At 62.6% G+C, this 56,374-nt stretch carries 55 protein-coding genes (2 of these 55 running past the window's edge); 31 read left to right on the forward strand and 24 right to left on the reverse strand.

Annotation, left to right across the window (positions count from 1 at the left end):
* Both X735_RS146060 and X735_RS146055 read right to left on the reverse strand, forming a co-directional pair.
* On the reverse strand, positions 1–1,178 hold the 5' portion of the coding sequence (locus tag X735_RS146060; RefSeq protein WP_023812295.1) for a VWA domain-containing protein. The gene continues 937 nt to the left of window position 1, outside the view; only the first 1,178 of its 2,115 coding nucleotides appear in the window; it begins with the start codon at positions 1,176–1,178; the stop codon falls past the left edge of the window.
* Positions 1,179–1,180: 2 nt separating this feature from the next.
* Positions 1,181–1,741, reverse strand: a complete 561-nt coding sequence (locus tag X735_RS146055; RefSeq protein ID WP_023812296.1) for an RNA polymerase sigma factor — start codon at positions 1,739–1,741, stop codon at positions 1,181–1,183.
* A gap of 155 nt (positions 1,742–1,896) precedes the next feature.
* Here X735_RS146055 and X735_RS146050 point away from each other — a divergent pair, with 155 nt between their 5' ends.
* Genes X735_RS146050 through X735_RS146025 form a run of 6 tightly spaced genes read left to right on the forward strand, consistent with a single transcriptional unit; the run spans position 1,897 to position 4,229 of the window.
* A complete protein-coding gene (locus X735_RS146050) occupies positions 1,897–2,220 on the forward strand; it encodes a metalloregulator ArsR/SmtB family transcription factor (protein ID WP_023812297.1) in 324 nt (107 codons plus the stop codon).
* The gene (locus X735_RS146045) at positions 2,217–2,642 is read left to right on the forward strand and encodes an SRPBCC domain-containing protein (protein ID WP_023812298.1); all 426 of its coding nucleotides are present in this window, start codon (positions 2,217–2,219) and stop codon (positions 2,640–2,642) included. The genes X735_RS146050 and X735_RS146045 overlap by 4 nt, the downstream gene beginning before the upstream one ends.
* A 54-nt stretch (positions 2,643–2,696) precedes the next feature.
* Positions 2,697–2,918: a hypothetical protein gene (locus tag X735_RS146040; RefSeq protein ID WP_023812299.1), complete on the forward strand. Its 222-nt coding sequence runs from the start codon at positions 2,697–2,699 to the stop codon at positions 2,916–2,918.
* 11 nt (positions 2,919–2,929) lie between these two features.
* On the forward strand, positions 2,930–3,364 hold the full coding sequence (locus X735_RS146035; RefSeq protein WP_023812300.1) for a DUF1801 domain-containing protein: 435 nt from the start codon (positions 2,930–2,932) through the stop codon (positions 3,362–3,364).
* 29 nt (positions 3,365–3,393) lie between these two features.
* Complete coding sequence (locus X735_RS146030) at positions 3,394–3,786, forward strand: VOC family protein (RefSeq protein WP_023812301.1); 393 nt, start codon at positions 3,394–3,396, stop codon at positions 3,784–3,786.
* 41 nt (positions 3,787–3,827) lie between these two features.
* The gene (locus X735_RS146025) at positions 3,828–4,229 is read left to right on the forward strand and encodes a DUF1801 domain-containing protein (RefSeq protein ID WP_023812302.1); all 402 of its coding nucleotides are present in this window, start codon (positions 3,828–3,830) and stop codon (positions 4,227–4,229) included.
* Positions 4,230–4,231: 2 nt separating this feature from the next.
* Here the strand turns inward: X735_RS146025 and X735_RS146020 are convergent, their stop codons facing one another.
* Positions 4,232–5,410, reverse strand: a complete 1,179-nt coding sequence (locus tag X735_RS146020) for an NAD(P)/FAD-dependent oxidoreductase (RefSeq protein WP_023812303.1) — start codon at positions 5,408–5,410, stop codon at positions 4,232–4,234.
* A gap of 82 nt (positions 5,411–5,492) precedes the next feature.
* The gene (locus X735_RS146015; protein WP_023812304.1) at positions 5,493–6,080 is read right to left on the reverse strand and encodes a TetR/AcrR family transcriptional regulator; all 588 of its coding nucleotides are present in this window, start codon (positions 6,078–6,080) and stop codon (positions 5,493–5,495) included.
* A gap of 139 nt (positions 6,081–6,219) precedes the next feature.
* Between X735_RS146015 and X735_RS146010 the strand changes: the two genes are divergently transcribed.
* Positions 6,220–6,777: a DUF308 domain-containing protein gene (locus tag X735_RS146010; protein WP_023812305.1), complete on the forward strand. Its 558-nt coding sequence runs from the start codon at positions 6,220–6,222 to the stop codon at positions 6,775–6,777.
* 141 nt (positions 6,778–6,918) lie between these two features.
* On the opposite strand, the gene X735_RS146005 is transcribed toward X735_RS146010, so the two are convergent.
* The 5 genes from X735_RS146005 to X735_RS145985 form a co-directional block, all read right to left on the reverse strand.
* Complete coding sequence (locus X735_RS146005) at positions 6,919–7,656, reverse strand: dienelactone hydrolase family protein (RefSeq protein ID WP_023812306.1); 738 nt, start codon at positions 7,654–7,656, stop codon at positions 6,919–6,921.
* Positions 7,657–7,760: 104 nt separating this feature from the next.
* Positions 7,761–9,056, reverse strand: coding sequence for an MFS transporter (locus tag X735_RS146000; protein WP_023812307.1), 1,296 nt, complete (start codon positions 9,054–9,056; stop codon positions 7,761–7,763).
* Positions 9,031–9,729 (reverse strand): FadR/GntR family transcriptional regulator, encoded by a 699-nt coding sequence (locus X735_RS145995; protein WP_023812308.1) that lies wholly within the window; start codon positions 9,727–9,729, stop codon positions 9,031–9,033. Before X735_RS145995 ends, X735_RS146000 begins: the two co-directional genes overlap by 26 nt.
* A gap of 100 nt (positions 9,730–9,829) precedes the next feature.
* Positions 9,830–10,525: a 4Fe-4S dicluster domain-containing protein gene (locus X735_RS145990; RefSeq protein WP_023812309.1), complete on the reverse strand. Its 696-nt coding sequence runs from the start codon at positions 10,523–10,525 to the stop codon at positions 9,830–9,832.
* Between the two features lie 89 nt (positions 10,526–10,614).
* A complete protein-coding gene (locus X735_RS145985; protein ID WP_023812310.1) occupies positions 10,615–12,189 on the reverse strand; it encodes a trimethylamine methyltransferase family protein in 1,575 nt (524 codons plus the stop codon).
* A gap of 276 nt (positions 12,190–12,465) precedes the next feature.
* Here X735_RS145985 and X735_RS145980 point away from each other — a divergent pair, with 276 nt between their 5' ends.
* Positions 12,466–13,164 carry a B12-binding domain-containing protein gene (locus X735_RS145980; protein WP_023812311.1) on the forward strand — a complete coding sequence of 233 codons (699 nt, stop codon included), beginning with the start codon at positions 12,466–12,468 and terminating at the stop codon, positions 13,162–13,164.
* 84 nt (positions 13,165–13,248) lie between these two features.
* On the opposite strand, the gene X735_RS10295 is transcribed toward X735_RS145980, so the two are convergent.
* Positions 13,249–13,389 (reverse strand): entericidin A/B family lipoprotein, encoded by a 141-nt coding sequence (locus tag X735_RS10295; RefSeq protein ID WP_023812312.1) that lies wholly within the window; start codon positions 13,387–13,389, stop codon positions 13,249–13,251.
* 64 nt (positions 13,390–13,453) lie between these two features.
* Here X735_RS10295 and X735_RS145975 point away from each other — a divergent pair, with 64 nt between their 5' ends.
* From X735_RS145975 to X735_RS145930, 10 genes are all read left to right on the forward strand, one after another.
* Positions 13,454–14,083, forward strand: coding sequence for a DUF1638 domain-containing protein (locus tag X735_RS145975; RefSeq protein WP_023812313.1), 630 nt, complete (start codon positions 13,454–13,456; stop codon positions 14,081–14,083).
* 112 nt (positions 14,084–14,195) lie between these two features.
* Positions 14,196–14,771, forward strand: coding sequence for a DUF4893 domain-containing protein (locus X735_RS145970; protein WP_023812314.1), 576 nt, complete (start codon positions 14,196–14,198; stop codon positions 14,769–14,771).
* 93 nt (positions 14,772–14,864) lie between these two features.
* On the forward strand, positions 14,865–15,647 hold the full coding sequence (locus X735_RS145965) for a formyl transferase (RefSeq protein WP_023812315.1): 783 nt from the start codon (positions 14,865–14,867) through the stop codon (positions 15,645–15,647).
* Between the two features lie 203 nt (positions 15,648–15,850).
* Positions 15,851–16,153 carry a virulence factor gene (locus X735_RS145960; protein WP_023812316.1) on the forward strand — a complete coding sequence of 101 codons (303 nt, stop codon included), beginning with the start codon at positions 15,851–15,853 and terminating at the stop codon, positions 16,151–16,153.
* Entirely contained in the window at positions 16,146–16,784 is a 639-nt protein-coding gene (locus tag X735_RS145955; protein ID WP_023812317.1) for a methylenetetrahydrofolate reductase C-terminal domain-containing protein, read from the forward strand. The genes X735_RS145960 and X735_RS145955 overlap by 8 nt, the downstream gene beginning before the upstream one ends.
* Positions 16,781–17,872, forward strand: a complete 1,092-nt coding sequence (locus X735_RS145950; protein WP_023812318.1) for a methylenetetrahydrofolate reductase — start codon at positions 16,781–16,783, stop codon at positions 17,870–17,872. Before X735_RS145955 ends, X735_RS145950 begins: the two co-directional genes overlap by 4 nt.
* Before the next feature lie 81 nt (positions 17,873–17,953).
* Positions 17,954–18,928, forward strand: coding sequence for a methyltetrahydrofolate cobalamin methyltransferase (locus tag X735_RS145945; RefSeq protein ID WP_023812319.1), 975 nt, complete (start codon positions 17,954–17,956; stop codon positions 18,926–18,928).
* Positions 18,879–21,029 carry an ASKHA domain-containing protein gene (locus tag X735_RS145940; RefSeq protein ID WP_032909375.1) on the forward strand — a complete coding sequence of 717 codons (2,151 nt, stop codon included), beginning with the start codon at positions 18,879–18,881 and terminating at the stop codon, positions 21,027–21,029. Before X735_RS145945 ends, X735_RS145940 begins: the two co-directional genes overlap by 50 nt.
* Before the next feature lie 188 nt (positions 21,030–21,217).
* Entirely contained in the window at positions 21,218–21,397 is a 180-nt protein-coding gene (locus X735_RS145935; protein WP_348625596.1) for a hypothetical protein, read from the forward strand.
* Between the two features lie 233 nt (positions 21,398–21,630).
* The gene (locus X735_RS145930; RefSeq protein WP_023812323.1) at positions 21,631–22,578 is read left to right on the forward strand and encodes an alpha/beta hydrolase; all 948 of its coding nucleotides are present in this window, start codon (positions 21,631–21,633) and stop codon (positions 22,576–22,578) included.
* 26 nt (positions 22,579–22,604) lie between these two features.
* On the opposite strand, the gene X735_RS145925 is transcribed toward X735_RS145930, so the two are convergent.
* Positions 22,605–23,504 carry a LysR substrate-binding domain-containing protein gene (locus X735_RS145925; protein WP_013531163.1) on the reverse strand — a complete coding sequence of 300 codons (900 nt, stop codon included), beginning with the start codon at positions 23,502–23,504 and terminating at the stop codon, positions 22,605–22,607.
* A gap of 218 nt (positions 23,505–23,722) precedes the next feature.
* Here X735_RS145925 and X735_RS145920 point away from each other — a divergent pair, with 218 nt between their 5' ends.
* The 3 genes from X735_RS145920 to X735_RS145915 all read left to right on the forward strand — a co-directional run bounded on the left by X735_RS145920 (position 23,723) and on the right by X735_RS145915 (position 25,665).
* Positions 23,723–23,908 (forward strand): hypothetical protein, encoded by a 186-nt coding sequence (locus X735_RS145920; RefSeq protein WP_013531162.1) that lies wholly within the window; start codon positions 23,723–23,725, stop codon positions 23,906–23,908.
* A gap of 338 nt (positions 23,909–24,246) precedes the next feature.
* Positions 24,247–24,381, forward strand: coding sequence for a hypothetical protein (locus tag X735_RS1000000170280; protein WP_023812324.1), 135 nt, complete (start codon positions 24,247–24,249; stop codon positions 24,379–24,381).
* 345 nt (positions 24,382–24,726) lie between these two features.
* Positions 24,727–25,665, forward strand: a complete 939-nt coding sequence (locus X735_RS145915; RefSeq protein ID WP_348625597.1) for a GlxA family transcriptional regulator — start codon at positions 24,727–24,729, stop codon at positions 25,663–25,665.
* Positions 25,666–25,741: 76 nt separating this feature from the next.
* Here X735_RS145915 and X735_RS145910 read toward each other — a convergent pair whose 3' ends face one another.
* The 12 genes from X735_RS145910 to X735_RS145855 form a co-directional block, all read right to left on the reverse strand.
* Positions 25,742–26,083: a peptidase inhibitor family I36 protein gene (locus X735_RS145910; protein WP_023812325.1), complete on the reverse strand. Its 342-nt coding sequence runs from the start codon at positions 26,081–26,083 to the stop codon at positions 25,742–25,744.
* A 166-nt stretch (positions 26,084–26,249) separates the two neighbouring features.
* Complete coding sequence (locus tag X735_RS145905) at positions 26,250–27,098, reverse strand: DUF1194 domain-containing protein (RefSeq protein WP_023812326.1); 849 nt, start codon at positions 27,096–27,098, stop codon at positions 26,250–26,252.
* A gap of 84 nt (positions 27,099–27,182) precedes the next feature.
* Complete coding sequence (locus tag X735_RS145900) at positions 27,183–29,744, reverse strand: FAD-dependent oxidoreductase (RefSeq protein ID WP_023812327.1); 2,562 nt, start codon at positions 29,742–29,744, stop codon at positions 27,183–27,185.
* A 154-nt stretch (positions 29,745–29,898) separates the two neighbouring features.
* Positions 29,899–30,657 carry an FkbM family methyltransferase gene (locus X735_RS145895; protein ID WP_023812328.1) on the reverse strand — a complete coding sequence of 253 codons (759 nt, stop codon included), beginning with the start codon at positions 30,655–30,657 and terminating at the stop codon, positions 29,899–29,901.
* Positions 30,654–31,886, reverse strand: a complete 1,233-nt coding sequence (locus X735_RS145890; RefSeq protein WP_023812329.1) for a glycosyltransferase 87 family protein — start codon at positions 31,884–31,886, stop codon at positions 30,654–30,656. The genes X735_RS145895 and X735_RS145890 overlap by 4 nt, the downstream gene beginning before the upstream one ends.
* Before the next feature lie 21 nt (positions 31,887–31,907).
* The gene (locus X735_RS145885) at positions 31,908–33,338 is read right to left on the reverse strand and encodes an aspartate aminotransferase family protein (protein ID WP_245273256.1); all 1,431 of its coding nucleotides are present in this window, start codon (positions 33,336–33,338) and stop codon (positions 31,908–31,910) included.
* A gap of 104 nt (positions 33,339–33,442) precedes the next feature.
* Positions 33,443–34,450, reverse strand: coding sequence for an NAD(P)-dependent oxidoreductase (locus X735_RS145880; protein ID WP_023812331.1), 1,008 nt, complete (start codon positions 34,448–34,450; stop codon positions 33,443–33,445).
* Positions 34,447–34,896: an EamA family transporter gene (locus X735_RS145875; protein ID WP_023812332.1), complete on the reverse strand. Its 450-nt coding sequence runs from the start codon at positions 34,894–34,896 to the stop codon at positions 34,447–34,449. Before X735_RS145875 ends, X735_RS145880 begins: the two co-directional genes overlap by 4 nt.
* 123 nt (positions 34,897–35,019) lie before the next feature.
* Positions 35,020–36,372 (reverse strand): FAD-binding oxidoreductase, encoded by a 1,353-nt coding sequence (locus X735_RS145870; RefSeq protein WP_023812333.1) that lies wholly within the window; start codon positions 36,370–36,372, stop codon positions 35,020–35,022.
* A 2-nt stretch (positions 36,373–36,374) separates the two neighbouring features.
* Entirely contained in the window at positions 36,375–37,808 is a 1,434-nt protein-coding gene (locus X735_RS145865) for a UbiA family prenyltransferase (protein WP_023812334.1), read from the reverse strand.
* A gap of 202 nt (positions 37,809–38,010) precedes the next feature.
* On the reverse strand, positions 38,011–38,274 hold the full coding sequence (locus tag X735_RS145860; RefSeq protein ID WP_023812335.1) for a hypothetical protein: 264 nt from the start codon (positions 38,272–38,274) through the stop codon (positions 38,011–38,013).
* Positions 38,275–38,428: 154 nt separating this feature from the next.
* Complete coding sequence (locus X735_RS145855; RefSeq protein WP_023812336.1) at positions 38,429–40,915, reverse strand: mechanosensitive ion channel family protein; 2,487 nt, start codon at positions 40,913–40,915, stop codon at positions 38,429–38,431.
* A 256-nt stretch (positions 40,916–41,171) separates the two neighbouring features.
* Between X735_RS145855 and X735_RS145850 the strand changes: the two genes are divergently transcribed.
* From X735_RS145850 to X735_RS145830, 5 genes are all read left to right on the forward strand, one after another.
* Entirely contained in the window at positions 41,172–42,431 is a 1,260-nt protein-coding gene (locus tag X735_RS145850; RefSeq protein WP_023812337.1) for a sarcosine oxidase subunit beta, read from the forward strand.
* Positions 42,432–42,448: 17 nt separating this feature from the next.
* On the forward strand, positions 42,449–42,763 hold the full coding sequence (locus X735_RS145845) for a sarcosine oxidase subunit delta (RefSeq protein WP_023812338.1): 315 nt from the start codon (positions 42,449–42,451) through the stop codon (positions 42,761–42,763).
* The gene (locus tag X735_RS145840; RefSeq protein ID WP_023812339.1) at positions 42,760–45,768 is read left to right on the forward strand and encodes a sarcosine oxidase subunit alpha; all 3,009 of its coding nucleotides are present in this window, start codon (positions 42,760–42,762) and stop codon (positions 45,766–45,768) included. Before X735_RS145845 ends, X735_RS145840 begins: the two co-directional genes overlap by 4 nt.
* Positions 45,761–46,363 (forward strand): sarcosine oxidase subunit gamma, encoded by a 603-nt coding sequence (locus tag X735_RS145835; RefSeq protein ID WP_023812340.1) that lies wholly within the window; start codon positions 45,761–45,763, stop codon positions 46,361–46,363. Before X735_RS145840 ends, X735_RS145835 begins: the two co-directional genes overlap by 8 nt.
* 168 nt (positions 46,364–46,531) lie before the next feature.
* Positions 46,532–47,974: an MFS transporter gene (locus X735_RS145830; RefSeq protein ID WP_023812342.1), complete on the forward strand. Its 1,443-nt coding sequence runs from the start codon at positions 46,532–46,534 to the stop codon at positions 47,972–47,974.
* A gap of 11 nt (positions 47,975–47,985) precedes the next feature.
* Here X735_RS145830 and X735_RS145825 read toward each other — a convergent pair whose 3' ends face one another.
* Positions 47,986–48,690 carry a nitroreductase gene (locus tag X735_RS145825; RefSeq protein ID WP_023812343.1) on the reverse strand — a complete coding sequence of 235 codons (705 nt, stop codon included), beginning with the start codon at positions 48,688–48,690 and terminating at the stop codon, positions 47,986–47,988.
* 225 nt (positions 48,691–48,915) lie between these two features.
* Between X735_RS145825 and X735_RS145820 the strand changes: the two genes are divergently transcribed.
* The 5 genes in view from X735_RS145820 to X735_RS145800 are tightly spaced (at most 20 nt apart) and all read left to right on the forward strand, a layout consistent with a single transcriptional unit that may run on beyond the window.
* A complete protein-coding gene (locus tag X735_RS145820) occupies positions 48,916–49,458 on the forward strand; it encodes an XRE family transcriptional regulator (RefSeq protein ID WP_023812344.1) in 543 nt (180 codons plus the stop codon).
* A gap of 20 nt (positions 49,459–49,478) precedes the next feature.
* Complete coding sequence (locus X735_RS145815) at positions 49,479–51,932, forward strand: FAD-dependent oxidoreductase (protein ID WP_023812345.1); 2,454 nt, start codon at positions 49,479–49,481, stop codon at positions 51,930–51,932.
* Positions 51,929–52,834: a homocysteine S-methyltransferase family protein gene (locus X735_RS145810; protein ID WP_023812346.1), complete on the forward strand. Its 906-nt coding sequence runs from the start codon at positions 51,929–51,931 to the stop codon at positions 52,832–52,834. The genes X735_RS145815 and X735_RS145810 overlap by 4 nt, the downstream gene beginning before the upstream one ends.
* Entirely contained in the window at positions 52,827–54,008 is a 1,182-nt protein-coding gene (locus X735_RS145805) for a pyridoxal phosphate-dependent aminotransferase (RefSeq protein WP_023812347.1), read from the forward strand. The genes X735_RS145810 and X735_RS145805 overlap by 8 nt, the downstream gene beginning before the upstream one ends.
* Positions 54,005–56,374, forward strand: the 5' portion of a protein-coding gene (locus tag X735_RS145800; RefSeq protein ID WP_023812348.1) for an FAD-dependent oxidoreductase. 81 nt of this gene lie beyond the right edge of the window; the window shows 2,370 of its 2,451 coding nt (coding positions 1–2,370); the start codon lies at positions 54,005–54,007; the stop codon falls past the right edge of the window. Before X735_RS145805 ends, X735_RS145800 begins: the two co-directional genes overlap by 4 nt.

Consider the following 56,374-nt stretch of genomic DNA (forward strand, 5'->3'; position numbering starts at 1 on the left):
TTGGTCGGCTCCAGGACTGTGCCGGCGTCACCGGCATAGGTGACGATCGAAATGGTGTCGTCGGCCTTCAGCTTGCTGACCAGCAGCCGGAAGGCCGATTTGAGCAGCGGCAGCTTGTCCGGCTCGTCCATCGAGCCCGAGACATCGATCAGGAACACCAGATTGGCCTTCGGCTGCTCGGTCGGCTTGACGTCAAAACCCTTGATGGCGACATGCATCAGCCTGGTCTGCGTGTTCCACGGCGTCGGCATGACGCTGACGGTCGAGTTGAACGGCGTCGCGGCGGAGTCCGGCCCCTTCCAGTCATAGGGGAAGTAATTGATCATCTCCTCGACGCGAACAGTATCGGCTTGCGGCAGAGTGCCTTGCTTCAGCGAACTGCGCACGAAGGAATAGGACGCCGTGTCGACGTCGATCGAGAAGGTCGAGACCGGGTCCTCGAGTGCCGCATGCACCGGATTGGTCTTGAAATCCTCGATACGGTCGCGATTTTCCTCCTGCGGCAGCATCTGGTCGGCCGGCGCCATAGCCGGCTGCTGCGGCGCCATCAGCTTCGACTCCGCCGCCATGCGGGCTCGCGAGGTGCTGGGTACACTTGCAGCGCCATCCAGTGCGAATTCACCTGTCGGTGCCGGTGGCGCAGGCTCGGCCAGCACACCGCGCTCCAGCGCATTTTGTTGTGCAGCGCCCCCAGCAACGGTCGATTCGGATTTCTGCGGCGAGGCCGGCGCCACAAGCGCATCGGTGGCGTCGCGGCTTTCCACATCGGCGTCCGCCTTCTTGTCCTTCTCCAACTCGCCGCGAGCCGGCTTCGGCTCGGCGGTCGTCGGCTTCACCGTCGTCGGCTTGTCGGCCAGCGTCTCGCTGATCTTCTCGTCGCCGCCGAATTTGGGCGGCTGTTCCCTCAGCAAATGGAAGGTGGCGTATCCGGCGATCGGCAGGGCGACGAGCCCGGCAAGGGCCGGCGTGGCAATAAGTTTCTTTTGCATGATCTCGCTCCAGAGCTTTTGTGCTCGCTCTGTGAGACGAAGCCCGCCAACCGATCCTTGGGAGACAGCAGAAATATTTTCCTGATCATAGGCGCGCAGGGCGGCCTCGAAGGCACGTGCCTTGGCATCCTTGGCGGGCGCCGGTGCTGCGATATCGCGCAGTCTGTTGAGTTCATTGTCGTCGACCATGGTCACACTTCCCCGGCCGCGCGCATCAGCGTCTTCAGCCGTTTCTTCGCTTCATGGATGTGCCAGGAAACCGTCGTCTCCGAGATCGCCATCGCCTCGGCGGCGGCCGCGTGGCTCAATCCTTCGCCATAGACCAAAAGCACGGCGTCGCGCTGCTTGTCCGGCAATTGCCGCACCGCGGCCCATAGCGCTTCGGCGGGGTCTTCCGGTTCGATCGACGCCTCGCCCGAGATCAGTGCATGGACGCAATAGGCCTCTGTCTTGACTGTCTCGCGGGCGGATTTGCGCATCATGTCGCGCGCGGCGTTCAGGGTCACGGAATAGAGCCATGTGGTGAAGGCGCCGCCGCCGCGATAGTCGCGGATCGCCTTGCCCAGCCTGACGCAGACTTCCTGGGCTATGTCTTCGGCATCGGCCTTCCTGCCGCACCAGCGATAGGCAGCGCGATAGACGAAGTCATAGTGCCTTTCCAGCAATGTGCTGAAGGCCCCCCTGTCTCCGCCCTTCGCCCGCCCGATCAGTTCGGCGTCGGAGGCTTCGCTCTCATCCAGCATCATCGCCATCATTTGCCTGTTGGACGAAGGCTAATGGCTAATCCTTGGGGCAATGGAAAGATTTTTTTGGAAACCGCCGGATCGTGACCGCCGGCACCCCGCTTGACACATCCATATCTCGGCGGTTATACGTCAATCAATAGCCACCGGGTTATCGATCCAAAATGAACAACGCTCACGACGTCCTCTTCAGAACGCTCTCCGATCCGACGCGTCGTGCGATCTTCGAGCGCCTGTGCCGGCAAGGCGAGCAGACGGTCGGTGCCCTGACGGCTCAGTCGGGGGTCTCGCAGCCGGCGGTGTCGAAGCATCTCGGCGTGCTCAGGCAGGCCGGGCTCGTGCGTGACCGCCATCAAGGACGGCAGACCCATTATAGCGCCCAGCTCGCAGCACTTTCCCCGCTGACCGACTGGACGAACCAGATGAATGCGTTCTGGCAGAGCCGGTTCGATGATCTCGAAAATTTGCTCAAAAGAATGGACCAATGACCAACATCGCGACCGAAACGCGCTCCGTCATCGTCGAACGTGAGATCCCCTATCCGCCGGAAAAAATCTGGCGCGCGCTGACCCAGCCGCATCTCATCGAGGAATGGTTGATGAAGAACGACTTCCAGCCAGTCGTGGACCACCGTTTCAAGCTGCGAAAGGAACCGCAACTTGACGTGAGCATCGTTGTCGACTGTCAGGTAACAGCCGTCGAGCTGAACAAGACACTGTCCTACACGTGGCAGGCCTATGGCCTTGAGAGTGTCGTCACCTGGACTCTCCTGCCGACCAGCACGGGCACCCGGTTGCGCATGGAACAGTCCGGCTTCCGGCCGGATCAGGAGCAGGCGTACCGGGGCGCGACGAGCGGGTGGCGGCAGTACCTTGCAAATCTGAGTCAAGTCCTGGCGCGGATAGATTGAAACCCGCCGGTGCGGATCGGTGGTCCGCGTCGGCTGTTTTGACAGGAGGAACTATTGGACTGGAACATGTGGGTTCGGCAAATTCATCGCTGGCTGTCGATCATCTTTACGCTGACCGTCATCGCCAACTTCGCCACCATGGCATTCGGGCAGCCTCCCGCCTGGGTGGTCTACTCGCCGCTCCTGCCGCTCTTCCTGCTGCTGTTCAGCGGCCTGTACATGTTCGTGCTGCCCTATGCCGCCAAGGGACGCGGCGCGCAGCGTGCGCGCGGATAGGAGTGGGTAGAATGGTCAAGACACAGGGTCAATTGACCAAGGCTGCGCCAGTGCTGCTCTCGGGCGGCAACCCGCAAATCGCCAAGGGCGATGGTGACGCCCCGGGGCAGGCCTATATCGCTGCGATGCCGGGTTGGAAGCGCGGCCTGGGCGAACGCCTCGACGCGCTCATCGAGCGCAACGTGCCGGACGTCCGCAAAGCCGTGCGATGGAACTCGCCCTTCTACGGCATCGAAGGCCAGGGCTGGTTCGTGTCGTTTCATGTCTTCACCCACTATTTGAAGGTGACCTTTTTCAGTGGCATCTCATTGCAGCCGATCCCACCAGGCGGCACGGCAAAGAGCAAGGATGTGCGCTGGATCGACATCCGCGAAGACCAGTTCGACGAGGCGCGGATGGCGGACTGGGTCAAGCAGGCGGCCGCGCAGCCCGGCTGGATCCCGTAACGGCCGAATAACACACAGGAGAAAGAGCGATGAAGATCAAGCTGACCAGCGTGTATGTGGACAACCAGGAAAACGCACTGCGCTTCTACACCGACGTGCTGGGCCTCGCCAAAAAAGCCGATTTCAGCAACGGGCCTTTTCGCTGGCTGACAGTGATCTCAGCCGACGAGCCTGATGGAACCGAGCTGCAACTCGCGCTCAACGACAACCCGGCCGCCAAGGCCTATCAGGAAGCCATCTTCGAGCAGGGCCAGCCCGCGATCATGTTCTTCACCGACGACGTCAAGGGCGACTACGAGCGCATCAAGGCGAAGGGCGGCGCGTTCACCATGCCGCCGACCGAGGTGACCGGTTCGACCATCGTCCAGCTGAACGACAGCTGCGGCAATCTCGTTCAGATCACCCAACTGACGCGCTGGTGACAGGCAGCGGTTGAACGCGTCGAGGCACAGGAAGGCACCCAATGACCCCCTCGCAACAAATCGACCAATTGATCGCTGGCCTCTCGGACTGGCGCGGCGAGACGCTCGCCCGCATCCGCAAGACCATCCTTGCAGCCGACCCGGACATCGTCGAGGAGTGGAAGTGGATGGGCAGCCCGGTATGGTGCCTCGACGGCAACATCGTGGTCGGCAACGCCCACAAAGACAAGGTGAAGCTGACCTTTTCCCATGGCGCCAGCCTGCCGGACCCCGACAAGCTGTTCAACAACGGTTTTGGCGGCAAGGTGTGGCGGGCAATCGACATGTTCGAGGGCGAAAAGCTCGACGAGGGCGCCCTGAAAGACCTCGTCCGTGCCGCCATCGATTACAACCAGGCCAAAAAGAAGAAGAAGGCGGCTGCTGGGACGAAGCCACGGACGTAAGTCTAGGCCGCCTGCCCCGCCACCCAGCCCGATGACCATGCCCACTGGAAATTATAGCCGCCCAGCCAACCCGTGACATCGACGACTTCGCCGATGAAAAACAGGCCCGGCACGGATTTCGCCTGCATCGTCTTCTGGTCCAGCCCGTTGGTGTCGACCCCGCCCAGCGTCACTTCGGCGGTGCGGTAGCCCTCCGAGCCGGCAGGCTTGATGCGCCAGTCATTGACTGCGGCAGTTATGGTTTTCATCTGGGCGTCGGAAAGATCGGCAAGGTTGCCGTCGATCCCGGTGCGCTCGGCGATCGACTGCGCAAGCCGCTTCGGCAGATGATTTGCCAGCACCGTCTGTACCGCTTGCCGCCCATTGCTTCGCTTGGCCACGCGGATGAGGTCCGCCACGTCAACTCCCGGCAGCATGGCGATGCGGATTTCATCGCCCTCGCGCCAATAGGACGAGATCTGCAGGATGGACGGTCCGCTGACGCCGCGATGCGTGAACAGCATCGCTTCGGAGAACCGCGTCTTGCCGCAGGCGACTTCCGCGTCCACGGCATTGCCGGCCAGCGGCGCCAGCCGCTCGAGCGTGTTTGCGTCGAAGGTCAGCGGAACCAGCGCCGGCCGCGTTTCGACAACAGCAAGGCCGAACCGTTCGGCAAGCTCATAGCCGAAACCGGTCGCCCCCATCTTGGGGATCGACTTGCCGCCGCAGGCCACGACCAGCGACTGGCAAGTAACCAAGCCTGTGAAGAGGGTGAGCGCAAACCCCTCCACGGTTTTGCGGACATCCTCAACGCTGGCCGAGAGCGCCAGCTCCACGCCCCTGCCCCGCATTTCCGAGACCAGCATGTCGATGATCTGGCGTGCGGAGCCATCGCAGAACAGCTGCCCAAGCGTCTTCTCGTGATAGGCAATGCGGTGGCGTTCGACGAGGGCGATGAAATCGCGCTGCGTGTGGCGGCTGAGCGCCGAAATGCAGAAATGCGGATTGCCCGACAGAAAATTCTTCGGGCTGGCATGGATGTTGGTGAAATTGCACCGGCCGCCGCCGGAGATGCGGATCTTCTCGCCAGGCATTGCCGCATGATCGAGGATCAGCACCGAACGGCCGCGCTTGGCCGCCTCCACGGCGCACATCATTCCGGCGGCACCCGCGCCGATGATCACGACATCATAGGATTGCATCAGGCTATTCGTTTCCGCTCGACCCACTCACACGGGGCCGCGCCATTTGTGCTGCCTGATACCACTTTGGCCCGACAGTTTTCTAGCAATTCCGTCCCAGCAGCATGGTGATCTGGAGGGTGACGATTGTGGTGAACAGCCCGGGATCACTGAAAGCCCTCGCGGACAGCATTGCCCCATGAACCGATGCCATCAGCATCTGGGCCTCCTCCTCCGGCCGGTTGTTCAAGCGGAACAAGTCCTGCTCCATTCCAGCCCGCAGCACCGACGTAAGCCATCCCGCGAGATTTTGGAAATGGGCACGAACGCGTGATGCGACCTCTTCCGGCAGCATCTGCATCTCGCCGGCGAGCATCGCGCAGACGCAGAAGGACGGCGAGGCATCGCGAATGCATGTCCGCCAATAGTTCATGTAGGACTGCAGTTGTTCAGCAGGGCTTGAGAGTTCTCCCCGGAGAGACTCCAAACCCACTTCGGCCTGCCGCCTGTAACGATCCACCAGCACCGAAACCAGCTCGGCCTTCGTCGGAAAATGATGGTGGATGCTCGCCTTCCTGATCCCGATGGCAGCCGAGATATCGGCATAGCTGAACCCGTTGTAGCCTCCCGCGACGATGAGAGACTGCGCGACATCGAGGATCTTTTCTGAAGTCGAAGCCATTGATTCCATATCGCTGCCTACCTTCTGGTAGGCGAACTGTCAAGGTTATGCATCGTTCCCGATTCTCACAGGGAGGTGTCCGGAGATCGGGTTGACTTAGAGGTTTTGGCTACCTACTAATAGGTAGATAGCAATAAGGAATCTGCCGATGCAAAACCAATCTTTCACCCAGTCCGGATGGCTACGATCCTATTATTTCGTACGCGCCATATTTTCTATCGCCTGGGTTGCTGCCGCCATCCTATTCAACGGGCAACCCGGTCCCACCGCGCTTCTGCTCGTGATCTACCCCGCATGGGACGCCCTCGCCAATCTGGTTGACGCCAGGGTAAATGGCGGCCTGAAAGCCAACTCGTCCCAGGCATTGAACGTCGTGGTCAGCCTGATAACGACGCTCGCTGTCATCGTGGCGGTCGCCAACAGCATGTATGCCGTTCTGGCCGTGTTTGGGGTTTGGGCGATCCTCTCGGGCCTGCTACAGCTGAACACGGGATTAAAGCGTTGGCGCTACCAAGGCGCACAATGGGCGATGATCCTGAGTGGTGCGCAGTCGGCCCTCGCTGGCGGCTTCATGATCAGCCGATCCCTCGGCACGGCTGCGCCGACGATTCTGGACATCGCCCCTTATGCCGGGTTCGGCGCGTTTTACTTTCTGCTCTCCGCAATTTGGCTTGTCGTAGCAGCCTATCGCAAGGCAAACGCCTAGGCGCAGCCTGATCCGGCGGCGGCAAGGTGAACAGTCATCTGCCGCCGTCGAAAGGGCAAGCATCGCTCACTCTTCGCCGCATCGGCTGCCATTCTGGTTCAAAGTCACGTAGCGTCCTGCTCAGGGGCGCGACCCCTGACCTTAGATCAGCGTCTCGGCGAACAACGTCGTCAGCCGCTTCCAGTGGCGTTCGGCGCCGGCGGCATTGAAAACGCTATGATCGGGTACGCACCAGCCATGCGCCATCCCGGCATAGTTCTCGATGACATGATCGACTTCAGCGACCCGCAGCGCTTCGGCCAGCCGCGCCGACTGTTCCGGCGGGAAACTCCTGTCGACGCCGGATGTGCCGACATAGACGCGCCCCCTGATGGAGGCTGCCTTGCGATGCGGGCTGTCGGCGGCGTCGCTGGCCAGATTGCCGCCATGGAAGCTTGCGGCCGCTTTTATCCGTTCGGGATAGGTTGCAGCCGCATTCAATGATCGACCGCCGCCCATGCAATAGCCGACGGTGCCGATCGGCCCGGTAATGCCCTCGGCAGCAAGCGCATCGAGGAACGCATCGCTGTCGCTGATGGTCATGTCCTGTGTCGTGCCGGTGACCAGCGCCATCAGCGGGATTTTGGTCTTTTCCTCGGCGAAGGCGGTCTTGGCGTCGAACGGCCCGTAGGGCGCATTGCGGTAGAATAGGTCGGGCACCAGTACCGCATAGCCTTCATTCGCCAGCCGGTTGGCCATACTGTCGAGCGCCGGCCGCGGACCGAAGGCGTCCTGATAGAGAATGACGCCGGCCTTGGCAGGAGATGCGTTTGCCGAGCGGAAAAGCCCAGCATTGGCAACACCATCCCTGGTCTTGATTTGAAGGTCGTGTTTCGTCATCGCCCGCTCCGTTCGACTGATGCGCGATACATATCCGCGCGAGGCCATACGGCAAGGCATTCCCCGGGCATGGCAGTCAACATTTCGTGCAGGATTGCGTGACGCTATTGCTCGCCCTCGCGCACGGTCCGCGCGCCGACATGCAGCGCACGGCCGGCACCGAGCCCCATGATGGCTACGCCAAGCCCGAGCGCGACGAACAGGAACGCCGTCCCCGAAAAACTGCCGGTCCAATCGCGGATCAGGCCCACCAGCAGCGGGCCGAATGCCGCCAGTACATAGCCGACGCCTTGCGCCATGCCTGAAAGATGCGCGGCGACATGCGAATCCGGCGAACGCAGCACGATCAAGCTCATGGCAGCCGCGATCAGGCCCCCCTGCCCAATGCCTTGCAGGACCGCCCAGAACAGCACCGTCGAGGTCGGCGCAAAGAGAATGCCGAGCAGCGCGATCACCGCTATGGCAACGAGCGCCACATTGATGCCGCGCTGGTCCTTCAGCCGCATCGCAAAGGATGGCACGGCGAGGCACGTGATGACCTGCGCCATCACCGACACCGAAACCATCGCGCCGGCGGTGGCCGCGTCAAAGCCGCGCTCGCGCAGGATCGGCGCCAGCCAGCCGAAGATGCAATAGGCAAGTGCCGACTGCAGCCCCATGAACAGCGTCACCTGCCAAGCCAGGCGATCGCGCCAAAGCCCGACGACGTGAAAGCCGCGATGACTGACCTGCCGACGGCTGCCCAGCGCCTGCGGGATCCAGATCAGCAGCACGATCAGCGTCGGCACCGCCCAGGCAGCGAGCGCTCCCGACCATGAACCGGTGACAAAATGCTCGATCGGCAGCGTGAAGCCGGCAGCGGCAGCCGAGCCGGCGCAGAGCGCCATGGTGTAGAACCCGGTCATGATAGCGGCCCTGTCGGCGAAATCGCGCTTCACCAGGCCCGGCAGCAGCACATTGCCGATGGCAATCGCGCCACCGGCCAGGAATGTGGCGACAAACAGCAGGGGAACCGTACCGAACCAGCGCAGGCCGGTTCCCAGCACCAGCAAGGCGAGCGCCCCGAGCAAAGTGCGCTCGGCTCCATAGCGCTGCGCAAGCCTTGGCGCGAAGGGCGCGAACAGGCCGAGGCACAGGACGGGCAGCGTCGTCAGCAGGCTGGCGCCCGTCGTCGAAAGACCGGTTGCCTGCATCACCTCGGGCAACAGCACCGACAGGCTGGAAAACAGCGGCCTCAAGCTGAAGGCGATCAGCACAAGGCTTGCGCCAAGCATGATGCGCGCCGCACGGCTGCGCAGTTCAGGCGGCTGCGGCATGGGCAGGCTGTCGGCCTCGGCATCGACGAGTTCCAGACCCTCGACCTCGGCCTTCGGATCAGGCTGACGAAAACTCTGGTTCATTGCGAAAGCAGTCTTTCAAGTTGGGCAACACCGGCGCCATGAAGGCTCGGACGGCGGCAACGGCGCGCTCGGGATCGCTCGCGGCAATGGCGTCGACGATTGCCGCATGCGCCTGGTGGTCCGGTTCGGGCAGATCGCCGTCGATGGTGGCATGGATGGTCTCGGTGATGGCGGCGGTGAAGAAGTCATAGAGCTCCATCATCGCCCTGTTGCCGGACGCCGCGACGACGGATTTGTGGAAAGCAAGATCGCGCCGGATGAAGGCTTCGCTTCCGCCGTCGGCGACGGTGCCGCGCGCGGCAAGCAATTGCCGCATCCGCTCGAGGTCGGCTGGCGTGTGACGCAAGGCGGCGAGCCTCGCGGCCTCGAGGTCCAGCGCCGCCCGCGCCTCCCACTGATCGCGCAAGCCGCTGCGTTTGACCCGGTCAAGCGCGGCAGAAGTATCGACGGCGGAGCGCACATAGGTGCCCGAGCCCTGACGCGTATTCAGCAACCCCTGCGAGACCAGCACCCGCACCGCCTCGCGGACGGTGCCCCGACTGACCGACAGAAGGTCGGTCAGAGCTGCCTCGTTGGGAATACGCTCGCCGACACCCCAGCGGCCGCTGACGATTTCAGCCCGCAGGCTCTCGGTGGCGCTGTCGGTGAGATTGGTTCGGATAGCAGGTTGCATCGGCCTATTCATCAAGTCATCAGATGACTTGATGAATAGGCTTGCTTCTAACTGCCGTCAAGATGCTCGAAGCGAACGAGCACCACGCAATGGGAATGGATCAGTTGGTGGCCCGTGCGAAGCTCGCCATGTGGAAGGCCTGAACCTCCGGCGGATAGCGATACTCCGTGCCATAGGGGCACGCATTGCGATCAAGGCAGCCGCCGCTGCGGCAAGGCGAGCCGCCGGCTCCACGCACATGCGTCAGGCAGGATTGATAAGCAAATCCTTGCGCGGAATAGGCGTCGGCCGGACAAGATTTCAGGCAAGGTTTCTCGACGCAGCTATCGCAAAGGTGAGGCGCCGTTTCGCCGGCTTGAATCGGAAGCTCGTCCTCGAACAGCAGCGCACCGCGATAGGCATGCCATAGCCCGTATTGCGGATGCATGAGGATGCCGAGCGGCGACGGCTTCAGTCCCTCCGCCCGCATCGCCCATTGCTGAAACGGCAGATAAGGTCTGTCGGAAGGGGAAACGGCTCGCGCCCCGAATGCCTCGGCCACGGCTCCGATCACTTCGCGCGACCACGTGTCGAGCGGATTGGCGATTGCCTGTGGCTGTTGCCCCCGCCAACGCAGGAAATACGGCCAGGGTGCCGCGCCCGCCTGCCCTACCAGCAGGACGGCCGCTGCCGGCGCACCAGATGATCCCGTTGGCGGCGCATTGCCTGTTGTAAAATTGAAGCCGCCGCGAAGAACAAGGCCGTTGGCGTGAAGCGCCGCAGCAATGCGGTCAACGCTGCCGGCGGGCGCAATCATTCCTTCTTGACCGGATCGGAGAACGCGCTCCGCCAGACTTCCTTGTGGATGATGTTGGCGACTTTAGCCCCGCCTGACTCGGGCTCCTTTCAAGTGAAGGCGTCGGGCATCGACCCCTTCTTCTTGGCGATGAAGTCCTGCAACGCTTCGTCGATGCTCGGATCGAGATACGGCGCCTCGTAGCTTTCCAGCCAGCGGCGGGCAAGTTCGTTGGCACGCTGCGGCGCGGTCTTCTCGCCTTCGGCCAGCCACTGCTCGTAGGAATTGTTGTCGGCGATGTTGGAGCGGTAGAAGGCGGTCTGGAAATTGGCCTGGGTGTGGTCGCAGCCGAGATAGTGGCTGCCCGGGCCGACCTGGCGGATGGCGTCCATCGCCTGGCCGTTTTCCGACAGGTCGACGCCCTCGGAAAACTTCTGCGTCATGCCGAGCTGATCGATGTCCATCATGAACTTCTCATAACAGGACGCGAGCCCGCCCTCAAGCCAGCCGGCAGAGTGCAGCACGAAGTTGGTGCCGGCCAGGATGGTCGAGTTCAGCGTGTTGGCGCTTTCATAGGCCGCCTGAGCATCCGGAACCTTGGACGCGCAGAGCGAGCCGCCGGTGCGGAACGGCAGGCCCAGCCGACGCGCCAGCTGTGCGGCGCCATAAGACACCAGCGACGGCTCCGGCGTGCCGAAGGTCGGCGCTCCCGACTGCATCGAAATCGACGAGGCGAAGGTGCCGAACAGCACCGGCGCGCCGGGACGGATCAACTGCGTGAACGAGGCGCCGGCCAGCACTTCGGCCAGGACCTGCGTTAGCGTGCCGGCCACCGTCACCGGGCTCATCGCGCCCGCAAGGATGAACGGCGTGACGATGCAGGCCTGGTTGTGGCGCGCATAGACTTTCAGCGCGCCGAGCATGGTCTCGTCGAACACCATCGGCGAGTTGGCGTTGATCAGGCTGGTCAGCACCGTGTTGTTCTCGACGAAATCGTCGCCGAAGACGATCTTGGCCATGGCGACGGTGTCTTCGGCGCGTTCCGGCGCGGTCACCGAGCCCATGAACGGCTTGTCGGAATATTTGATGTGGCTGTAGATCATGTCGAGGTGGCGCTTGTTGACCGGCACGTCGACGGGCTCACACACCGTGCCGCCCGAATGGTGGATCGACGGCGCCATATAGGCGAGCTTCACGAAATTCTGGAAATCCTCGATCGTCGCATAACGCCTGACGCCATCGAGGTCACGCACGAAGGGCGGACCGTAGACCGGCGCAAAGACGGTGGCATTGCCGCCGATCTGCACCGAACGCTCGGAATTGCGCGCATGCTGGGTGTAGACGGACGGCGCGGTCTTGAGCAGCGAACGGCACAGCCCCTTCGGAAAGTGCACGCGCTCGCCCTTGACGTCGGCGCCGGCCTCTTTCCACAGTTGCAGCGCTTCCGCGTCATCACGGAAGATGATGCCGATCTCCTCGAGCACCGTGTCGGTGTTCTTCTCGATCAGCGCCAGGCCTTCCTCGTCCAGCACCTCGTAAACGTTGATCTTGCGCTTGATGTAGGTGAGCTGTGTACCCGGGCCACCGCCCGAACGTGCTGCCCGCCGGGCTGCAGCCCCGCCACTGGCGCCACGCCCACGTCGCGCGTTTGACGCTTCCTGATCGACTGCCGCGTGTTCGCTCATGGTGGTTCTTCCCTGAATCTGTTCTTGTCTGGAATCCATAGCGGCTGCATCTCGCCGCTTCTTGCCAGATCGTAGCCATGCACCCTATTCGAAACGGCCCGCCAGCGCCAACGCCTGTCGCAAAATCGACAAGAATTCCAAGAGAGTTACGGTCGCTTTCCTTTTGCGGGAAGTCGCAAATCAGCTATGGATACCTGCCCCCAGCGGGTTAGGTATGAACGCGAATATATTGTGCCTTGCGACGCACGTCGCGATGCCGGCAGGAGCTCGATACAAATGGCCGACGACGAGATCATCCTTTCCGAACTTTCCGACGACGAGTTGGTGCAGCAGATGCACGACGATCTCTATGACGGGCTGAAGGAAGAGATCGAGGAAGGCACCAACATCCTGCTCGAGCGCGGCTGGGTGCCCTACAAGGTGCTGACCGAGGCGCTGGTCGAAGGCATGCGCATCGTCGGCGAGGATTTTCGCGACGGCATCCTGTTCGTGCCCGAAGTGCTGTTGTCGGCCAATGCGATGAAGGCCGGCATGTTCATCCTGCGTCCGCTGCTCGCCGCCACCGGCGCGCCGAAGCAGGGCAAGATGGTCATCGGCACCGTCAAGGGCGACATCCACGACATCGGCAAGAACCTCGTCGGCATGATGATGGAAGGTGCTGGCTTCGACGTCATCGATCTCGGCATCAACAATGCGGTCGAGAAATATCTCGATGCGATCGAACAGCACCAGCCCGACATCATCGGCATGTCGGCCCTGCTGACCACGACCATGCCCTATATGAAGGTCGTCATCGACACGATGAAGGAAAAGGGCATCCGCGACGACTATGTCGTGCTGGTCGGCGGCGCGCCGCTGAACGAGGAATTCGGCAAGGCCGTCGGCGCCGATGCCTATTGCCGAGACGCGGCGGTGGCGGTCGAGACCGCCAAGGACTACATGAAGCGCAAGCACAATGTGCGCGCTTCGGCCTGATTGGCCAATTCAGAATGGACAACAGGAAGCCGCGCCTTGCAGCGCGGCTTTTTTGTTCCCAGATGAAGAAAGGCCGGGTGCGGATCAGGGATTGTTGACGGTGTCCTCGACCGCATTGGCGGTTGATTTGACGTCCTTGCCGACGCCTCGGACGGTGTTCGCACAAGCCGTGAGGGCCAGGGCGCAGGTCAAGATGGCAATTGGCGTGATGCGTAGCAGTTTCATGGACGGTGTCTCCCTCAATAGATAAATTAGCGCTACAGCAACGAAGGCCGGCTCGACGGGTTCCATGGCCAAGACGCAAAAAACGAAACCGAATCAAGACGACAGGCTGCTCGTTATCGCCTGTGGGATGATTGCGCGCGAAATTCTGGCCGTCAAGGAACAGCTCGGACTGGATCACCTCGACCTGACCTGCCTGCCGGCGGAATTCCATTTCTATCCGGACCGCATCGCCCCGGCCATGGACAAGGCAATCGAAAAGGCCAAGGCCGACGGCTACAGCAACATCTTCGTCGGCTATGCCGATTGCGGCACCGGCGGCCTGCTCGACAGGGTGTGCGAGAAGCATGGCGTCGAGCGCATGGCCGGCCCGCACTGCTTTGCCTTCTATCAAGGCATGGAGGCCTATGCGAAAATCGCCGACGACGACATGATGTCCTTCTACATGACCGACTTCCTCTGCCGGCAGTTCGACGCCTTCTTCATGAGGCCGCTCGGCCTCGACAAGCATCCGGAGTTGATCAAGGACTATTTCGGCAACTACGAGAAGCTGATCTATCTGGCCCAGACCAACGATCCGGAACTCGACAAGGTCGCCGAAAAGGCCGCCAAAATGCTTGGTCTCGTCTATGAACGCCGCGCAACCGGCTACGGCGACCTGACGGCCGGAATGGCGCTGGCGGCTGCACACGCCTGAAGCAATTCTTGACCCGCCATGCTCCAACCCTGGATGACAGGCCATCGAGAACGGGTAAGTTGTGCGCCACAAGGCAACAGGCCCTCCAGCCATTCGAACGTGGAAACGCACGATGACCCCTCACCTCTTGATAGCCGTACTCGGTCTCCTCTGTTTCGCCCTGCCCGCTCATGCCGACGGCGAGGTGCAGAAACTCATCACCCCAGCCGACAAGGCACGGCTCGACAAATATGGCGAGACCCGCAAGGCGGCGCTCGCCGAGGCGAAAGCGGGAAACCCCGCCGAGGTCAAACAACTCGACGCCTTGCTGGCAAAACCGCTGGTAGCCTTCTCCGACAAGGACCTGACCGGCAATTGGCGGTGCCGCACGATCAAGGCCGGCGGACCTTTGCCGCTCGTCATCTATGGCTGGTTCAAGTGCAAGGTGACCGATGACGGTTCCGGCTGGCGGCTGGAGAAGATCAGCGGCTCACAGCGCACCAAGGGCCGTTTCTTCGACGATGGCGAGAAACGCGCGATCTATCTCGGCTCCTTCTATGTCAACGACGATCCGGCAAAGCCCTATGGCAGCGCCCCGCAAACCGACCAGGTCGGCTACGCCTTCCGCAACAGCGCCAAGGAATGGCGCATCGAATTCCCGGCGCCCTACTACGAATCGAAGCTCGATATCATCGAATTGAAGCGCTGACCGGCATCGAAGATGCTGATCACCAAGGATTAACCCGGACGCCCTAGCATCCCGCCCATTGTCGAGAACGGTTGCTTGGAGGGGGCAAGATCCATGGCAGCATCAGAATCCAGTACGCGTCCGATCGTGGTCGTCACCGGCGGCGGCCAGCATGTCTGGGTTATGATCAATGCAATCGCCGATCGCGTTGGTCCTGTCAGCGTCGTCCTCGAAACCCCTGAATCCAAAAAGCAATTGCTGCGTGGCCGGGCTCGCCGCCAGGGCTGGATCTCCGCCATGGGCCAGCTTGGCACGATGGTGCTGAGCAGGTTGGGCAAGCGATTCCTGGCCGGCCACAGCGCGCGCTTGATTGCCGAGGAGAAGCTGGAGGTTGAGCCGCGACCAGGCCAGGAGATCATCCAAGTAGCCTCCGCCAATGGGCTTGAGTGCCTGCAGGCGATCCAGAAGATCCGGCCAGGCGTTGTACTGCTCAACGGTTGCCGACTAATCTCGGCTGAGATGCTGAGCAAAATGCCCTGCCCGGTGCTCAACTACCATGCGGGCATCACGCCGAAATATCGCGGCATGAATGGCGGCTATTGGGCTCTGGTATCAGGCGATGCGCAGAATTTCGGCACGACTGTCCACCTCGTCGACGCTGGCGTCGACACCGGTGGCGTGCTGAAGCAGGCGCGCGGACGATCGAAAAAGGGCGACACCATCTCAAGTCACGCGCTACGCCAGACGGCGTTCTCACGCGACATCTGCGTCGAGGCCGTCAGCGATGCACTGGCTGGAAAACTCACGACGATCGATCCCGGCCTGCCTTCGAAGCTGTGGTATCATCCGACGATCTGGTTCTACGTCTGGACGGGCCTCAGAACCGGCATCTGGTAGCGAGTTCCTCGCCCGTATCCGCATGCCGCACGCTGGCTCTTCCGGCGCGTCGAACCTGCCGCCAGCACACGCCGCAAACGAATAAACCCACCTTTCATTTTACGACATCCAAATGCGTCGCTTTTGAATGCGCGCGCGTCGTCCCATAACAAGCGGCCCCACTGCGCTTCCGGCAATGCTCGCAGATCGAGGAGTGAGAATTCATGGCCGATCTGATCGTCGTCTACTGGCGCGACATCCCAGCCCAAATCATCGTCAAGAAGGGCCGGCAGAACGCCAAGCGCGAACTGCCGCTGCGCTTCACCGAGGCGATCGACATGTGCGCGATGCGCACTGGCGCCGGCGGCACCGACGATTATCTGGCCGAATGGCGCAAGGCCGATCCCGTCCCGGTCGGCGACGACCTCGAAGCCGAGGTCGAGAAGGCATTCAACGATATCGACACGAAATACGACCGCGAGCGGCTGGTCGCCCTGGTCAAGGCAGGCGGCAAAGAAAATGTCTGAAACCATTCCTGCCAAGGATGGCCAAAGGGTTGTCCAGCCGGTTACCCAAGCCACTCTGGTCAAGAAGGCAGCGCCGAAATCCGACTACAAGCCGGCCGACGTGTCGCCGCAGCGGCGCGTGCAGCGTTCCTTTGCGGTCCGGCTGTGGTCGATCAGGCACTCGCGCCTGCTCGAATGGTTCTACGGCAAGTTCGCCGACATGTTCCTGCTCCTTCATCCCCTGTGGAAAGGCATCGGCTACGGCCGTGTCGAAGGACCGATCAAATTCGTCGAGAAGCGCGTCAAGGGCTTCATGTTCGACTGCCGCATGTGCGGCCAGTGCATCTTGTCCTCGACCGGCATGTCGTGCCCGATGAACTGCCCCAAGCAATTGCGCAACGGCCCTTGCGGCGGTGTCCGCGCCAACGGCAATTGCGAGGTCGAACCCGATATGCCGTGCGTCTGGGTCAAGGCCTGGGAAGGCTCGCAGAACATGGTGCACAGTGACAGGATCCTGACCGTGCAGAAGCCGGTCGACCAGTCGCTGCGCGAAACCTCGGCCTGGCTGCGGGTGACCGCGCAGGCGGCCGCCGCGAGCGAAGCCGCCGCTGCCGCCAAGAATGGGGCGGCAAACACCGGGGCATCGGAATGATCGGCCGCCAGCGCGACGAGAATCCGGCCGGCATCGATCTGCCGCTCGATCCCCTGCCCGGCCATACTTCGCGCGGCCGGCTGGAGCGCGTGCTTCGGCGCGGCGAGTTCGCGGTGACGACCGAGCTCAACCCGCCCGACAGCGCCGATCCGGAAGACGTCTACAACAGGGCAAAAATCTTCGACGGCTGGGTCGACGCCATCAACGCCGTCGACGCCTCGGGCGCCAATTGCCACATGTCGTCAGTCGGCATCTGCGCGTTGCTGACCCGCATGGGCTATGCGCCGATCATGCAGATCGCCTGCCGCGACAAGAACCGCATCGCCATCCAGGGCGACGTGCTGGGCGGGGCCGCGATGGGCGTCGCCAACATGCTGTGCCTGACCGGAGACGGTGTGCAGGCTGGCGACCAGCCGGGCGCCAAGCCGGTATTCGATCTCGACTGCATGTCGCTCTTGGAAACCTGCCGCATCATGCGCGACAACGGCAAGTTCCTGTCCGGCCGCAAGCTGACGACGCCGCCGCAGCTTTTCCTGGGTGCTGCGATCAACCCGTTCGCGCCGCCGATCGATTTCCGGCCGCATCGCCTGGGCAAGAAGATCGCCGCCGGCGCGCAATTCGTACAGAGCCAATATTGCTTCGACGTGCCGATGTTCCGCACCTACATGCAAAAGGTGCGCGACCTCGGCTACACCGAAAAATGCTTCATCCTGGTTGGCGTCGGCCCGTTGGCCTCGGCCAAGACGGCCAAATGGATCCGCTCCAACGTGCCTGGCATCCATATCCCCGATTCTGTCATCAAGCGGCTGGAAGGCGCCCAGGACCAGAAGAAGGAAGGCAAGCAGCTCTGCATCGACATCATCAACGAGGTGAAGGAAATATCAGGCGTTTCCGGCGTCCATGTGATGGCCTACCGGCAGGAGGAATATGTCGCCGAGATCGTCGATGAATCGGGCGTGCTCAAGGGCCGCCAGCCGTGGAAGCGTGAGATTCGCCGCGACGACCAGATGGTCGCCGATCGGCTCGAGCACATACTGCACGACGACATTACCGAAACGCAGGTGGATATGGTGAAGACCGCGCACTGACGGCGCGGACGGCCACCCATTCGCTTGAACGAAAACAGACAACGATATAAAGAAATCTTTATATCACGGCGGAGAGACTTCATGACCCGTACCATTGTCGCCTCGGCGACACGAGAAATCATCATCGGCTTCGACCAGCCGTTCTGCGTGATCGGTGAACGCATCAATCCGACCGGCCGCAAGAAGCTGGCCGCCGAGATGATCGCGGGCAATTTCGAGACCGTCATCAGGGACGCATTGGAGCAGGCAGCCTGCGGCGCCACCATGCTCGACGTCAACGCGGGCGTCACCTCGGTCAATCCGAACGAGACCGAACCCGGCCTCTTGGTGCAGACGCTGGAGATCGTGCAAGGGCTTGTCGACCTGCCGCTGTCGATCGACAGCTCCGTCACCGCCGCGATCGAAGCCGCGTTGAAGGTCGCCAAGGGCCGCCCGCTGGTCAACTCCGTCACCGGCGAGGAAGAAAAGCTCGAAGCCATCCTGCCGCTGGTCAAGAAGTACAATGTGCCTGTCGTCGCCATCTCCAACGACGAGACCGGCATTTCGATGGACCCGGACGTGCGCTTTGCCGTCGCCAAGAAGATCGTGCAGCGCTGCGCCGATTTCGGCATCCCCGCGCATGACGTCGTCGTCGACCCGCTGGTCATGCCGATCGGCGCGCTGGGCGATGCCGGCCGCCAGGTCTTCGCGCTGCTGCGACGCCTGCGCGAAGAGCTCAAGGTCAACACCACCTGCGGCCTGTCCAACATCTCCTTCGGCCTGCCGCATCGCCACGGCATCAACGCCGCCTTCATCCCGATGGTGATCGGCGCCGGCATGACGTCAGCCATCATGAACCCGGTGCGTCCGCAGGAAATGGAAGCCGTGCGCGGCGCCAATGTGCTGAACGGCACCGACGAGAACTGCACCAACTGGATCCGTACCTACAAGGACTATAAGCCGGCAGAAGGCGGCCAGGCCGTTGCCGCCCCGACGCAGGTCAATGCGCCGGGCGACGGCGCCGGCAATGGCGGTCGCCGCCGTGGCGGTCGTGAAGCCCGGATGGGCCGAGGATAAGCGCGCAATCGTGAACTCACCTGCAAACATCACCGATCCGCTCGTGCTTTTCATGCCGTCCGGCAAGCGCGGGCGGTTTCCTGTCGGCACGCCGGTGCTTGATGCCGCGCGCCAGCTTGGTGTCTATGTCGAAAGTGTGTGCGGCGGACGCGCCACCTGCGGGCGCTGCCAGATCGAAGTGCAGGAAGGCAATTTCGCCAAGCACAAGATCACCTCCTCCAACGACCACATCACGCCCAAGGGTGCCAAGGAAGAGCGCTATGAGCGCGTCCGCGGCCTGCCCGAACGGCGCCGCCTCTCTTGCTCGGCGCAGATCCTCGGCGACCTCGTCATCGACGTGCCGCAGGATACGGTCATCAACGCGCAGACCATCCGCAAGGATGCCGACACCAGGGTGATCGCCCGCGATGCGGCGATCCGCATGTGCTATGTCGAGATCGAAGAACCCGACATGCACAAGCCGCTCGGCGATCTCGACCGGCTGAAGATCGCGCTGATGCACGACTGGGGCTTGAAAAGCCTTGATTTCGATTTTCATCTGCTGCCGCAGGTGCAAGGCATCCTGCGCAAGGGCAACTGGACGGCGACCGCCGCCATCTACAAGGATGCCGACTCAGAGACAGCGCGCGTCGTGGCGCTGTGGCCCGGCCTCAAGAACGAAGCCTATGGGCTGGCTTGCGACATCGGCTCGACCACCATCGCCATGCATCTGGTATCGCTGCTGTCGGGCCGCGTCGCCGCCTCGTCCGGCACGTCGAACCCGCAGATCCGCTTCGGCGAGGATCTGATGAGCCGCGTCTCCTATGTGATGATGAACCCGGATGGTCGCGAAGGCATGACGGTTGCCGTGCGTGAGGCGATCTCGGGCCTGGTCGACAAGGTCTGCGCCGAAGGCAATGTCCAGCGCAACGACATCCTGGACAGCGTCTTCGTCGGCAATCCGATCATGCACCATCTGTTCCTCGGCATCGATCCGACCGAGCTTGGCGGCGCGCCCTTTGCGCTGGCCGTTTCGGGCGCCGTGCATATCAAGGCATCCGACATCGGCTTGAAGCTCAACCAGGGCGCCAGGCTCTACATGCTGCCTTGCATCGCCGGCCATGTCGGAGCGGACGCGGCGGCGGTGACGCTGTCGGAAGGCCCGCATCGCCAGGACGAGATGATGCTGATCGTCGATGTCGGCACCAATGCCGAGATCGTACTCGGCAATCGCCAGCGGGTGGTTGCGGCTTCCTCGCCCACCGGCCCTGCCTTCGAGGGTGCCGAAATCTCCGGCGGCCAGCGGGCAGCACCCGGCGCCATCGAGCGCGTGCGCATCGACCCAGACACGCTGGAGCCGAAATACCGCGTCATCGGCTCGGAACTGTGGTCCGACGAACCGGGCTTCCTGGAGAGCGTCCAGGCAACCGGCGTCACCGGCATCTGCGGTTCCGGCATCATCGAGGTGGTGGCCGAGATGTATCTCGCCGGCATCATTTCCGAGGACGGCGTCATCGACGGCGGGCTTTCGGCCCGTTCGCCGCGCGTCACCGCCAACGGCCGCACCTTCTCCTATGTGCTGAAGGAAGGCTCCGCCGCATTGACGGAAGATGGGCCGAAGATCACCATCACCCAGACCGATGTGCGCGCCATTCAGCTTGCCAAGGCAGCGCTTTATGCCGGGACCAAGCTGTTGATGGAAAAGCAGAACACCGAGCATGTCGACCGCATCCATTTCGCCGGCGCCTTCGGCTCCTTCATCGATCCGAAATACGCCATGGTGCTCGGGCTGATCCCGGATTGCGACCTCGACAAGGTCTCGGCCGTCGGCAACGCCGCAGGTGCCGGCGCCCGCATGGCGCTGCTCAATCGCGGCTACCGCCGCGAGATCGAGGACACGGTCAGCAAGATCGAGAAGATCGAGACGGCGCTGGAACCGAAATTCCAGGAGCATTTCGTCTACGCCATGGCGCTGCCCAACAAGGTCGATCCGTTCCCAAAACTGTCGGCAGCGGTGAAACTGCCGCCGCGCAAGACGGTCAGCGAGGACGGTGTTGCCGGCGACGCTGCTCCGCGACGGCGTTCGCGCGAAGGCCACGCCGCCAGGCGTGGACGGGAATAAGCGGCCGCGCCCACCGCCTTTCCAAACTCATTTGCATGCAAATGTTTCCGGATCGCTTGATCCGGAAACCAAAACGCTGTTTTCGTGAAATTCGCCAGATACATGGCAGGCGCATTCAACCGGCATCGAATGGCAGGCTGGAGATATCTTTCAGCCGTCGCAACGCTCCAGAGGAGACAACGATGTCAATGCTCGAAAGCCTCGGCCGCCATGGCACGGCCATCAAGAATGCTCACGACCGCAGCAAGGCGCGGCGCTTGTTGAACAGCCTGCCGCCTGAGATTCAGAAGGACATCGGCTGGCCGGTGTCGCCGCGGTCCAGCGAAAAGGCAGCACTCATCAACACCATCTGGAGCGCCGCGCGCTGATGACCTTCGCCGACAAATGCAAATTGCTCGGCATGCGCCGGGGATCTCGCATGTCCCCGGCGACCACCAGCAACCGGCTGCGTGCCGCACTTTTGCCGCGCCGCTGAGCACCGCGGCGCGGATCACACCACCGTGTAGATACGGCGCGAATCTTGACATTTTCGGCCACGGCACGATCTTCGAAGATAGTGGGGGTTCTCTTAGTCGGCTTTGGCCGAAGTTCGCGTATCCGCATGCCAAGTTTGAAAAGCCATGTCGTGTCTTTTGTCCTGCGGCACAGCCGCAAGCAGGCATTTGCCAGTCCGGAAAATCTGCAGCGCTGGATCGCGGCCGCGCGCAAGACCGAGAACCACCGGCCGCCCGCCTCGCTGCACCAGCGTCTCGACATCGAGATGCATACGGTCGATGGCTTCCCCGTCTACGAAATCGCACCCAGGACCGGCGAAAAGAAGCGGATTCTCTACTTGCACGGTGGTGCCTATGTCTTTGAAATCACACCCTATCATTGGCACCTAATCGCCGAGATGGCGGATCGGCTGGGCTACGGGATCACGGTGCCGATCTATCCAATCGCTCCCGAACACGATTTCCATGCCATGTTCGGAATGGTTGGCGATGTCTACCGGCAGATGCTCACCGAGACGGAAGCCGAAGACATCGTCTTCATGGGCGATTCCGCCGGCGGCAATATGGCTGTGGTGTTGACCATGATGGCCGCCGAAGAAGGACTGCCCCTACCGTCGCGGCATGTGCTCATTTCGCCGGGTCTCGACGTGTCGCTCACCAATCCCGCAGTGTTCGAGGCGGAACGCAACGACCCTTGGCTGGGCATAGCTGGCGGACGAGAGGCAATTCGCCTGTACAGTGCCGGCATCGATCCCAGCGATTGGCACATCAGCCCGGTCTATGGAGATTTGTCCGTGCTGCCAAGAACGCTGCTTTTGACCGGCTCGCGCGATCTTTTGACTCCCGACAATCTGATCTTCGCCGAAAAAGCCCGCGCAGCCGGCGTTGAAATCGATCTTGTCTATGAGGAAGGCATGTTCCACGTCTGGCCGCTGATCGACATGCCGGAAGCGCGGCGCGCCCGCGAGCGCATCGTCGAATTTCTCGGGGAGAGCCGGATCGTACAAGATACGAGATTAAGGCCTGAACAGCGCCCAGCCGAAGCGGCGGAGTAGCTTATATAATCGTCCTTACCAGCCGGTCAGAACTTGCCGGTTTCCCGAAACACTTCGAAGGTCGCGCGAATGTGGTCGGCAACGGCCTTGACCGGGGCACTGGCATCCGGCGCCACAACCATCGCCAGATTGTAGGTCCCGATGTCGGGCATGCCGTCCTTCGGGCAGAGTTCGACCATGTCATTGCCGAGGAACGACTTCGGCAATGGCGCCACGGCGAGATCGGACATGATCGCGGCGCGCTGGCCGGCCGTGTGTGCGCTCATATAGGCGATGCGGTAGTTGCGGCCCTCGCGGCCAAGCGCGTCGAGCGCCCCGGCACGCCAGGCGCAGCCCTCTTCCCAAAGCGACACCGGCAAGGGCTCGCGCAAATGCGCGCAGCCGCCCTTGGCGCCGGCCCAGACGATCGGCTCGGTCAGCAGCACCTCGGCGCCGAGCGCGCTGGTCTTGTAGGAATTGGTCAACAGCGTGATGTCGAGCGCCCGGTCGTCCATGCGCCGGCGCAGATTGCTGCTCTGGTCTATGGTGACGTCGACGGCGATCGACGGATGCGACTGCGCGAAACGCTTCAACACATGCGGCAGCACGCGCTCACCGTAATCGTCCGGCGAGCCAAGCCGCACCACACCGACAATCTCGGGAATGATGAACTTCGACACCACCTCGCGATTAATGGACAGCAGCCGGCGGGCATAGCCGAGCAGCATCTCGCCGTCCGTGGTCAGCGACACCGAGCGAGCGTCGCGCGCGAACACGGAGCGGCCGAGAATGTCCTCGAGCTTCTTGATCTGCATGGAAACGGCCGACGGCGTGCGGAACACGGCATTGGCGGCGGTGGTGAAGCTGCCGGTCTCGGCAATCGCCACGAACGTGCGCAAAACATCGAGATCGAGCAGTGGCAGCGGATGATTGAGCGGGGCGTTCATGGCAACCGACCTTCAATTTTTCTGATACAAAACATCATTCCATTTCGTTTGATTGAACATCAGAATGGGTGGATAGTCAACTCCATCGAAGCAGTAGCTGCCCCAAGCAGCCATGAAACGACCTCGACACAGACCTGCATTCGACACGAAATGAAGTTGAAACAAACCCGCAGTAGCCAACTCGCTGTCTGGCACTAGCCAACCCAAAGGAGAAAGAGATGTCTATCCTGTCGTCCCTTGGTCGCATCGCGACCGAATTCAGCGCGGCACGCGCGCGCTATCAGACCGAGCGCGCTATCCGCTCCCTGCCGATCGAACTGCAGAAGGACATCGGCTGGCCTGAAGCTTCCGACACCAAGACCGGTACTCGCAATGGCATCGGATCCTGGGCTGGAGCAAAGTAGATCGTGTGTACCATGTGCTGAAGGCCTGCCGCGCAGCCCGCCCGGCAGGCCTTCTCTGTTTTACTTGTATTCAACTGAGCTTTGGAGCCATGTCGCCGGCGCATGACGCATATGAGAAAGCCGCATAGCGGCTCCTGTTTCCAATTAATGCCTTGTAAATAATCGTAAATTTTGGGCACCTTGCTCAAATCTGTCGCAATCGATGTCGCATTTCATATCAAGCGCTTCGCTTTTGCGATTTAGTTTCTACTTACACAAGCCTATATCAGCGCCAGCAAACGAGCTGCCCCACTCCATCAAGCGAAGGCGACCCGTCTAAGCAACAAATGGAGATGATTATGAAGCTTTTTGCACGCCTCTTTGCCCGCCGCGAAATGAACCTGACCACCGCTCTCGAGCGTCAGCGTCTTGCCAACACCATGCCCGGCCAGACCGGCGCCATGAATGCGGCGCGCCTCGGCTTCATCGCCTGAAGATTTCTAGAGGCAGCGCATCCCTGCCGCTGCTTTAAAATTGCAACGCCGCCTGGCTCCAGCCAGAGCGGCGTTTTGTTCTGTGCGCAGGCCGTACGTTGCCCGTCCCTTGAACAGTTCGTGCCACTTCCAGGGCTCGCTGCACGCCGATTGCCCATTTGCGACCCATGTCGCAAATTTAATCTTGTCGTAGCGGCGTAGCCGATTGACAGACATGGTTTTTCCTGATGTCGCTATGCTATTCGCGACATCCTGTTCGCGCCATGGCTGTGTGAGGTTCCCTTGAACGCGGTAAAGCATCCGATCAAGCGATCGTTTGTATTCTTCCTTATTCCCGATTTCACCATGATCGCTTTTGCGACCGCGCTCGACCCGCTGCGCTCGGCCAATCGCATGCTCGGCTACGAGGCCTATCGCTGGCGCCTCGCCAGCATCGACGGCAAGCCGGTGCGCGCCTCGAACGGGGTCGAATGCGCGGTCAACACCTCGCTCGAGGATGAGCGCAAGAAGATGGCAGGTCCCGACCGGCCGAACATGGCCATCGTCTGCAGCGGCATCAACGTCGAGCGCTACCAGAACAAGTCCGCCTTCGCCTGGCTGCGCGAGGAATACAATCGCGGCGTCGCCGTCGGCGGCCTGTGCACCGGCGCGCATATCCTCGCCGCCGCCGGCCTGTTGTCCAACAAGCGCTGCGCCATCCACTGGGAGAACCTGCCGGGCTTTTCAGAGGCGTTTCCGAAGGCCAATGTCTTTGCCGACCTCTTCGAGATCGACCAGAATATCTACACCTGCGCCGGCGGCACTGCCGCGCTCGACATGATGCTGAAGCTGATCGGCGACGACTTTGACGAGAACCTCGTCAACCGCGTCTGCGAGCAAGTGCTGACCGACCGCGTACGCAGCCCCACCGACCGCCAGCGCCTGCCGTTACGCGCCCGCCTCGGCGTCCAGAACTCAAAGGTGCTGACCATCATCGAACTGATGGAGGGCAATCTGTCGGAGCCGCTGTCACTGATCGAGATCGCCGACCATGTCGACCTGTCGCGCCGCCAGATCGAGCGGCTGTTCCGCACCGAGATGGGCCGCTCCCCCGCCCGCTATTATCTCGAAATCCGGCTCGACCGCGCCAGGCATCTCTTGATCCAGTCCTCGATGCCGGTGGTCGAGGTGGCGGTCGCCTGCGGCTTCGTCTCGGCATCGCATTTCTCCAAATGCTACCGAGAACTCTACGCCCGCTCGCCGCAGCAGGAGCGCGTCGACCGCAAGCAACTGCTGGCGGCCTGATCCGATACGCCCACGGACAAACAGGCTAGTGTCATGATATCGTCAGGCAGCGGCGCCCCGCTGCCTGGAACCAACCTCAGTAATCGTCGCAGGTGCATTCCGCCGAGGAGATACGGTCGTTCCAGTCGCTGCCGCCCAAATTGCGGATCCTGCGCGTGATCTCGATCGAGCGGCCGCCCATCCTAGAATCCTCATAGGCCACGAGCGTGCAGCCGCGGCGAACGATCACCGACGACACACGGTCATTCCAGAACTGGCCGCCACGAAAATTTACGGAATCCTCGGCACCCATGCCGATGGACCGCCCGCGAAAATTCCCGTTCTCGAACATGATACAGGCAGCCTGGTTGTATTGGGCGCTGGCGACGTCGGCATACAGCACGGACGCGACTGCGGTCAGGATGGCAAGACGTCTCATCGGTTTTTCCTCGGTTCGGCAGCGCTCCTGGCTGGGTCACGCGGCCTGCCCAGTTTGCCACTGCTTCGGTCGCGGAGGCAAGCCTGGAGCGTAAGCCCGAACAGGTAGGCAGCGGGGCAAGAGCGGGAGCCGGTTCGGCAAAGATCACGCTCAATGGGGAAGAGCTTTAGCGGCTGTCGAACATCCAGCTGCGGTTTCGCCACATTTTCTCGCCGACCAGACAATCGGTGGTGGATCTCTCCTGTGCCAATATCACCGGCGGATGCGCGGCTTCTTCCGCCGCCCATTGCGGCGAGGCCGGACCGGCGAGTTCCAACACCAGCTTGCGGCGAATGGCTTCGGGAAACTGCGTCCAGTCATTGACCGGGATCATGAAGGCTCCGGGACCACCAATGACGCAGTCGCTGTAGTAGCGATCGAGATTGCTGACGTCGTAGGCGCCGATGAAGCCGCCTCGCGTCATCAGCGGCAGGCCGTTGATGACGATGCCTTGCTTGATCAGCTCGTCGCGGGTCAGGTTGACCGGCGCGCCCTGATTGTTGGGGCCGTCGCCCGAAATGTCGATGACCCGCTTCGTGCCTCGGTAGCCGCTTTCGGCGAACAGGTCGTTGCCGAACTCCAGCGCTCCGGAGATCGAGGTGCGCCGCGCGCTGTTGGGCGGCTGCGCCGACAACTGCGCAACCACGCGCTCGGCGTCGGTGCGGCTGGCGATCACCGTCCACGGCACGATGACGCGCTGCCAGGTGGTACCGGCCCATTCGACATAGGTAACGGCGATCTTGCCATGGGCGCCGTCGGCAATGGCCTGCAGCACATTGTCGTGCGTCAGCGCCGCTGCGTAGCCGTGACGCTGGATCTCGAGTTCGTCCGGAGACATCGACAGCGAGACATCGACGGCCAGCACCAACTCGACATCGACGGGCTCGTCAGCTTGGGTCGCGGGCGTCAACCAGAGCGTCAGCGCGAACGCGGCGCAGCTTGAAAGGAAATGTCTTGCGCAGGCAAAAGCAGACATGCCGCAAGGGTAAGCGAAAACAGCCTGTTTAAAAAGGGAAAAGCCCGGCCAAGGCCGGGCTTTTCGTTCTCAAATTCTGCGGCTTCAACTGCGCGGCTTCAAATTCTCCGGATCATAAAGCGGCTTGTAACCGACAGCGGCGACTTCAACCGGATAGGTCTCGCCGAAATACTCGATAATGAGCTTGCGGCCTTCCTGGGCGTAGGCCCATGGCAGATAGGCGAGGCCGATGTTCTTGCCGATGGTCGGGCCATAGGCCATCGACGTGGTGAACGACCGGCGGCCGAGTTCGTCGACCAGCGTCTCGCCGGTCTTCGGGTCCATCACCGGCATCGTGCCGACAGGATAGCGGGCAACGCCTTTGGAATCGACATTACTGGTCATCACCAGCGTGCACAGCATGGCCGGTTGGCGCTCGCGGGCGCGGTATTCGACATGCTTGGCCTTGCCGCAAAAGTCGTTCTCCTTGACCTTCGGACGCGCAAGATCGGCTTCGAGCAGATTGTACTCGGTCAAAAGGTCGGCGTTCTGCAGGCGCAGGCTCTTTTCCATGCGGCGGGTGTTGGCATAGGTCTCGACGCCGAAGGGCATCACGCCGGTCGATCGCAGCGCGTCCCAGACAGCGAGACCGTCCTCGTAGCGCATATGCAGTTCCCAGCCCTGCTCGCCTACATAGGAGATGCGGAAAGCGGTGACATCCTTGCCGCCGATCCGGACCGGCTTGATCGCCGCGAATGGGAAGTTCTCAACAGAGAGCCCGTCCGGACTTTCGACCACCTTCTGCAAGGTCGCCCGGGCATTCGGCCCCCAGATGCCGATGGTGACATACTTCTCGGTCACGTCGGTGATGGTGACATCGAAACCTTTGTCCTGTGCCGTGCGGCGCATGTACTGGAAGTCGCGCGGACCGGCGTCGGCGCCATCGATCAAACGGCAGCGGTCGGCCATGCGGATGACGGTAAAGTCGGCGCGCACCATGCCTTCCTCGTCGAGGAAGTGGGTGTAGATACCCTTGCCGATGTTGTTGTCGCCGCCGATCTTGGCCGCGCAGAGCCATTCCAGCAGCGCGACATGGTCGGGACCCTCGATGTCGTACATGGCGAAATGCGACAGGTTGACGATGCCGCAATCCTCGCTCATGGCGAGGTGTTCGGCATTGGAGACGCGCCAGAAATGGCGGTTGTCCCACTCGTTCTCACGCACCGGCACCCGGTTGCCGTATTTCTCCAGCAGATGCTCGTTGGCGGCGTAGCCATGGGCGCGCTCCCAGCCGCCAAGCTCCATGAAATAGCCGCCGAGTTCCTTCTCGCGTTCCCAGAACGGCGAGCGCCTGATGTTGCGGGCCTTGGAGAACGGCTCGCGCGGATGCACTGCCGGATTGTAGACCTTCATCGCCGTCTCGGTGCAGCGATCCCAGATGAACTGCTCCTTTGTCTGGTGCGGATAGAAGCGCGCATAGTCGACGGCGTGGTGATCGATCGCGGTTCGGCCGTCGGTCATCCAATCGGCGATCAGCTTGCCCATGCCGGGGCCGTCCTTGACCCAGATGGCGACGGCATACCAAAGGCCCCGCACCTTCTGGCTTTCGCCCATCGACGGGCCGCCATCCGCGGTCACCTGCAAGAGACCGTTGAAGGAATGGCTTTCGTTATAGCCGAGTTCGCCGAGAATCGGCGTCAGCTCCATGGCGCGTTCGAGCGGCGCCAGGATCTGTTCCATGTCGAGATCGCGCTGCGAGGGTGAAAGCCGCGCCTGGTCCTTCTCCAGCAGGTCGCGCGGATGGCAAAGGCGCGGGTTGGTCTCTTCGTAATAACCCCATTCGACCTGCCCGCCCTCGGCGGTCCTGGGATCGCCTGTGTCACGCATATAGGCCGAGTTGCCCTGGTCGCGCAGCAGCGGCCAGCCGATCTCCTTGCCGGTGCCGGCAAACTCGTTGTAGGGGCCGAAAAAGGTCAGCGGATGGTCGATCGGCATGACAGGCAGATCCTCGCCGACCATTTCCGCGATCAGCCGGCCCCATATGCCGGCGCAGACGATGACATAGTCGGCCTCGATGGTGCCGCGATCGGTCACCACGCCTGAAATGCGGCCGTCCTTGACGACAAGCGACCGAGCCGGCGTGTTGGCGAAGGATTTGAGCTTGCCCGAGGCTTCCGCCTGGTCGACCAGCTTGCCGGCGACCGTCTGCGAGCGCGGGATGACCAGACCGGCATCGGGATCCCACAGGCCGCCCTGCACCATCGCTTCTTCGATCAGCGGAAATTTTTCCTTGATCTCGGCCGGTTCGATCAGACGGGCGCGCGTGCCAAACGCCTTGGCGGAGGCGATCTTGCGCTTGATCTCTTCCATGCGGCTGTCGTCGCCGACACGCGCAACCTCAAGGCCGCCGATACGCGCGTAATGACCCATCTTCTCGTAGAAATCGATGGAGTAGAGCGTCGTCCAGCACGACAGGAAATCGTGGCTGGTGGTGTAGCAGAAGTCGGAGGCGTGCGCGGTCGAGCCGATATCGGTCGGGATGCCTGATTTGTCGATGCCGACAATATCGTCCCAGCCGCGTTCGATCAGATGATGGGCGATCGATGCGCCGACAATACCGCCCAGGCCGACGATGACGACCTTCGCCTTTTTCGGAAACTCTGCCATTGCCCGCGACTCCAAAGTGATAAAGCGGGCGGACTATAGGGCGGAGCGGCAGGCCGATTGAAGCCTGTTTGCGACATTGGCAAAAAGCCGAGCGACCAGACGGCAGAATGCTTCACACCGGCGCCTGGGGCGGTTCGCTTTTCGGTGGGCTAACTCAGGCGAAGGCCCAGATGTCCTCGGCCTGAAAGCCGACCTGATAACCTGATGTCTTCAGCTTGACCACGACCTGGCCGATCTCCGGGGCGGGCAGCGCGCCGACCTCGACCTTGATCATGCCGGGGCGGTAGCGCTTGAGGTCCAGCTGTTCGAAGACGATCCAGTCGGCGCCCTCGCAATCGACGAGGAAAGCGTCGATATGGCTGATGCCGTTGCGATCGAGCAGCGTCTGCAAGGTCTCGGATGGCACCTCGATGTCCCTGAGATGCGGCGCGAACTTGTTGAAATTGGCGTCGGCCTCGCCCCAGGCATTCTTGCCCGACATCAGATTGGTGTCGGTGACCGACGAGCAGCCGATAAATTCGATGGGCAACGTGCCGGCCTCGAGGGCGGCGGCATCGAAGGTGTGGACGGTTATCGTGCCCTTTGTCTTCGTCACCGCCACCGGCTCGATGATGAAGCGGTCCGTGTCTGGATAATTGGCGCGCAGTCTCTTCTGGTTGTACGGGATCGGCTCGACCAGCATGGCCCGTGCACCGGGAATCCTGTGCAGCCAAGGCGTCACATCGTCGAACAGTGCGCCGTCGCAGGCGCCGACATTGACCATCTGGAACGGTCGCCCTGCACCACCAAAACGCGCCTTCAGCGCCGCCCTGGCCAGGAACTTGGTGCCGCGCAGCGACGGGCCGCGATCGAGAACGCCCTTGGGAAGAGCAAGCGACAGGGCAACGCGCGCCAGGCTGGATAGCGAACTCATGACTTGTCTCCGGGAATGATTTGCATGGCAGCGCGATTCTGGCCGCGAGCCACGGCTGCCCACAGCGCCATGAACGGCGTCGCCAGCAGCAGGAATGGCGGAATCAGATGGGGGAAATAGATGCGCGTGTCGTGGATCGGGAAGACGGTGAACTTCGCCAGCGCACCGAGCACCAGCGCCGCAAACAGGATGCCGGCGCGGCGATCGAGGCGGAAGCCGGCGCGGGCGGCAGCAAACCAGCCGGCCAGTGCCAGCACCGACACGCCGACCCAACTGTTCAGGCTGACGGCGCGCAGCAGCGAGGTGGCAAACGCCCTGAGATAGGTGGTGACCGAGAATGGCGGCTCGAATCCGTCCATATTGAAGTGCTGCTCGATGCTGGAGAACCACAGATGCGGCGCCCAGCCGGGATGATGCGCCCAGTGAGAGATGGCGAAGTAGGCCACGAAGGAAGCGGCAAAACCGGCCAGCGCACCCCATGCCCTCTGCCGGTACGCGACCAGCAGCACAGCGAAAATCGCCAGGAAAACAATGTTGTCCGGCCGTACCATGAAGGCGAGGAAGAGCAGGATCGCCGTTGCCACCTCGAGGCCGCGGACATAGGCATAGAGCCCGCCGAGCAGCAGCGCTGAAGTGAGCAGATCCGGTGTCGAAGCGCGTGCCGCATCGCCGAAATCGGCCATGATCAGCACCGCGCCGACGATAGGCGCCAACGCCAATGCCCCTGTGGAGCGTAGCCACATCAACGCGATCGCGCCAAACAGCAGCACGGAGAACACTGAGACCAGTCGCATTGCCTCGACCGGCGACATCACCGCGCTCAGTGTCGACAGGATCTCGGCATAGAGGAACTTGATCCGGTACATGCCGAGCAGTGAATGGAAGTCGGCGGCATTCTCCGTCATGTGACTGCGGAAGCCGCCTCCATCGTCGGTCAGCGCCTTATAGTCGCCTGCGGACACGCCCGATTTGACAGTGTTGTAGGCATAGTCATGCAGCGCCTGCGCATCGGGATAGGTGCCTTCCTCCGATATAGCGAGATAGGGCAGCATGTCCCAGTTGGCGTCGGGCATCACCCAGGCGGTGAACGCTGTAAAAAGAATGTAGAGCGCGAAGGCCGCCGCGCCGATCGGTGCTGCCAGCCGCGCATAAGTCCCCTCGCCCCACGCCAGACCGGCTCCGATGAGGCGGTCGAGCGGGTTTTGTGGATCGGGCGACTTGGTCAGCATCGTTGTACCCAGCGAACTCGCTTAACGAACCTGGCTTTTGACGAAATCCTTGACGATCGACACGATGCCGCGCGACAGCAGGCTGTCGAAGGCGTCGACGAAGCGGTCGACATGCTCGCGCTGGCAGATCAGCGGCGGCTCGAGCCGGATGACGTTGCGGTTGTATTCGGTGAAGGCGACCAGCACATCGTAGTCGCGCAACAGCAGCGCCCCGATGAAGCCCGACAGCGAACCCTTCAGCTTGTCGTCGAGCACGCTGACGATCGGCCGCAACACCATCGGCAAGGTCTGCGAGAAGTCGTGGAACTCCAGGCCGATCATAAAACCCCTGCCGCGCACCTCCTTGATGATCTTCGGGTACTTTTCCCTGAGCGTCTGCAGGCGCTGCAGCAAATAGTCGCCGGTGATGGCGGCATTGTCGATCAGCCCTTCATCATAGAGTACATTGAGCCCCTCGATCGAGGTGACGCAGGCCTCGCCCATGCCGCCGAAGGTCGCCATGGCATGGATCATCGCCGTTTTCGGCGTGCCATAGGCCTTCATGTAGACCTCGCGCCGCGCGATCATCGCGCCGACCGCCGCCTTGCCGGCGCCAAGCGATTTGGCCAGCGCCGTCACATCGGGAATGACGCCGTAATGCTCGAAGGCATAGAAGCGGCCTGACCGGCCATAGCCGCACTGCACTTCGTCGGCGACCCACAACACGCCATACTGGTCGCACAGCGCCCTTAGCTTCTGCCAATATTCAGCAGGCGCCTGGATGATGCCGCCGCCGCCCTGGATGGTTTCCAGCACGATGACGCCGACCTCCGGGTCGGAACGGAACAGGCGCTCGACCGCCTCGATGTCGGCAAACGGGATGCGGACCGTGTTTTCGGCCACCTTGAAGTCGGCGCGGTAGAGCTGGCCGTCGGTGATGCCCAGCACGCCCTTGGTCTTGCCGTGGAAGGAATTCTCGGCATAGACGATCTTCGGTCGCTTCGGACCGGCGGCGCGCTCGGCGAGCTTAACCGCCGCTTCCATCGCCTCCGAGCCGGACGAACCCAGAAACACCATGTCGAGATCGCCGGGCGAGCATTTGGCGATGTTGTGCGCAAGTGCCGCCGCATATTGCGACATGAAGGCGATGGCGATTTCCTGGCGCTTCTCCTCCTGGAATTTCTTGCGTGCTTCCAGGATGCGCGGATGATTGTGGCCGAAGGCCAGCGATCCGAAACCACCGAAGAAGTCGAGGATCTTGCGGCCGTTCTGGTCGATGTAGAACATGCCTTCGGCACGCTCGATCTTGATCTTGTGGAAGCCGAGCAGCTTCATGAAGTGCAGCTGGCCGGGGTTGAGATGCGCCTTGAACAGGTCGGTCATGCGGGCGACGTCCATCGCCTTGGCCTGCTCGACGCTGATCAAATCGGGCTTGGCGATGGTCGCTGGCGACAGCGACGGCGCGCTGACCATGGTGCGCAAATTGGTCTGTTCGGGCTTGGCCATGACGGTCATTTCAATCTCCTGTCTGCACGCACGACCAGGATCGGGCGCAACGAAAGCTGTTTTGCGAGCCGCTATTCGGCGGGCACATGTTTGGTGGCGACTGCGTGGCCGGCTTTCTTTGCGCGGTACTCGCTATAGGCGGCGATCAGCATGTCCTCGTCGCGATATTGCGCCACCCAGCCGAGCTGGCGCCCGGCCTTGGACACGTCGAGCACGCAGTCCTCGTCGGCGATCAGATACTGTTCCGGGTCCATGATCGGCATGTTGAAGAGGTCGAGCAGGTCGAGCGTGCGCTTGACCGCCCAGCCCGGTGTCGGGATCAGGATCGATTTCGAGCCGGCATGCCGGATCAAATCGCCGAGCAATTTCTTGACCGGCGGCGGGTTGAGCGAACCCAGATTATAGGCCTCATTAGGCACACCGGCCTTCCAGGCCGCGCGCGCGGCCTCGGCGCAGTCGAACACCGAGATGAACTGATAGGGGTTCCTGCCCGAACCGATCATCGGCACGGGAAGGTTCCAGTCGATCAGCTTGAACAGCTTTTCCAGGATGCCGAGCCGGCCTGGGCCGATGATCAGGCGCGGGCGAAACAGCGAGATCGACATGCCGCGCTTGCGCCATTCGGCCGCCAACTCCTCTGTCTTCTGCTTCGACCAGCCATATTCGCCCAGCGGCGCCACCGGGTGCTCCTCGGTCATCGGCTGCGTGACCGTGTGGCCGTAGATCATGTCGGTCGTGTAGTGGACGAGTTTTGTCGCACCGGCTCTGTCCATGGCCTGCATGATGTGCTCGGTGCCGTGGAAATTCACCGGGAAAAAGAAATCGTGCCGCTTGGCCCGCACCTGGATCGGCGACAGCATCTTGGCCGACAAATTGTAGACCATATCATCGGCCTTCAGCCCGACCGCCGCGACCGACGCCGGATCGGTGACGTCGCATTGGATAAAGCGGACGGTGCGGTACTGCGGCAGGTCGCTCTTGACGACGTCGGCGACGACAACCTCTTCACCATCGGCCACAAGCTTCGGAGCAAGGTGGCGGCCGACGAAACCGTCACCGCCGAAAATCACATGTCTCATCGAATGATCTCGTTTGCTTGGATCTTGTCGGGCATGATGGAAGCGGTCTGGTCCTCATGCCCTTGCTTACCCAAATCCCGGCCACTTTGCGCGATCAGCACCGTGCCGACGCAGATGAAGGCGATGCCGGCGATCCGCCAGCCATTGAGGTCCTCGCGGAAGACGAAATAAGCGAAGATGGCGACGGCAACATAGGCGAGGCTGAGGAACGGATAAGCGAAGGAGAGCTCGACCTTGGACAGCACATAGAGATGCGAGGCCATCGAGATGACGAAGGTGCAGAGGCCAAGGAACACCCAGGGGCTGAAAACGATCTGCAACAGCTTGACGAGCGGATTGACGCCCTCGAACGAGATCGGCCCGAGCGACATCATGCCTTGCTTCAGCATCAGCTGTGCGGCGGCATTGGTCATGACCGTAAAGAGAATGAAGACGATGTATTTCATGTGTTCCGAGCCACCCCTTCATGCTTCCTATTACAAACCAGCAAACATTTCGTGAAGCCACAAGAATGTTTTGAGTGAATCATGGATTTAACGATCGATAACCAAGAATTACTCAAGTTATATCTATTCCGCTGCCTCGGCTACGCAGCGCCGCGTGTCGAGCTTCCTTGCCGTCCGCGCCCAGAAACTCGATAGGAAGGCGGGATCGCGAAGCAACTCCAGCCGCGGCCATTCGGGAAAGGACGAAGCGAAGATGTCTGCGCCCATACGAGCATCCTTGTAGGGATTGACGGCGCCGCCTGCCTCGACGGTGATGCGATCGAGTTCCCGCAACAAGGCCAGCGTCGCAGCCCCCCTGTTGGGGAAATCCAGCGTCAGCGTGTAGCCGGGACGCGGGAACGACAGCAGCGCCGGCGAGCGGATGGAGCCGAAGCGTTTCAATACGGTGAGGAACGAGCCCTGCCCGGCTTGCCTTGCAGCCGCAAGCAATGCCGGCACGGCCTCGCGCGCCGCCGCTTCCGGCACCACGCTCTGGTGTTGGAAAAGCCCTTTCGGCCCATAAAGCCGGTTCCAGTCGCGCACGCCGTCGAGCGGGAAGAAGAAGCCCTGGTAGCCAACCTGGCGCGGCGCCGTCGACCGCCCCTTCTTCCACCTGTAGGCGGCGTTGAAGGCGGTCAGGAACGGCCGGTTGAGCACATTGAACGGCGGCTGGACCGGCACCGAGAGATTGCCACCGGCGCGCGAGGCGGCATGCGAGCCGTGCTCGGCATGATTGCCTGTAAACAGCAACCCGCGACCGCTATTGCGGCCGCCGGCAAGTTGGTCGATCCAGGCGACCGCATATTCATTGGCCTGATCGGCCGCCTCGGCCAAACCGAAGAACTCGTCGAGATCGCGAAACGGCGTCGCCTTTTCGACGATGTCGAGCGAATGAACCCGCATCAACCGGATCGAGGCAGACAGGATGAGACCGGTCAGCCCCATGCCGCCGATCGTCGCCGCAAACAGGCGCGCATTGTCTGCTGCCGAGCAGCGATAGGTCCTTCCGTCGGACCTGAGCAGCGTGAAGCTCTCGACATGGCAGCCGAAGGTGCCGCGCCGGTGATGGTTCTTGCCATGCACGTCATTGGCGATGGCGCCGCCGAGCGTGACGAATTGCGTGCCTGGCACAACCGCCGGAAAGAAGCCGTAAGGGGCGGCGTGGGCGATGATGTCGGACAACAGCACGCCGGCATCCGCCTCGAGAACACCGGTTTCGGCGTTGAAGGCGTGGATGCGGTTCAGCGATCGCATATCGACGACCGCTCCGGCCTCGTTCTGGCAGGAATCGCCGTAGGAGCGGCCATTGCCATAGGCAAGCAGCGACGCCGGCTTGGCCCGACCGCCCTTCAGCAGCGCGATCGCCTCATCGGCCCCGATGGCGCGCGGCGCCGGCGGTGTGGCAAGGCCAAAGCTTGGGAAACGTCCGGCGGCCATGCCTACCAGCCCCCGATGACCAGCATCACCGCACCGATCAGCACCACGATCTGGCTGCGCCAGTCGCGGATGATGAACACGACCGGATCGTCATGCATCTCGTTGCGGCGCGCCAGGATCCAGACGCGCATGGTGAGATAAAGCACGATCGGCGCCAGCGGCCAGATCAGCCATGGATGCGGATAGAGCTCCCGCACCGCGACACTGTCCATGTAGAGCGCCAGCACCAGCGCCGAGGAGAAGGCCGAGGCCATGCCGGCCTGGGCGACGATCTCCTGGTCTTCGGTGCGATAGCCGCGGCCGGCAATGCGCTCGCCAGGCGGAATGGCGGTGGTGCGCAATTCGACGAAGCGCTTCACCAGCGCCAGCGACAGGAAGAAGAAGATAGAGAAGGCCAGCAGCCAGAACGAGACGTCGACGCCGGTCGCCGCCGCACCGGCCAGGACGCGGATCGTGTAGAGGCCGGCGAGCGTCAGCACATCGACCAGCAGCATGCGCTTGAACGACAGCGAATAGGCCGTGGTGACGACCATGTAGCCGCCAAGCACAGCCAGAAATTCGTGCGACAAGAACAGCCCGGTGCCGAAGCCGATCGCCAAAAGCATCGCAATCGCGCCAAGTCCGAACGGGATGGACAGCGCACCGCTGGCGAACGGCCTGTTGCGCTTGGTGAGGTGTTTGCGGTCGAGCGCGAGGTCAAAGAAATCGTTGAGGATGTAGATGGCCGATGCCACCGCACTGAACGAGACGAATGCCAGCAGGCATTGCCAGATCATGTCGGTGTTGAAATATTCGTGCGAGAGCACCATCGGCACTGCGATCAGCGAATTCTTCAGCCACTGATGGACACGCAGCATCTTGACGATGGTCCGCAAAGTCGGCTTCGGCGCCGGCATCGTCTCGGCGCCATGTGCCGCCTGCCAGCGCGCGGCATGGCGGTCGGGCGCGACGACGATCGCGTTGCGCGCTGCATCAAAGACTTGGAGATCGTGACGGCTGTTGCCGGCATAGTCGAAACCGCCATCACCATAGGCTGCGATCAGCGAAGCGCGCTTCCTGCCCGAGGTGAGATTGGCGAGACCATCGGTGGCCAGCACCTGGTCGAAAATGCCGAGATGGACCGCGATGGCATCGGCGAACTTGCGCGGCGTGCCGGTCGCCAGCACGATCTTGCGGCCTTCGGCATGCTCGGTCCGGAGGCGGCAAAGCAGCACCTCGCGATAGGGCAGCGATGCCGGATCGATGTCGATGCGCTGCGCGATTGCCTGCTTCAGCCGCGCCGGTCCGCCGGCGGCCCAGAAAGGCACGAGGAAGATATAGAGCGGGTTCTTCTTGAGAAGGATGAACAGCCCTTCCCACAACAGGTCGGTCGCGATCAGCGTGCCGTCGAGATCGACCGCAAGCGGTATTGCGTTCCTGTCCGACCGCGCATCCATGTCCTACCCTGCCCGCGTAGAGTTGCGCGCCGCTTTTCGGCGTCTTGAGGCTGGTATAGCGGGCGATGACGTAGCGAACGTTAAAACGCACGGTTGCAGACGGCTGCCATGGGGGTATTTCCGGCGTCATTGTTAAACAACCGCTACCGGAAACGATAAAAGGCCGGGCAAATTCCCGGCCTCCGCAATCGTGACGCCAGGATTACTTGATGCGGGCGACACCGCCCGAAATCTCGACGGTTTCCGAACCGGTCAGGGCTTCGAGGTCGCCATTGGGCAAGGTGACGAAGCAGCCATTCGGGCAGAACTCAACCGTTTCGCCACCGGCCAACGCAAGGTCGGTCTTGCTGCCGCCCTCGGTGACGACCAGCGTTCGGGTCTCGGCGTCCTTGTTGACCGCGCTCGCGGCATGGACCGAGCCGATAGCGGCGACCAGGGCGACGGCAGCGACGAGAGACTTCCACATGGTGCAATATCGGTGTTCCCACCGCCTCTGTTGCATTTCGCAAGGCATTTTCGCCTTTGCATGGAGCTTATATGAGATGGAAGCTGAACCGCAACTGAATGCCCCATTCATGCCGCAATCGGCTTTCGATGGTTGAGACCCACCGATTCCCAGCCTAGTCCGGATCTGGCTTCCTGGTTTTGCGGGACTTGACTAGTCGCTTCTTCTCCGCCTCGGCTTCGGCCTTCACCTGCTCCTGTTCGGCGAAGTCGGCCTCGATCTTGTCGTCGTCTGTCGGCCAGGCCTTGGGCTTGTGGGCCTCGACCACGGCGCGTGGCGTCGAGGGCATCTCGATGTGTTCGCTGCTGAATTTTTCAAGCACGGCAAAACGGATGTCGTTCTGCGCGATGTTGCCGTTCATCACATCGGCCAGGAACACGCGGATCTCGAATTCCAGGGCGGCAGGGCCGAAATTGGAAAACAGCACGAAGGGTTCGGGGTTCTTCAGCACCATCGGGTGGCTGCGGGCGATCTCCAGCAGGACGGCATGAACCTGCTTGACGTCGCTGCCATAGGCGACGCCGACCTTGATGTCGATGCGGCCGAGCTTGTTGCGGTGCGTCCAGTTGCCGACGGCATTGTTGATCAGGTTCGAGTTGGGCAGGATCACCGATTGCCGCTGGAAGGTTTCGATCTCGGTGGCGCGCACGCTGATCTTCTTGACTGTGCCGCTGACATCGCCGGCAACGATCCAGTCGCCCACCTTGAACGGCCGTTCGGCCAACAGGATCAGGCCGGAAACGAAATTAGACACCACGTTCTGCAGGCCAAAGCCGATACCGAGGGAAAGAGCGCCGGCGACCAGCGCCAGGCTGGACAGGTCGATGCCCGCCGCCGAGATGCCGACCAGTGCCGCGAGCGCGACGCCGGCATAGCCGACCGCCAGCCGGATCGAGTTGCGCACGCCGGTATCGACCTTGCCACGCGCCATCACGGAACCGTCGAGCCAGCCCTGGAACCAGCGTGTCAGGAAATAGCCTATGACGAAGACGACGATGCCGGAGAGGATGCCGGTGACCGAGATCGTCACCGAGCCGATGTTGATCCCGGTTGCGAGCTTGTAGGCCCAGGCCTGGATATCGCCGGGCTGGAAACCCCACATCAGCAGGATCAACGGCAGGAACACCAGCACGATCATCACATTGATGGCAACGCTGACGACAAGGCCGAGCTGGTCGAGGGCTGTATCCTCGTAGCTGGATTTGGCCGACAGCCAGCGCCCGACGGTCGTGTTGGCGAAAGCACCCTCCTCGCCGATCGCCTGCGCCGACAGGAAGCCGATATAGGCGGTGATCAGCACGGTGCCGGTAACGACGACCTGCAACGAAACGAACAGAGCAAGGCCGATGTAACCGAGCAGCGCCGCGACGATGGTGAAAAGACCGAGCGCAAGCGCCGTATAGCGCAGCCATGCCGGCCAAGGCCGCCAGCTTCCGTCACGCGCCTTGAACGGCCTCAGCATCGCCATCAGGATCAGGATGACGCCGACGATGATGGTGGCGCCGAAACTGCGGGCGATGGTCAGCGACAGCGGCGAGCCCATTTTGTCGTTGATGACCGACAGGAAATAATTGACGCCGATGACCACGGCCATGGCGGTCGTCAGCCGCACCAGCCAGCGCGCCGGACCTGTCTCGACGGGGATAAGGCGCCAATTCGGCAGCCGCGGCTCGAGCGCCGCATTGGTCAATCGGTTGACGCAGAACACCACCCCGATGACGGCCGCGAGCGCATTCAGGAAGAGGCCGATGTCGCCACGCAACACATTGTAATAGTTGAAAAAGAACACCGTGGAGGCCAAGAACACGCCAACCGCCAGCGTCGGCAGCAAGGTCGACCAGAAGGCCACCGACAAGCGGCTGAGATAGGATGGATCCTCATTGGCAGGGTCGGCTTCGAACACGCGCCCGAACAGGCGCCGGCCACCGACCAGCAGCACCAGCGCCAGCCCGAGCGCCACGAAGGTTGCCGCCAGAATGGCCTGGAACTTGAACTTGAAAGCGAAGCTTAGCCATGACGACACCGCTTTGTAGAAATTGCCGAATTCGTCCCTGGCGTCCGAAAAGACCTGCGGGCTGAGCGCGTCGGACAGCACATAGCGCTTGGTGAGCACATTGCGGAACAGCTCGCTGCGCATGTTGCCGATCTTGTCGATCAGCCCGCTGATGCGGATCGAAAGCGATTGGGCTTGCGCAATGACGGCATTGATCTCCGCCTTTTCCGACACCAGCGCCTCGCGTTCGCCGCTGACGATGTCGGGCTCCGGCGGCTGACCCGCGGCAGGTGCCGCGCCAAGCTGCTCAAGACGGCTGTTGATCTCGCCAAGACGCGTACGGAAGGCCAGTGCGCTGTTCAGCGATTGCCGCGACAGCTCCTCGAGTTGCAAGCGGATATCGACAAGGCTGCTATCCTCCTCGCCGTCCTGCTGTATCTGCTTCTCGAAATTGTCGGTCTTGGTCGTCAGCGCCTGGATGATCTTCTGCTGGTCGGCGACCAGTCCGGCAGGCGCCTGGCCAAGCCCCTGTGCCACCGCATCGAACGACAGCGGCGCCGAGACGACAAGCGTGAGGATCAAAATGAGACGAAGCAATCGGAAAAGCATGATTTGTTGGCGACTCATCGGCGGCGAAGGCAATTTGAAAGCCTGTCCTTGATAAAGACGGCCCTATCATGGGGCAAGCCGTCGCATCGCGGACTCATCCGATCATTGACCTCACTGATCCTGACTCTCATTGAGCCCAGACCCCATTGATCCCCTGACCGATGCGTCGGCCAGTCGAAAGGCGATGGCGCAATATTGGCTTTGCCGGTGCGGCCTGCTCTATAGTCTGCCGCATCGCCCGAACCGGATGACATCAATGGCAGAGTACTCGGCCTTTTCGCTGCTCGCGAACGCGCTCAAGGGAAACAAGGATTGGAAGCCGGCATGGCGCAAGCCGGACCCGAAGGCGTCCTATGACGTCATCATCATCGGCGGCGGCGGTCATGGGCTGGCGACCGCCTATTATCTTGCCAAGGAACACGGCATCACCAATGTCGCCGTTGTGGAAAAGGGCTGGCTCGGCTCCGGCAATGTCGGCCGCAACACAACGGCGGTGCGCTCGAACTATCTGCTGCCGGCCAACACCCGCTTCTACGAACACTCGATGAAGCTGTGGGAAAACCTTTCGCACGAGCTCAACTACAATGTCATGTTCTCGCAGCGCGGCTGCCTGAACCTGGCGCACACGCCGGCCCAGTTCGACGACTATGCAAGACGCGGCAATGCCATGCGCCATCTCGGCGTCGATGCCGAACTGATGACGAAGGCTGAGATCAAACGTCTGATTCCGGCGCTCGACATCTCCGACAGCGCGCGCTTTCCGGTGGTTGGCGGCCTGATGCAGCGACGCGCCGGCACCGCCCGCCATGATGCGGTGGCCTGGGGCTATGCGCGCGGCGCCGACCGTCGCGGCGTCGACATCATCGAAAACTGCGAGGTCACCGGCTTCCTGCGCGACGGCGACCGCATTTCAGGCGTGACGACGTCCCGTGGCGACATCCGCGCCAGGAAGGTGGCCGTTGCGGTCGCCGGCAGCACCGGGCGTGTCATGCAGCTTGCCGGTATCGAGACAATGCCGATCGAGAGCCATGTGCTGCAGGCCTTCGTCACCGAATCGCTGAAACCCTTCATCGACACGGTCGTCACCTTCGGCATGGGCCATTTCTACATGTCGCAGTCGGACAAGGGCGGCCTCATCTATGGCGGCGACATCGACGGCTACAACAGCTACGCCCAGCGCGGCAATTTGCCCGTCGTCGACGAGGTGATGAGCGAAATGCTGGCGCTGTTTCCGGGCCTTGCGCGCGTGCGCATGCTGCGCTCCTGGGGCGGTGTTTGCGACATGTCGATGGACGGCTCGCCGATCATCACCACCGGCCCCCTGCCCGGCATGTATCTCAACTGCGGCTGGTGCTATGGCGGCTTCAAGGCGACGCCGGCTTCCGGCTGGTGCTTCGCCTGGACCATCGCCAAGGACCAGCCGCACGATCTCAACGCCCCCTTCACCCTCGACCGCTTCCACCGCGGCCTGGTGATCGACGACAAGGGCCAGGGTGCAAACCCGCGGCTGCATTAGGCATTAGGTAGAGTTCAATGTTGATCACTTGCCCCTATTGCGGCCCGCGCGACGTCATCGAGTTCACCTATCAGGGTGACGGCAACCGTGAGCGCCCCGACCCCGCCTCGCAGAATTTCGAGGCGTGGAACGCCTATGTCTATGACAGGCTGAACCCGGCCGGGGATCACAACGAGATCTGGCAGCATTCCGGCGGTTGCCGCACGCATCTGCGCGTCGTGCGCAACACGCTGACGCATGAGATTTCCAGCGTTGCTTTTGTGCGCGGTGATCATCAAGGGCGCGGCGATCATGGCTCCGCCGCGCGCCGCAAGGCGGAGGACAAGTCATGAGCCCGCGCCGCACCGACACCGGCGGCCGCATCGACCGGCTGAAAACCATCCGCTTCACCTTCGATGGCGCGGCCTACACCGGCCATGCCGGCGACACGCTGGCGTCAGCCCTGCTGGCCAAGGGCGTCACGCTTTACGGACGTTCGTTCAAATACCACCGCCCGCGCGGCCTGCTCACAGCCGGCGTCGAGGAACCCAACGCGCTGGTGACGGTGCTGAAGGGCGAGGTTCGTGAACCCAACATCCCAGCGACCATGGTCGAGATCCATGACGGCCTGGTTGCCATCAGCCAGAACCGCTTTCCCTCGCTTGCCTGGGACATCAACGCCGTCAACCAGCTCGGCGGCAAGATCCTGTCGGCCGGGTTCTACTACAAGACCTTCATGGGACCGGTGTTCGGTCCGCTCAAAGGCACGCGCTTCTGGATGTTCTGCGAACACTTCATCCGTCGCGCCGCCGGCCTCGGCAGCGCCGGATCGGCAAAGGACCCGGCCCGCTACGAACGCATGAACGCCTTTTGCGACGTGCTGGTGGTCGGCTCCGGCCCCGCCGGCCTGATGGCCGCCAAGGCTGCCGCCGATCAGGGCGCCCGCGTCATGCTGGCCGATCTCGAGCCGCGTTTCGGCGGTTCGGCCAACTGGTCCGATGAAACGATCGACGGCGCGCCTGCCGCCGATTGGGCCCGTCGCACGGTCGCCCAGCTCGAAGGCCGAGACAATGTCCGCCTTTTGCCGCGCACCACGGTCTGGGGTTACTACGACAACAACACGCTTGCCGCGCTCGAACGGGTCAGCGACCATAAGGATCAGCCAGGCAAGGGCGAGCCGCGCCATCGCTATTGGGCGATCCGCGCCAAATCCGTGGTCCTGGCCACTGGTGCGTTCGAGCGGCCGCTGGTCTTCCCCGGCAATGACAGGCCCGGTGTGATGCTGGCGCATGCCGCCGAGCGCTACGCCAACGAATTCGGCGTGCTGCCGGGCGAGCGGATCGCACTGTTCACCAACAATGACAGCGCCTATCGGGCGGCGGTCGCCTTGAAGAAGGCCGGTGCCGCGGTCGTCGCCATCGCCGATGTCAGGCCGGAACTTTCGCCGGAGATGCGCAAGCTGGCCGCGGAAGCCGAGGCCGAGATCTTCGCTGGCCATGCCGTCGTCGCCACCGAAGGCGGCAAGGCGCTGTCCGGCCTCAAACTGCAGCGCTTCGACATGACCAACGGCACGCTCATCGGTGATGCACGCAGCATCCATGCCGATTGCCTGCTGATGTCGGGCGGCTGGTCGCCGACCATCCATCTGGCCAGCCAGGCCGGTGCCAAGGCGGAATGGAACGCCGCCCGGCAAGCCTTTCTGCCGCCGAAGCCGACACAAAAGTGGCCCCCACAGCAATGGATCGGCGCCGGTGCCTTCACCGGCAGTTTTTCCACCACCGAAGCCATCGCCGAAGGCCGCGCCGCCGGCCTCGCCGCCGCCGGCGGGCAGAGCACACCGTCCATGCTGCCGACCGTCGAAGCAGTGCCCGGCGATCCCGATCCCGCCCCGGTGTTCGAGATCAGGGCCAAGGGCAAGAGCTTTGTCGATTTCCAGCACGACGTCACGGCTGAGGACGTGCGGCTGGCCCACCGCGAGGGCTTCGTCTCGGTCGAGCATCTGAAACGCTACACCACGCTCGGCATGGCGACCGACCAGGGCAAGAGTTCCAACGTGCCTGGCCTCGCAATCATGGCCGAAGCGCTGGGCAAGCCGATCCCCGAGGTCGGCACGACGCGCTTCCGGCCGCCCTTTGCACCGGTGTCGATCGGCTCGCTGGCGGCCGAGCGTTTTGGCGACCTGAAGCCCGAGCGGCTGACTCCGATGCATGACTGGCATCTGGCCAGTGGCGCGACGATGTATTCCGCCGGCCTCTGGTACCGGCCGATGATCTACGGTCATGCCGGCGAGACGGTCGAGCAGGCCTATGTGCGCGAAGCCAAGGCGACGCGCGAAAGCGCAGGGATCGTCGATGTCTCGACGCTGGGCAAGATTGCCGTGCAAGGCCCTGACGCCGCCGCATTCCTCGACCGCGTCTACACCAACATGTTTTCGACGCTCGCCGCCGGCAAGGCACGCTACGGGCTGATGCTGCGCGAGGACGGCCTAGCCTTCGACGACGGCACCACTTGGCGGCTCGGCGATCAGGATTTCCTGATGACCACCACCACGGCCAATGCCGGCAAGGTGATGCAGCATCTGGAGTATTTCCTCGACGTGATCTGGCCGGAGCTGAAAGTCCACGTGACCTCGGTGACCGACGAATGGGCGGGTGCCGCGATCGGCGGGCCGAAGGCCAGGCAGATCCTCGCCGCCTGTGTCACCGGCACGTCGGTCGACAACGCCGCCTTGCCCTTCATGGGCATCGTGCGTGGCGATATAGCAGGCGTGCCGGTGATGATTTGCCGGCTGTCCTTCTCCGGTGAAATGGCCTTCGAAGTCTATTCCGGCGCCGGCCACGGCACCCATGTCTGGGAAGCGCTTATTGAAGCCGGCAAGCCGTTCGGGCTGGCCACCTATGGGCTCGAGGCACTGGGCACCATGCGCATCGAAAAGGGCCATGTCACCGGCGCCGAGATCGACGGCCGCACCACGGCACGCGACCTGCATCTCGACTGGATGCTGTCGAAGAAGAAGCCTTTCATCGGCTCGGCGATGATGGACCGCGAAGGCTTGATCGCATCGGACCGCCTTGAACTGGTCGGCCTGATCGCCCTCGATAACCGGCCACTCAACGGTGGCGCCCACATCGTCGAGGAGGTTGACGAAGCCAATCCGCACGACTCCATCGGCCATATCACCGCCTGCTGCTATTCGCCGGCGCTCGGCAAGCATATCGCGCTGGCGCTGGTCAAGGGCGGCAAGGCACGGCAGGGCACGCGCGCCCATGTCTCCGATCCCTTGCGCAACCGCTTTGGACCGGTCGAGATCGTCTCCAACCACTTCTTCGATCCGGACGGGAGCCGCATGCATGGTTGAGCGCCAGTCACCCGAACCCTTGTCGCCACTCGAACCGGAATTTCACGTCGGCTCACACGGCAATTTCGAGCATGGCGTCGAGATCATCCTGACCGAGACGCGGCCTGGCTCGATCGTGCAGCTGGCAGCGTGGCCCGGCGAGGAGAAGAAGCTGATAGCAGCCATCCGCACCGTCACCGGGCTTGCTCTGCCCGATGGCGCAGGCGGCGGCTTGAGCGACGGCGTGAAATCGGTGTTCGGCTTCGCGCCGGGAAAGTTCACTATCGCCGACGAGGCCGAAGGGTTGGCCCCCGCCTTTGCCAAAGTGGTAACGCCGGCCATCGGCACCGTGACCGATCTTTCACATGGCCGCACCGCCATCCGCATTGCCGGGCCTAAGGCTGAATGGGTGCTGGCGAAATTCTTCGCCATCGACTTTTCGCTGCCGGCCTTTCCCATCGGCGCCGGCCGCTCGACCACCCATCACGACATCTTCGCCCAGATCCAGCGCACCGGCGCCGACCAGTTCGACATCTATGTCTTCCGCTCATTCGCACGCTCGTTCTGGAAGGCGCTCTGCCATGCCAGCGAGGAAGTCGGCTACGAGGTGCAGTAGGCGCCCTGTCGGCCAGGGCGCCGCGTCACTTCTGGCATCAACGCCAGCCGGTTCTGCCGCTAGAGAATCGCGCCTCGGGCGCTCATGGTTGGAAACATGACCGCCAGGCCGGTCCAAGGGGTAAATCCCGTCTCAGAGTCGGCACATTCGTTTGGTTCGAACATCTCCATGACCGCAGAACTATCCGCCGGCGCCACGGATTGCGCCGATGTGCCGGCCAGAGCCTTGCTCCTGCTGCCGCTAACGGTCGCCTGCGGCGTGTTCATGACCAGCCTCGACCAGAATGTCGTGGTGACCGCGCTGCCGGGCATCAGCGAAAGCCTCGGGCGTCCGCCCAGCCAGCTCGGCCTCTTGATTACCGTCTATGTCGCCAGCCTGATCATCTCGATGCCGCTTGGCGGCTGGGCCGCCGACCGCTTCGGACTGCGCAACGTCTACTGCTTTGCCTTGCTGGTGTTCGCCGCCTCGTCGGCGCTCTGCGGGCTGTCCGACAACATCTGGACGCTGGTCGGCGCCCGCGCGCTGCAAGGCTTTGGCGGCGCCTTGATGGGCACGCTCGGCCAGGTCGTCATCCTGTCGACCTTTCCGCGCAGCCGAACGCTGAAGATCAACATGTACATCTCGCTGGCCGGCCAGTCCGGACCGTTGGTCGGTCCGCTCGTCGGCGGCGCGCTGACCACCTACATTTCCTGGCGCTGGATCTTCTTCATCAACGTGCCGTTCGCGCTGGCTGCGGCAATTCTTGCCGCCTCGCTGTTTCCGACGATGACCAAGCCGGTGCGCACGCCGTTCGATTTTCCGGGCTTCCTGCTGGTCGGCAGCGGCATGGTCCTGCTGGTCTTCGGCATGGATTCGCTTGCCGCCAAGGATGCCGCGGGCGGCATCATCGCCGCCGAACTGGCGCTGGCGCTCGTTATCCTGACCATCGCCTCGTTCTACTGCCTGCGCGTGCGCAATCCGCTGCTCGATCTCAAGCTGTTGCGCATCCGTACCTTCCGCATTTCGTTCCTCACCGGTGGCGGGCTGGACACGATCGGCCTCAGCTCCGTCGTCTTCCTGCTGCCGCTGATGTTCCAGCTCGGCTTCGGCATGAGCGCGGTTCAGGCGGGATCGCTGACCTTCGTCGCCGCGGTCGGCTCCGTGGCCATGCGGTTCTTCATGCCGCGTGTCCTCAACCGTTTCGGCTTTCGCCGCGTGCTGGTCTACAACACGCCCATCGTCGCCGCCCTGGTTGCCGGCTTCGCGCTGATGCAGGCGACGACGCCGGTATGGATCGTGCTCACCTACATCTTCGTCTTCGGCGTCTTCCGCTCCGCGCAATGGGCCTCGACCGGCAACCTCGCCTATTCCGACATCGCGCCCGAGCAGCTCGCCCGTTTCAGCGCGCTCTATTACATATTATGGCAGCTGGCAGTGGCGATCAGCGTTGGCCTGGCCGCCGCGGCACTGTCGTTTCTGGCGGGCGGCGGCCCTGCCGTCGCCGACGACTTTCGCATCCTGTTCGTGATCGAGGGCGTCATCACGCTCTGCGCGCTGCTTGCCTACCTCAAGCTGACGCCGCAAGACGGCGTCCATGTCAGCGGCCACGGCGCACAGATGAACACGGAATGAAGCTGGCTGGCTTACTCGCTGAACGTCACCCACTCTTCCAGCGGCACGCGGTCGGTGCGGAAGGCGTTTTCAGGCTTTGACGTATCTTCGTAACCAACCGCCATGCCGCAGACGACGATCTCTTCGTCCGGAATGTCGAGCACCGGCCTGATCTGCCGGTGATAGGGCGCGAAGGCCGCCTGCGGACAGGTGTGCAGACCCCTGCCTCTAGCTGCGACCATGATGTTCTGCAGGAACATGCCGTAGTCGATCCACGAGCCCTGGTTGAGGCGGCGGTCGATGGTGAAGATCATGCCGACCGGAGCGTCGAAGAAGACGAAGTTGCGGTCGTGCTGGGCGCGCATCTTGTCGACCTCGCGGCGACCAATGCCGAGCGCGCCATAGAGGCCGAAACCGTTGGCGCGGCGGCGGGTCAGATACGGCTCGAAGAACTGGGTGGGATAATACCGGTACTCGTCCCAATCGGCTTTTTCGGCGCGAATGCCGGAATTGAGAATGGCGTCTGATATCCGCTGCTTGCTCTCGCCCTTGGTGACATAGACTTTCCATGGCTGCATGTTGGTGCCGGATGGGGCGCGCGCCGCAACCGCCAGAATGGCGCGGATGGTGTCGTCGTCGACCATGTCGGGCAGGAATGCGCGCACCGAACGGCGCGACAGGATCGCCTCGTCGACAATCTCGGCATCGCCCGCGATTCGGGGGTTATTTTCCAGCATGGGCCGTCCCTTACCCTTTGTCTCGATCGGACGTCCCCACTCGCCGCTCTCGGCGGAGCCTTTGCATGAACCGTCAAAATCGCGCAAGCAAATCTTGTGCATCCGTGAAAATCTACTTGATTTTTTCATGAGCTTGATTTCTCATGAAATTTGACGGTATTTTTTCATGAAGAGAGCGTTTTGCCTTCGACTACCGCAAGAACATTGCAGGGACCTGACGAACGCGTGCTGGCCGGCGATATCAGGGCCCTGCGCAAGGCGCGCGGGCTGACGCTCGCCGAGATCGGCCTGAAGCTTGGCCGTTCGGTCGGCTGGGTCAGCCAGGTCGAGCGCGGCCTGTCGATTCCATCGCTCGGTGACCTCCGAGCCTTCGCCGAACTGTTCGGCGTGCCGATCAGCCTGTTCTTCAGCCATGACGTGCCTGTCGAAAGCGAGCGCGGCGTGGTCGTGCGTGCCGGCAGGCGCCGCACGCTTGGCACAAGCGAATCCGGCCTGGTGGAGGAGCTTCTGTCGCCCGATCTCGGCGGTAGCTTCGAGATGGTGCGTTCGGTCTTCGCGCCGGGCGCGGAACTGAAGGCCGAGGCGCAGCGGCCGACCGAGGAAGCCGGATACGTCGCGTCCGGACTGTTCGACATCGAGATCGGAGGTGTCTGGCATCGGCTTGGCGAGGGCGACTCCTTTCGCTTCGAAGGCAAGCCCTACCGCTGGCGCAATCCGGGTGCCGAGCCGGCAATTGTCATCTGGGTGGTTTCACCACCCGTCTATTGAGTTCAAGTTTGGAGAAGAACATGGCGGGTTTGCCGAGCACGGCGCGCGTGGTGATCATCGGAGGCGGTGCCGTCGGCACCTCCTCGCTCTACCATCTCGCCAAGGCGGGCTGGACCGACTGCGTGCTCTTGGAAAAGAACGAGCTGACTTCGGGCTCGACCTGGCATGCCGCTGGCAACGTGCCGACTTTCTCCTCGTCCTGGTCGCTGATGAACATGCAGCGCTATTCGACCGAGCTTTATCGCGGGCTGGCCGACGCGGTCGACTATCCCATGAACTATCACGTCACCGGCTCGCTGCGCCTTGCCCACACGAAAGAGCGCATGCAGGAATTTCAGCGCGCCAAGGGCATGGGCCTCTACCAGGGCATGGACATCGACATTGTCGGTGTCGACGAGATCCAGCGTCGCTATCCCTTCATCGAGACGCATGACCTGAAAGGCGCGCTCTACGACCCGAGCGACGGCGACATCGATCCGGCGCAGCTCACCCAGGCGCTGGCCAAGGGTGCGCGCGACATGGGCGCGAAGATCATCCGCTTCTGCCCGGTCACAGGCGTGCGCCGTGAGAACGACGAATGGGTGGTCGAGACGGCACAAGGTGAGATCCGCTGCGAGATCGTCGTCAATGCCGCCGGCTACCGCGCCGCCGAAGTCGGCCGGATGTTCGGCCGCGACGTGCCGATGATGGTGATGAGCCATCAGTACATTTTGTTCGAGGAGATTCCCGAACTGGCGGCATGGTCGAAGGAACAGGGGAAGAAACTGCCGCTGCTGCGCGACGTCGACACCTCCTACTATCTTCGCCAGGAGAAGAACGGCATGAATCTCGGCCCCTATGAGCGCAATTGCCGCGCGCATTGGGCCACCCACAACGACCCGATGCCGGAGGATTTTTCCTTCCAGCTGTTCCCCGACGATCTCGACCGGCTCGAACATTATCTGGCCGACGCCGTCGCCCGCGTGCCGATCCTGGGCACCGCCGGCCTGTCCAAGGTCATCAATGGCCCGATCCCCTACACGCCGGACGGCAATCCGCTGATCGGCCCGATGCCCGGCGTTCCCAATGCCTTCGAGGCCTGCGTCTTCACCTTCGGCATCGCCCAGGGCGGCGGTGCCGGCAAGGTGCTGGCCGAATGGGTGACAGAGGGCCAGACCGAATGGGACATGTGGTCATGCGACCCGCGCCGCTTCACCTCCTTTGCCGCGGCGCCGGACTATTGCGTCGCCAAGGGCATGGAGATCTACGGCAACGAATACGCCATCCAGTTCCCGCGCCATGCCTGGCCGGAAGGCCGCGACCGCAAGCTGTCGCCGATCCACGATCGCATCAAGGCGCTCGGCGGCCGCTTCGACGCCTATAATGGCTGGGAGCGCGCCACCTGGTATGCGCAAGAGGGCGATGATATTTCAGAGGAAGCGACGCTGACCTTCCGCCGCGACGGACCGTGGCATCATCGCGTGCGCGATGAATGCCTGGCGGTGCGCGATGCCGCCGGCATTTTGGACCTGCCGGGTTTCTCGCGCTTCAACCTCGAGGGTCCGGGCGCTGCCGAATGGCTGAGCCTGCAGGTCACCGGGCTGGTGCCAAAACCCGGCCGCATCGGTCTCGTCTATTTTGCCGACGACAAGGGCCGCATCGTCACCGAAATGTCCGTCGTGCGCCACGACGAGAACGTGATGACGTTGATCACCGCGGCGGTCGCCCAATGGCATGATTTCGAATGGCTGAAATCGCGCCTGCCCAAGGACGCCCCGTTCAAGCTGATCGACCGGACCGAGGAATTTTCCACCCAGATCCTGGCCGGCCCCAACTCGCGAAAAATCCTCGCCGATGTCTGCGAAGCCGACCTCGCTTTGCCGTGGCTGACGCATCAGGAAACGAAGATCGCCGGCCGCTGGGCCAAGCTCGTGCGCGTCTCCTTCGCCGGCGAACTCGGCTGGGAAATCCACACCAGGATCGACGACACCGCCGCCATCTTCGATGCCATCTGCGCGGCGGGACAACAGCATGGGCTGAAGCCGTTCGGCATGTATGCGCTGGATTCGCTCAGGCTCGAAAAAGGCTACCGCACCTGGAAGGGCGACCTGTCGACCGACTATTCGATCCTGCAGGGCGGGTTGGAGCGCTTCGTCAAATGGGACAAGCCCGACTTCCGCGGCAAGGCGGCACTCCAGAACGAAAAGCAGCAAGGCGTGAAGAAGCGCTTCGTCACGCTGGTGGTGGAAAACCCCGGCGATTGCGACGCTCCGTCAGTTTCTACACTCTGGCATGACGGCAAGATCGTCGGCGAGACGACGTCGGGCGGCTGGGGTCATCGCATCGACAAGTCGATCGCACTCGGCATGCTGCGCGCCGACCTGGCCGAACCAGGTACATCAGTCGAGGTCGAAATCTTCGGTGACCGCTTTCAGGCGATCGTGCAGAAGGATGAACCGCTGTGGGATCCGAAGAACGAAAGGCTGCGCGCATGAAGAAAATCATCCTCACCGATGGCGGGATGGGCCAGGAACTGGTCCGCCGCAGCAAATCCGAGCCGACACCGCTTTGGTCGGCCAGGGTGCTGATCGACGAACCCGATTTGGTGCGCGACCTGCACGCGGAATTCATCCGTGCCGGCGCACGTGTCATCACCATCAACACCTATTCTGCGACACCCGAACGCCTGGCGCGCGAGGGCGCGGAAGACCTCTTCAAGCCATTGCAGAAGCGCGGCATCGAATTGGCCAGGCAGGCCCGCGACGAGGCCGGCGATGCAGCCATCGCCGGCTGCCTGTCGCCGCTTTTCGGCAGCTATGCACCGGCACTGACCATTTCCTTCGAGGACACGCTCGATATTTACCGCCGCATCGTTGCCGAGCAGGCCGATGGCGTCGACCTGTTCCTGTGTGAAACCATGGCGTCGGCGGACGAAGCCCGCGCGGCGGTCACCGCGGCATCGGAAAGCGGCAAGCCGGTATGGGTGTCGTGGACGCTGGCCGACCACGGCAAGCCACGGCTGCGCAGCGGCGAGACAATAGCCGCCGCGGCAGGCGCGCTCGATGGCCTGGCAGTCGCCGCGCGGCTGGTCAATTGCTGCCGGCCGGAAGCAATCGCCGCGGCTTTGCCTGAACTGATCGACCTCGGCGGCCCGGTCGGCGCCTACGCCAATGGCTTCACTTCAACCGAAGCACTCAAGCACGGCGGCACCGTCGATGTGCTGCACGCCCGTCACGACCTTGGCCCGGATGCCTATGCCGACCAGGCGATCGGCTGGGTCGAGGCTGGGGCAAGCATCGTTGGCGGCTGCTGCGAAGTCGGACCGCCGCACATCGCCGCCCTGCGCGACCGGCTCGAACAGGCCGGCTACGAAATTTCGGGAGTTTTGCATGCCTAGACCATCATCGCGTATTTCCGGCATCGTGCCTTCGGGCAAGGACGGCTGGGAAGTCCATTTCGCCGCCTGGACGCGCAAGGAGGCCGGCGAAGACATCATCATGCTGTCGGTTGGCGACCATGATTTCGACACGCCCTCGCAGACGATCGAAGCCTGTGTGACCGCGGTTCGCGGCAGCAATCATCACTACACCCCGCTTCCCGGCTTGCCGCGCCTGCGCAGGGCGATGGCGGCGGCCTCGACCGCCTGCACCGGCGTCGAGACGTCGCCGGATCAGGTGATCGCCACACCGGGTGGCCAGGCCGCACTCTACGCCGCCGTGCAGGGCGTGCTCGACCAGGGCGATCACGCCATCGTCGTGGCGCCCTATTATGCCACCTATCCCAACACGTTCAGCGCCGCAGGCGCTGATTTCACCGTCGTTGAGACACCGGCCGAGGATGGCTTCCAGCCGCGTGCCGACATGATCCGCGCGGCAATCCGGCCGAACACGCGCGCCATCCTGATCAACACGCCGAACAATCCGACAGGTGCTGTCTATTCGCGCGAGCGGCTGGAGCAGTTGGCAGAAGTCTGCCGGGAGCACGACCTCTGGCTGCTGTCGGACGAAGTCTACTGGACGCTCGGCGGCGGCGAGCACGTCTCGCCGCGCTCGCTGCCAGGTATGGCCGAGCGCACGCTGGTCATCAATTCGATGTCGAAGAGCCACGGCATGACCGGCTGGCGCATGGGCTGGCTGAATGGGCCGGAGGAGATGATCACACTCATGATCAATCTCAATCTGGTGACGACCTACGGCCTGCCGGCCTTCATCTCGATCGCTTGTTCCGAGGCGCTGGAGAACCGTTACGGCGTCAAGGAGATCGCCGAACGTTACGCGGCACGCCGCACCGTCTTGCTCGATGCCGTGCGCGGCATGAACGATGTCACCGTGCGCGGTTCGGAGGGCGGCATGTATGTCATGCTCGACATCTCGGCCGTCGAACCGGACGACGAGAAATTCGCCTGGGCCCTGCTCGACAACGAAAAGGTTGGCGTGATGCCCGGCTCCAGCTTCGGCGAGGCGGCCGCCGGCCACATTCGCATCAGCCTCTGCCAGCCCGAACCCGTGCTGCGGGAAGCTGCACGTCGTCTGCGCCGCTTTGCTTCCAGCTACCGTCGCGAGGCAGCATGACCGCCAAGGCAGTTCCCGCCAAAGCAAAAGCGGTCATCATCGGCGGCGGCGTTTCCGGCTGTTCGGTCGCCTATCACCTGGCCAAGCTCGGCTGGACCGATATCGTGCTTCTCGAACGCAAACAGCTGACGTCGGGCACGACATGGCACGCCGCCGGCCTGATCGGCCAGTTGCGCGGTTCGCAGAACATGACCCGGCTGGCGAAATATTCCGCCGACCTCTACGTCAAGCTGGAGGCCGAGACGGAGGTCGGCACCGGCATGCGCCAGGTCGGTTCGATCACCGTGGCGCTGACCGAGGAGCGCAAGCACGAGATCTACAGGCAAGCGTCGCTGGCGCGTGCCTTCGATGTCGACGTGCGCGAGATTTCGCCCAGGGAAGTCAGCGAGATGTACCCGCATCTCAATGTTTCCGATGTCGTCGGCGCCGTTCATCTGCCGCTCGACGGCCAGTGCGACCCCGCCAACATCGCCATGGCGCTGGCCAAGGGCGCGCGCCAGCGCGGCGCCACCATCGTCGAGAATGTGAAGGTCACCAAGGTCCATACCAAGGCCGGCCGCGTCAGCGGCGTGTCCTGGGCACAGGGCGAAGACCAAGGCACGATCGAAGCCGACATCGTCGTCAACTGCGCCGGCATGTGGGCGCGCGAACTGGGAGCGCAGAACGGCGTCACCATCCCGCTGCATGCCTGCGAGCATTTTTACCTCGTCACCGAACCGATCCCCGGCCTCACCCGTCTGCCGGTGCTGCGGGTGCCGGACGAGTGCGCCTACTACAAGGAGGACGCCGGCAAGATGATGCTGGGCGCCTTCGAGCCGGTGGCAAAACCCTGGGGCATGGACGGCATCCGCGAGGATTTCTGCTTCGACCAGTTGCCGGAGGACATGGAGCATTTCGAGCCGATCCTCGAAATGGGCGTCAACCGCATGCCGATGCTGGCAACCGCCGGCATCCACACCTTCTTCAACGGTCCTGAGAGTTTTACGCCCGACGACCGCTACTATCTCGGCGAGGCGCCGGAGCTGTCCGGCTACTGGATGGCGACCGGCTACAACTCGATCGGCATCGTCTCCTCCGGCGGCGCCGGCATGGCGCTGGCGCAGTGGATCAATGACGGCGAAGCCCCGTTCGACCTGTGGGAAGTCGACATCCGCCGCGCCCAGCCGTTCCAGAAGAACCGGCGCTATCTCAAGGAACGCGTCTCCGAAACGCTCGGCCTGCTCTATGCCGACCATTTCCCTTATCGGCAGATGGCGACCTCGAGGAATGTCAGGCGTTCGCCGCTGCACGAGCATCTGAAGGTGCGCGGCGCCGTGTTCGGCGAAGTCGCCGGCTGGGAGCGCGCCAACTGGTTCGCTCGCGAGGGCCAGGAGCGCGAATACCGCTATTCCTGGAAGCGCCAGAACTGGTTCGACAACCAGCGGGAAGAACACCTCGCGGTCAGGAATGGCGTCGGCCTGTTCGACATGACCTCCTTCGGCAAAATCCGTGTCGAGGGCCGCGACGCCAGCGCTTTCCTGCAAAGACTGTGCGCCAACGACATGGACGTCGCGCCGGGCAAGATCGTCTACACCCAGATGCTCAACCAGCGCGGCGGCATCGAGAGCGACCTGACGGTTTCGCGGCTGTCGGAAACGGCTTTCTTCCTCGTCGTCCCCGGCGCCACGCTGCAGCGCGACCTGGCTTGGCTGCGCAAGCACGTCGCCGACGAGTTCGTCGTCGTCACCGACGTGACGGCGGCCGAAAGCGTGCTCTGCCTGATGGGCCCGGACGCAAGAAAGCTGATCCAGAAGGTCAGCCCCAACGATTTTTCCAATGATAAAAATCCGTTCGGCACGTTCCAGGAAATCGAGATCGGCATGGGCCTGGCCCGCGCCCACCGCGTCACCTATGTCGGCGAACTCGGCTGGGAACTCTATGTCTCGACCGACCAGGCGGCTCATGTCTTCGAGGCGATCGATGAGGCCGGCGCCGAAGGCGGCCTGAAGCTCTGCGGCCTGCACACGCTGGATTCCTGCCGCATCGAAAAGGCCTTCAGGCATTTCGGCCACGACATCACCGATGAAGACAATGTGCTGGAAGCCGGCCTTGGCTTCGCGGTGAAGACCGCCAAGGGCGACTTCATCGGCCGCGATGCCGTGCTGCGCAAGAAGGAAGCCGGCCTGTCACGCCGGCTCGTCCAGTTCCGCCTGAAGGATCCAGAGCCCCTGCTCTTCCACAACGAAGCGATCCTGCGCGACGGCAAGATCGTCGGCCCGATCACTTCAGGCAATTACGGCCATCATCTCGGCGGCGCGGTCGGGCTAGGCTATGTGCCATCCGAGGGCGAGAGCGAAGCGGATGTGCTGGCTTCATCCTACGAAATC

The organism is Mesorhizobium sp. L2C084A000 (genome assembly GCF_000502875.1).
Lineage (GTDB): Bacteria > Pseudomonadota > Alphaproteobacteria > Rhizobiales > Rhizobiaceae > Mesorhizobium.

Bases quoted from the DNA above. Each gene is read 5' to 3' on its own strand.
- X735_RS146055 (WP_023812296.1), bottom strand. From the start codon at position 1,741: ATGGCGATGATGCTGGATGAGAGCGAAGCCTCCGACGCCGAACTGATC.
- X735_RS146050 (WP_023812297.1), top strand. From the start codon at position 1,897: ATGAACAACGCTCACGACGTCCTCTTCAGAACGCTCTCCGATCCGACG.
- X735_RS146045 (WP_023812298.1), top strand. From the start codon at position 2,217: ATGACCAACATCGCGACCGAAACGCGCTCCGTCATCGTCGAACGTGAG.
- X735_RS146035 (WP_023812300.1), top strand. From the start codon at position 2,930: ATGGTCAAGACACAGGGTCAATTGACCAAGGCTGCGCCAGTGCTGCTC.
- X735_RS146030 (WP_023812301.1), top strand. From the start codon at position 3,394: ATGAAGATCAAGCTGACCAGCGTGTATGTGGACAACCAGGAAAACGCA.
- X735_RS146025 (WP_023812302.1), top strand. From the start codon at position 3,828: ATGACCCCCTCGCAACAAATCGACCAATTGATCGCTGGCCTCTCGGAC.
- X735_RS146020 (WP_023812303.1), bottom strand. From the start codon at position 5,410: ATGCAATCCTATGATGTCGTGATCATCGGCGCGGGTGCCGCCGGAATG.
- X735_RS146015 (WP_023812304.1), bottom strand. From the start codon at position 6,080: ATGGAATCAATGGCTTCGACTTCAGAAAAGATCCTCGATGTCGCGCAG.
- X735_RS146010 (WP_023812305.1), top strand. From the start codon at position 6,220: ATGCAAAACCAATCTTTCACCCAGTCCGGATGGCTACGATCCTATTAT.
- X735_RS146005 (WP_023812306.1), bottom strand. From the start codon at position 7,656: ATGACGAAACACGACCTTCAAATCAAGACCAGGGATGGTGTTGCCAAT.
- X735_RS146000 (WP_023812307.1), bottom strand. From the start codon at position 9,056: ATGAACCAGAGTTTTCGTCAGCCTGATCCGAAGGCCGAGGTCGAGGGT.
- X735_RS145995 (WP_023812308.1), bottom strand. From the start codon at position 9,729: ATGCAACCTGCTATCCGAACCAATCTCACCGACAGCGCCACCGAGAGC.
- X735_RS145990 (WP_023812309.1), bottom strand. From the start codon at position 10,525: ATGATTGCGCCCGCCGGCAGCGTTGACCGCATTGCTGCGGCGCTTCAC.
- X735_RS145985 (WP_023812310.1), bottom strand. From the start codon at position 12,189: ATGAGCGAACACGCGGCAGTCGATCAGGAAGCGTCAAACGCGCGACGT.
- X735_RS145980 (WP_023812311.1), top strand. From the start codon at position 12,466: ATGGCCGACGACGAGATCATCCTTTCCGAACTTTCCGACGACGAGTTG.
- X735_RS10295 (WP_023812312.1), bottom strand. From the start codon at position 13,389: ATGAAACTGCTACGCATCACGCCAATTGCCATCTTGACCTGCGCCCTG.
- X735_RS145975 (WP_023812313.1), top strand. From the start codon at position 13,454: ATGGCCAAGACGCAAAAAACGAAACCGAATCAAGACGACAGGCTGCTC.
- X735_RS145970 (WP_023812314.1), top strand. From the start codon at position 14,196: ATGACCCCTCACCTCTTGATAGCCGTACTCGGTCTCCTCTGTTTCGCC.
- X735_RS145965 (WP_023812315.1), top strand. From the start codon at position 14,865: ATGGCAGCATCAGAATCCAGTACGCGTCCGATCGTGGTCGTCACCGGC.
- X735_RS145960 (WP_023812316.1), top strand. From the start codon at position 15,851: ATGGCCGATCTGATCGTCGTCTACTGGCGCGACATCCCAGCCCAAATC.
- X735_RS145955 (WP_023812317.1), top strand. From the start codon at position 16,146: ATGTCTGAAACCATTCCTGCCAAGGATGGCCAAAGGGTTGTCCAGCCG.
- X735_RS145950 (WP_023812318.1), top strand. From the start codon at position 16,781: ATGATCGGCCGCCAGCGCGACGAGAATCCGGCCGGCATCGATCTGCCG.
- X735_RS145945 (WP_023812319.1), top strand. From the start codon at position 17,954: ATGACCCGTACCATTGTCGCCTCGGCGACACGAGAAATCATCATCGGC.
- X735_RS145940 (WP_032909375.1), top strand. From the start codon at position 18,879: ATGGCGGTCGCCGCCGTGGCGGTCGTGAAGCCCGGATGGGCCGAGGAT.
- X735_RS145935 (WP_348625596.1), top strand. From the start codon at position 21,218: ATGCTCGAAAGCCTCGGCCGCCATGGCACGGCCATCAAGAATGCTCAC.
- X735_RS145930 (WP_023812323.1), top strand. From the start codon at position 21,631: ATGCCAAGTTTGAAAAGCCATGTCGTGTCTTTTGTCCTGCGGCACAGC.
- X735_RS145925 (WP_013531163.1), bottom strand. From the start codon at position 23,504: ATGAACGCCCCGCTCAATCATCCGCTGCCACTGCTCGATCTCGATGTT.
- X735_RS145920 (WP_013531162.1), top strand. From the start codon at position 23,723: ATGTCTATCCTGTCGTCCCTTGGTCGCATCGCGACCGAATTCAGCGCG.
- X735_RS1000000170280 (WP_023812324.1), top strand. From the start codon at position 24,247: ATGAAGCTTTTTGCACGCCTCTTTGCCCGCCGCGAAATGAACCTGACC.
- X735_RS145915 (WP_348625597.1), top strand. From the start codon at position 24,727: ATGATCGCTTTTGCGACCGCGCTCGACCCGCTGCGCTCGGCCAATCGC.
- X735_RS145910 (WP_023812325.1), bottom strand. From the start codon at position 26,083: ATGAGACGTCTTGCCATCCTGACCGCAGTCGCGTCCGTGCTGTATGCC.
- X735_RS145905 (WP_023812326.1), bottom strand. From the start codon at position 27,098: ATGTCTGCTTTTGCCTGCGCAAGACATTTCCTTTCAAGCTGCGCCGCG.
- X735_RS145900 (WP_023812327.1), bottom strand. From the start codon at position 29,744: ATGGCAGAGTTTCCGAAAAAGGCGAAGGTCGTCATCGTCGGCCTGGGC.
- X735_RS145895 (WP_023812328.1), bottom strand. From the start codon at position 30,657: ATGAGTTCGCTATCCAGCCTGGCGCGCGTTGCCCTGTCGCTTGCTCTT.
- X735_RS145890 (WP_023812329.1), bottom strand. From the start codon at position 31,886: ATGCTGACCAAGTCGCCCGATCCACAAAACCCGCTCGACCGCCTCATC.
- X735_RS145885 (WP_245273256.1), bottom strand. From the start codon at position 33,338: ATGGTCAGCGCGCCGTCGCTGTCGCCAGCGACCATCGCCAAGCCCGAT.
- X735_RS145880 (WP_023812331.1), bottom strand. From the start codon at position 34,450: ATGAGACATGTGATTTTCGGCGGTGACGGTTTCGTCGGCCGCCACCTT.
- X735_RS145875 (WP_023812332.1), bottom strand. From the start codon at position 34,896: ATGAAATACATCGTCTTCATTCTCTTTACGGTCATGACCAATGCCGCC.
- X735_RS145870 (WP_023812333.1), bottom strand. From the start codon at position 36,372: ATGGCCGCCGGACGTTTCCCAAGCTTTGGCCTTGCCACACCGCCGGCG.
- X735_RS145865 (WP_023812334.1), bottom strand. From the start codon at position 37,808: ATGGATGCGCGGTCGGACAGGAACGCAATACCGCTTGCGGTCGATCTC.
- X735_RS145860 (WP_023812335.1), bottom strand. From the start codon at position 38,274: ATGTGGAAGTCTCTCGTCGCTGCCGTCGCCCTGGTCGCCGCTATCGGC.
- X735_RS145855 (WP_023812336.1), bottom strand. From the start codon at position 40,915: ATGCTTTTCCGATTGCTTCGTCTCATTTTGATCCTCACGCTTGTCGTC.
- X735_RS145850 (WP_023812337.1), top strand. From the start codon at position 41,172: ATGGCAGAGTACTCGGCCTTTTCGCTGCTCGCGAACGCGCTCAAGGGA.
- X735_RS145845 (WP_023812338.1), top strand. From the start codon at position 42,449: ATGTTGATCACTTGCCCCTATTGCGGCCCGCGCGACGTCATCGAGTTC.
- X735_RS145840 (WP_023812339.1), top strand. From the start codon at position 42,760: ATGAGCCCGCGCCGCACCGACACCGGCGGCCGCATCGACCGGCTGAAA.
- X735_RS145835 (WP_023812340.1), top strand. From the start codon at position 45,761: ATGGTTGAGCGCCAGTCACCCGAACCCTTGTCGCCACTCGAACCGGAA.
- X735_RS145830 (WP_023812342.1), top strand. From the start codon at position 46,532: ATGACCGCAGAACTATCCGCCGGCGCCACGGATTGCGCCGATGTGCCG.
- X735_RS145825 (WP_023812343.1), bottom strand. From the start codon at position 48,690: ATGCTGGAAAATAACCCCCGAATCGCGGGCGATGCCGAGATTGTCGAC.
- X735_RS145815 (WP_023812345.1), top strand. From the start codon at position 49,479: ATGGCGGGTTTGCCGAGCACGGCGCGCGTGGTGATCATCGGAGGCGGT.
- X735_RS145810 (WP_023812346.1), top strand. From the start codon at position 51,929: ATGAAGAAAATCATCCTCACCGATGGCGGGATGGGCCAGGAACTGGTC.
- X735_RS145805 (WP_023812347.1), top strand. From the start codon at position 52,827: ATGCCTAGACCATCATCGCGTATTTCCGGCATCGTGCCTTCGGGCAAG.